At 49.3% G+C, this 57671-nt stretch carries 41 protein-coding genes (1 of these 41 running past the window's edge); 13 read left to right on the forward strand and 28 right to left on the reverse strand.

The window, feature by feature from the left end:
* Positions 1–122: 122 nt before the first annotated feature.
* A complete protein-coding gene (locus ACFOET_RS18920) occupies positions 123–3188 on the reverse strand; it encodes a beta-L-arabinofuranosidase domain-containing protein (RefSeq protein WP_379025607.1) in 3066 nt (1021 codons plus the stop codon).
* A 373-nt stretch (positions 3189–3561) separates the two neighbouring features.
* On the opposite strand from ACFOET_RS18920, the gene ACFOET_RS18925 reads away from it, so the two are divergent.
* From ACFOET_RS18925 to dinB, 5 genes are all read left to right on the forward strand, one after another.
* Positions 3562–4335 carry an N-formylglutamate amidohydrolase gene (locus ACFOET_RS18925; protein ID WP_379025609.1) on the forward strand — a complete coding sequence of 258 codons (774 nt, stop codon included), beginning with the start codon at positions 3562–3564 and terminating at the stop codon, positions 4333–4335.
* Entirely contained in the window at positions 4325–6175 is a 1851-nt protein-coding gene (locus tag ACFOET_RS18930; protein WP_379025611.1) for a flavohemoglobin expression-modulating QEGLA motif protein, read from the forward strand. The genes ACFOET_RS18925 and ACFOET_RS18930 overlap by 11 nt, the downstream gene beginning before the upstream one ends.
* A 57-nt stretch (positions 6176–6232) precedes the next feature.
* A complete protein-coding gene (locus tag ACFOET_RS18935; RefSeq protein WP_379025613.1) occupies positions 6233–7240 on the forward strand; it encodes an ATP-grasp domain-containing protein in 1008 nt (335 codons plus the stop codon).
* 213 nt (positions 7241–7453) lie between these two features.
* Positions 7454–10180, forward strand: coding sequence for a carboxypeptidase-like regulatory domain-containing protein (locus ACFOET_RS18940; RefSeq protein WP_379025615.1), 2727 nt, complete (start codon positions 7454–7456; stop codon positions 10178–10180).
* 24 nt (positions 10181–10204) lie between these two features.
* Positions 10205–11269 carry a DNA polymerase IV gene (dinB, locus tag ACFOET_RS18945; RefSeq protein ID WP_379025617.1) on the forward strand — a complete coding sequence of 355 codons (1065 nt, stop codon included), beginning with the start codon at positions 10205–10207 and terminating at the stop codon, positions 11267–11269.
* Here the strand turns inward: dinB and ACFOET_RS18950 are convergent.
* Positions 11251–12225, reverse strand: a complete 975-nt coding sequence (locus ACFOET_RS18950; RefSeq protein WP_379025619.1) for a YihY/virulence factor BrkB family protein — start codon at positions 12223–12225, stop codon at positions 11251–11253. The genes dinB and ACFOET_RS18950 overlap by 19 nt on opposite strands.
* Before the next feature lie 36 nt (positions 12226–12261).
* Entirely contained in the window at positions 12262–14022 is a 1761-nt protein-coding gene (locus ACFOET_RS18955; RefSeq protein WP_379025621.1) for an AMP-dependent synthetase/ligase, read from the reverse strand.
* A 308-nt stretch (positions 14023–14330) separates the two neighbouring features.
* Between ACFOET_RS18955 and ACFOET_RS18960 the strand changes: the two genes are divergently transcribed.
* The 3 genes from ACFOET_RS18960 (at position 14331) to ACFOET_RS18970 (ending at position 17807) form a co-directional block, all read left to right on the forward strand.
* Complete coding sequence (locus tag ACFOET_RS18960) at positions 14331–14924, forward strand: RNA polymerase sigma factor (RefSeq protein WP_379025623.1); 594 nt, start codon at positions 14331–14333, stop codon at positions 14922–14924.
* Positions 14925–16244 (forward strand): hypothetical protein, encoded by a 1320-nt coding sequence (locus ACFOET_RS18965; protein WP_379025625.1) that lies wholly within the window; start codon positions 14925–14927, stop codon positions 16242–16244.
* A 144-nt stretch (positions 16245–16388) separates the two neighbouring features.
* Positions 16389–17807 carry an alkaline phosphatase gene (locus tag ACFOET_RS18970; RefSeq protein WP_379025627.1) on the forward strand — a complete coding sequence of 473 codons (1419 nt, stop codon included), beginning with the start codon at positions 16389–16391 and terminating at the stop codon, positions 17805–17807.
* Here ACFOET_RS18970 and ACFOET_RS18975 read toward each other — a convergent pair.
* Positions 17804–18430: an HAD family hydrolase gene (locus tag ACFOET_RS18975; protein WP_379025629.1), complete on the reverse strand. Its 627-nt coding sequence runs from the start codon at positions 18428–18430 to the stop codon at positions 17804–17806. The two genes, ACFOET_RS18970 and ACFOET_RS18975, sit on opposite strands and share 4 nt — an antisense overlap.
* Positions 18427–19623, reverse strand: coding sequence for a proline dehydrogenase family protein (locus ACFOET_RS18980; protein WP_379025631.1), 1197 nt, complete (start codon positions 19621–19623; stop codon positions 18427–18429). Before ACFOET_RS18980 ends, ACFOET_RS18975 begins: the two co-directional genes overlap by 4 nt.
* A gap of 72 nt (positions 19624–19695) precedes the next feature.
* Here ACFOET_RS18980 and ACFOET_RS18985 point away from each other — a divergent pair, with 72 nt between their 5' ends.
* From ACFOET_RS18985 to ACFOET_RS19000, 4 genes are read left to right on the forward strand one after another with little or no spacing between them, the layout of a single operon-like run.
* Positions 19696–19905, forward strand: a complete 210-nt coding sequence (locus ACFOET_RS18985; RefSeq protein WP_379025633.1) for an RNA-binding S4 domain-containing protein — start codon at positions 19696–19698, stop codon at positions 19903–19905.
* A 2-nt stretch (positions 19906–19907) separates the two neighbouring features.
* The gene (locus ACFOET_RS18990; RefSeq protein ID WP_379025635.1) at positions 19908–20339 is read left to right on the forward strand and encodes a hypothetical protein; all 432 of its coding nucleotides are present in this window, start codon (positions 19908–19910) and stop codon (positions 20337–20339) included.
* A 14-nt stretch (positions 20340–20353) separates the two neighbouring features.
* Positions 20354–21442 (forward strand): 3-dehydroquinate synthase, encoded by a 1089-nt coding sequence (aroB, locus tag ACFOET_RS18995; RefSeq protein ID WP_379025637.1) that lies wholly within the window; start codon positions 20354–20356, stop codon positions 21440–21442.
* A gap of 2 nt (positions 21443–21444) precedes the next feature.
* Positions 21445–22179 carry a ThuA domain-containing protein gene (locus ACFOET_RS19000; RefSeq protein ID WP_379025639.1) on the forward strand — a complete coding sequence of 245 codons (735 nt, stop codon included), beginning with the start codon at positions 21445–21447 and terminating at the stop codon, positions 22177–22179.
* A 24-nt stretch (positions 22180–22203) separates the two neighbouring features.
* Here the strand turns inward: ACFOET_RS19000 and lpxB are convergent, their stop codons facing one another.
* The 16 genes from lpxB to dnaE all read right to left on the reverse strand — a co-directional run bounded on the left by lpxB (position 22204) and on the right by dnaE (position 46313).
* On the reverse strand, positions 22204–23334 hold the full coding sequence (lpxB, locus tag ACFOET_RS19005) for a lipid-A-disaccharide synthase (RefSeq protein ID WP_379025641.1): 1131 nt from the start codon (positions 23332–23334) through the stop codon (positions 22204–22206).
* Positions 23331–24539 carry a porin gene (locus tag ACFOET_RS19010; protein WP_379025643.1) on the reverse strand — a complete coding sequence of 403 codons (1209 nt, stop codon included), beginning with the start codon at positions 24537–24539 and terminating at the stop codon, positions 23331–23333. Before ACFOET_RS19010 ends, lpxB begins: the two co-directional genes overlap by 4 nt.
* 36 nt (positions 24540–24575) lie before the next feature.
* A complete protein-coding gene (locus ACFOET_RS19015) occupies positions 24576–25625 on the reverse strand; it encodes an agmatine deiminase family protein (protein ID WP_379025645.1) in 1050 nt (349 codons plus the stop codon).
* A 67-nt stretch (positions 25626–25692) separates the two neighbouring features.
* Positions 25693–26565, reverse strand: a complete 873-nt coding sequence (locus tag ACFOET_RS19020) for a carbon-nitrogen hydrolase (protein ID WP_379025647.1) — start codon at positions 26563–26565, stop codon at positions 25693–25695.
* Between the two features lie 128 nt (positions 26566–26693).
* Complete coding sequence (locus ACFOET_RS19025; RefSeq protein WP_379025649.1) at positions 26694–27782, reverse strand: redoxin domain-containing protein; 1089 nt, start codon at positions 27780–27782, stop codon at positions 26694–26696.
* A 103-nt stretch (positions 27783–27885) separates the two neighbouring features.
* The gene (locus ACFOET_RS19030) at positions 27886–29007 is read right to left on the reverse strand and encodes a redoxin domain-containing protein (protein ID WP_379025651.1); all 1122 of its coding nucleotides are present in this window, start codon (positions 29005–29007) and stop codon (positions 27886–27888) included.
* A gap of 27 nt (positions 29008–29034) precedes the next feature.
* Positions 29035–30579 carry a PKD-like family lipoprotein gene (locus ACFOET_RS19035; RefSeq protein ID WP_379025653.1) on the reverse strand — a complete coding sequence of 515 codons (1545 nt, stop codon included), beginning with the start codon at positions 30577–30579 and terminating at the stop codon, positions 29035–29037.
* A gap of 83 nt (positions 30580–30662) precedes the next feature.
* The gene (locus ACFOET_RS19040; protein ID WP_379025655.1) at positions 30663–31520 is read right to left on the reverse strand and encodes a DUF4843 domain-containing protein; all 858 of its coding nucleotides are present in this window, start codon (positions 31518–31520) and stop codon (positions 30663–30665) included.
* Between the two features lie 18 nt (positions 31521–31538).
* Positions 31539–33011 (reverse strand): RagB/SusD family nutrient uptake outer membrane protein, encoded by a 1473-nt coding sequence (locus tag ACFOET_RS19045; RefSeq protein WP_379025657.1) that lies wholly within the window; start codon positions 33009–33011, stop codon positions 31539–31541.
* Between the two features lie 17 nt (positions 33012–33028).
* Positions 33029–36337, reverse strand: coding sequence for a SusC/RagA family TonB-linked outer membrane protein (locus tag ACFOET_RS19050; protein WP_379025798.1), 3309 nt, complete (start codon positions 36335–36337; stop codon positions 33029–33031).
* 218 nt (positions 36338–36555) lie between these two features.
* Positions 36556–37779 (reverse strand): FecR domain-containing protein, encoded by a 1224-nt coding sequence (locus ACFOET_RS19055; RefSeq protein ID WP_379025659.1) that lies wholly within the window; start codon positions 37777–37779, stop codon positions 36556–36558.
* Positions 37780–37867: 88 nt separating this feature from the next.
* Positions 37868–38461, reverse strand: a complete 594-nt coding sequence (locus ACFOET_RS19060; protein ID WP_379025661.1) for an RNA polymerase sigma factor — start codon at positions 38459–38461, stop codon at positions 37868–37870.
* A 187-nt stretch (positions 38462–38648) separates the two neighbouring features.
* On the reverse strand, positions 38649–39518 hold the full coding sequence (locus ACFOET_RS19065) for a hypothetical protein (RefSeq protein ID WP_379025663.1): 870 nt from the start codon (positions 39516–39518) through the stop codon (positions 38649–38651).
* A 24-nt stretch (positions 39519–39542) separates the two neighbouring features.
* Positions 39543–41018 carry an RNA polymerase factor sigma-54 gene (gene rpoN, locus ACFOET_RS19070; RefSeq protein ID WP_379025665.1) on the reverse strand — a complete coding sequence of 492 codons (1476 nt, stop codon included), beginning with the start codon at positions 41016–41018 and terminating at the stop codon, positions 39543–39545.
* A gap of 381 nt (positions 41019–41399) precedes the next feature.
* Positions 41400–41717, reverse strand: a complete 318-nt coding sequence (gene trxA / locus ACFOET_RS19075; protein ID WP_379025667.1) for a thioredoxin — start codon at positions 41715–41717, stop codon at positions 41400–41402.
* A gap of 165 nt (positions 41718–41882) precedes the next feature.
* A complete protein-coding gene (gene dnaE / locus ACFOET_RS19080) occupies positions 41883–46313 on the reverse strand; it encodes a DNA polymerase III subunit alpha (protein ID WP_379025669.1) in 4431 nt (1476 codons plus the stop codon).
* Positions 46314–46635: 322 nt separating this feature from the next.
* Here dnaE and ACFOET_RS19085 point away from each other — a divergent pair, with 322 nt between their 5' ends.
* Positions 46636–48546: an amidophosphoribosyltransferase gene (locus tag ACFOET_RS19085; RefSeq protein ID WP_379025671.1), complete on the forward strand. Its 1911-nt coding sequence runs from the start codon at positions 46636–46638 to the stop codon at positions 48544–48546.
* On the opposite strand, the gene ACFOET_RS19090 is transcribed toward ACFOET_RS19085, so the two are convergent.
* From ACFOET_RS19090 to ACFOET_RS19120, 7 genes are all read right to left on the reverse strand, one after another.
* Positions 48536–49525, reverse strand: coding sequence for a bifunctional riboflavin kinase/FAD synthetase (locus ACFOET_RS19090; RefSeq protein ID WP_379025673.1), 990 nt, complete (start codon positions 49523–49525; stop codon positions 48536–48538). The two genes, ACFOET_RS19085 and ACFOET_RS19090, sit on opposite strands and share 11 nt — an antisense overlap.
* Positions 49503–50234 carry a tRNA pseudouridine(55) synthase TruB gene (gene truB, locus ACFOET_RS19095; protein ID WP_379025675.1) on the reverse strand — a complete coding sequence of 244 codons (732 nt, stop codon included), beginning with the start codon at positions 50232–50234 and terminating at the stop codon, positions 49503–49505. Before truB ends, ACFOET_RS19090 begins: the two co-directional genes overlap by 23 nt.
* A gap of 5 nt (positions 50235–50239) precedes the next feature.
* Positions 50240–51034: an undecaprenyl-diphosphate phosphatase gene (locus ACFOET_RS19100; protein WP_379025677.1), complete on the reverse strand. Its 795-nt coding sequence runs from the start codon at positions 51032–51034 to the stop codon at positions 50240–50242.
* Positions 51031–51273, reverse strand: a complete 243-nt coding sequence (locus ACFOET_RS19105; protein WP_379025679.1) for a DUF3098 domain-containing protein — start codon at positions 51271–51273, stop codon at positions 51031–51033. The genes ACFOET_RS19100 and ACFOET_RS19105 overlap by 4 nt, the downstream gene beginning before the upstream one ends.
* 9 nt (positions 51274–51282) lie before the next feature.
* Positions 51283–52161: a cell division protein FtsX gene (locus ACFOET_RS19110; RefSeq protein ID WP_379025681.1), complete on the reverse strand. Its 879-nt coding sequence runs from the start codon at positions 52159–52161 to the stop codon at positions 51283–51285.
* Between the two features lie 109 nt (positions 52162–52270).
* Entirely contained in the window at positions 52271–56821 is a 4551-nt protein-coding gene (locus tag ACFOET_RS19115; RefSeq protein ID WP_379025683.1) for an efflux RND transporter permease subunit, read from the reverse strand.
* A 46-nt stretch (positions 56822–56867) separates the two neighbouring features.
* A protein-coding gene (locus ACFOET_RS19120) for an efflux RND transporter periplasmic adaptor subunit (RefSeq protein ID WP_379025685.1) crosses the window boundary here: on the reverse strand, positions 56868–57671 show its 3' portion. The gene runs 348 nt beyond the window's last position; 804 of the gene's 1152 nt are visible here — the last part of the coding sequence; its start codon lies beyond the right edge, outside the window; its stop codon occupies positions 56868–56870.

The following is a 57671-nucleotide window of genomic DNA, read 5'->3' on the forward strand; positions in this document are numbered from 1 at the left end:
TGCCCAGGGCTACGGGGAGACACGGTTGGTGAACGGATGCAGCAACGGTGTTCCCTGCTCGCGCGAGCAGCACCAGGCCAACAGGCGGACTGAAGTGACCGTGCTGGAATACTAAACGGATCTTATTTCAATGTCACGTCCAGGTAAACGGAATGCCGTCCGTATGTTTCATAAAATGGTTTGAAAACAACGTCGTCAATGGTGAATTGCAGCTGCCCTGGATCACCTTTAATGGACCTGCTTATATCGTTGGCATCCAAGGTGACCTTGCGCCACGCTTTCCTTGCTTCGGGCTCCTGCGCGGCCAGCAGTATCGGTCCGTAAAACAGACTGGCAATGTTCTGCTGGTCCATGACAGGATCGAGGTGAAACTGGAAGGGCATTTTCAATTCGATCACATCGCCATCTTTCCACCTGCGGCTTAATTGCAGGTAACTGCCAGGCTTAGCCTGAAGCTTTTGTTCTTTGCCGTTGATTTTTACAAAGAATCCTTTGGTAGCCCAGCCCGGCACACGCACATGGATATCAAATTTTCCATTTCCTTTGATGGTCAGACGGGTATGGTCTTCCTTCGGAAAACTCGTTGTCTGTACCACCGTTATACCGCGTTCTGACCATTGTAGGGTAGAAGGGATGTATAGGTTGACATACAAGGCATCGTTGTCTTTGCTTTTGAAATAAATAGCATGCTGCAGCTTGGTGCTACTCTCTATTGCTGTACCGTTGCAACAAGTGAAGCCCGTCATGTGCGGATTGCCAAACTGTTTGATAGACCCGGGCCTGAGCGGTACGTGATAGGTGTTCGCAGGGCTGTCTTCAGCTACGGAGGCCAGAATATGGTTGTACAACCCACGCTCATAATAGTCCATTAATTCTGCCCGCTGATCGAATTGAAACAGATTGCTGGTCAACTTAAGCATATTATATGTGGCGCAGGTCTCATTCTGCCCTCCGGCAGAGAAGCCATTTTCGTACAACGTTGCCGGCTCACTGGTGAAGCATTCTGCATTGGCGGGGTTACGCGCGCCTGCAATCCCCCCGATGCTGTACATATAATCATTGACGGTTTTATACCAGAAATTATCGGCAATCAAATAATACGATGGATGATGGGAGACCCGATACATTTCAATGCTCCCTACAATTTGGGGAATGTGTTGGTTGGCATGTAAACCCCGGAATGTATCTACATTTTTGGCCAGTCCATGCGAATGTTCCGCATCGCCGAAAAACACCCTGATATTATCAAATAATTGCGCTGTCTCCAGGTATTTTTTTTCGTTTGTGATCCGGTATAGTCGGGCCATAGCCTCGTTCATGCCACCGAACTCACCGGCAATGTACGTATTCCACATTGTTATAAGCGTCTCGGTTGGCAACTTGCTCAAGCGGGCATACACCCAGTCACTCATGCCGGTAGCAGTTTCAATGGCTTTTGTATTGCCGGTGACTTCATAGATATCCATTAGGCCAGCCAGAATTTTATGCAACGTGTAATACGGAGCCCAAACCTGGTGATTCTGGCTGCCGTAGGTAGCGCCGTTTTCGAGCATGATAAACTGGTCCGGAGGATAGGCGCTGATAAAACCTTCGCCCCAGTTCCAATAATCGGTACGGATACCTGCTTCGCTAAGGTCTGAATCATAAGCTGATTTTCCCGGCCCAGGCGGCACCACAGTGGGGTCCGACACATACGTGCCGCCTGCTTCTTTCGGCTTTCCGGATAGTTGTGCCAATTCGTAAAGGGTGTTTACCATATACGCCATTTTCTCGGCGAAGTTGGCTTGGAGTGCCTTGTCATAACCGGTCCCTGCGTAGGCTTGGGCGATTGCTGTAAGGTAGTGCCCGGTAGCATGCCCTCTTAACTTGGTGTCCTGGCTATCCCATACGCCCAAGGGCTTTGCCCCTTCGGGTTGTTTCTGGCCGAAGGCATTGCGAAACATGTAGAGAAAAGAATTGGGATCGGTTTTGGCCAATACGGAAATAAATTTATCGCGGTTTTCAATAAGTTTGGTATTGCCGCCATAAATGTCGGTTTCCAGAGAAACCTGGGCCAGATCAAACGCCTCAAGCGTCAGGCCCGGTGTAGCCGGTTTGTTTCCTTCTTTTACGGTGACAGTGGCTTTTGGTTGCAAGTCCGTTCCCGGCACATGCCCGGTAACAACATAGCGCCCCGAATTGAGCACCGTAGCATTATCGGTGGGAGAGGGCCACAGCACCCGTACTTTTGGACCTTCCATGCCATCTTTGTAGGTTCCTTGTACATAGCTCGGCAATCGCGGCAGATGGCCTGCTTCTGTTTCAATCGCTACATCGGAAACATCAACCAAGTAAGCATTATACAGCTGTTCTCTGGTTAACGCAAATTGTGGAAGATCATCCTCCGTCTTACCCATGTTTGCTGCGTCTTCATTGACTCCCTTCAGCGAATTGTAATAAATGCTGGCAACCTGTCTTCCGCCTAAGGGCACACGGTAAATACGGAAATCATGTACCAAGGCATTCAAATAGGGGTCTTCCGGCGATAGCGATTTTCCTATATAAAAGAGATTGTCCTTTCCAGATTGCTGACCGAATACCGCCGCCAACTCCATTGAAATATCCTCGACCTCTCCTACCGGCTTGCTATCGACATAGGTGATCATTGTCTTTGCAGGCACATCAATTACGACGGCCAGATGAACCCACTTATTCGTTTTTATAGCTGGAGAAATCGCGCTGTTTTCGGTTTTTCCATCAGCCGTAATCAGCGCGTGGAAACCTTTTTGGGCTTTTGTCCCCGTAGGGGCTGCAAAAAAACGGTTGTTGACATTCTTTCCGAAATCAAAAAAGCGTTGGCCCGGCTGCTCTGAGCGCAAATATATCCATCCGGATATACTAAGCGACTCTATATTTTCAAACGCTTCTCCGGGAATCGCAACAAAGGCGTTGCCTCCCCCGGAAAGCGACAAAACCGATCCAAAGCGGTCGTCTTTGACGAATTTGGCCTCGGCACCCGAAAACGAAGCGTGCAAATTATTTCTGGACCAGTCTTTGACATCTCCGTCAAATACATAGCGTGCAACCAATCCGGTCTCACCGATTCCATCCAATATCTGATCCCCGTCCTGTGCCTGAGCGATGTCAATTCCCCCATTCAAAACAGCAGCAAGCAAGACAACACCCAAGAATACGTTGTACATTTTCATATTAAACACTCTCGATCGTAAAGATAGACTTCAAAACTAAGCACATTCCCTATGTTCCTATGGGCCATTTTTAGCCAATAATCACATGATATTAGCAAGTATCCGATCCGAAAAATGGAGAAGCGTGGCTCGATAATGTGTAGTTGAGCTATGGTAAGCATTGCCTTGCCGCTGGAAGGTGGGAAGGTGGTTGGATATTGTATTTGTATGCAGAATTGTCGCTTTTTTTATAGCATGCGGTCAGTTGATAAATTTCAGATTGCATGCCAATTGTATGCCAAAGTAGGTTTTTTGTATGCCGAAGTGGGTTTCAAACATTTCCCCTTGCACCGTGTTATGATTCCAAATGGATTTGGTCTACACCATAGAAAAGATGCAAAGTCCCATTATTGCGACCGCTATTCATGACGGTCACCAGCTTGCCCTGCCATTGATTGAGTATGCGCATCTGCAGGAACATGAGCGTTTTCGTGAAGAAGATCCCTATACAGCGGAGATGGTGGATTTGCCGGTCAGCCGGGTTGTCGTAAGCACGTCGAGATTTCAAACAGACCTCAATAGGCGACGGGAGCGGGCGGTATACCGGCGCCCGGAAGATGCGTGGGGGCTGACGGTATGGCGGCCGCCGCTTCCCGAGTTGACGGTAGAGCGTCTCTTAAAAGGGTATGATCGGTTTTACGACGATATGGCTGAATTGCTCCAATGGACAATCGCCCGGTTCGGAAGATTTGTGGTTTTGGATGTGCATAGTTACAACTATCGGCGTGACGACCCCATGACAGAGGCAAACATCGGTGAAAATCCGGAGATCAACGTAGGTACTGGGCACAACCATGAAAAATGGAGGGCCTTCGGCCATTGTATGGTCAAATTTCTCGCCCATCATCAATTCAATGGCAGATTTCTGGACGTGAGGGAGAACGTAAAATTTAAGGGCGGTGCTTTTTCGGAATGGATAAACCGCAACTACGGTGAGTATGGCTGCGTATTGTCTTTGGAGTTTAAAAAGACGTTTATGGATGAGTGGACAGGCCGCGCGGATATAGGGCACATTCATTGCATCAGGTCCATGCTAACCGGAAGTATACCTTTCCTGTTGGACTTACTCGACAGGACGGTCGAATCATCTTATCCCTATGAACATTGACATCAAGAAACAAATCCATCGTATCCTCGATAAGCTGAAAAAGGGTTATCCACTGCATGCCGATTTGCCATATGGTGGCAAACTCCACATGGAGCGGCCGGTCCCATACTTGCTGGTATACCGCGTACCGCCGCATGGGGAAGACTCCTTTACATCGACCCTCGGGAAGACCGAATCGGCGTACCTGGTGGCACCGGATACGGAAGAATGCCCGGTGACACCGATCATCAGGGCGATTGCCAGTACCATGGCGGATAAATTTGGCGGATTTTTGCTTCTTGAAGTGTGGCTGTCTGACCGTGTTGATTCGCCTCCATTCACGATTCATCTCAGCCAGAAAAGCGCATTGGCGGTGGCCGAAAAGCTGCAGACTGAACTGCAGCAGATCAAGCTGGTACATCAAACCCGCGCTATTGAGGTTGGGCTCGATAAAGGAAAGAAAATGCCATCACCGCCCTATCACCATGAACTGTTCAACGCCGAGGAGGCCCGTAAAAGTGAAATTATCGTGATTGGGCTGGAGATAACGCCGATTTACATGAACCATACGACCGGCGCACCATACCCGCTTTTCCTGCGCGAACTGCGTGAGCATTTCGGAAAGGCATTACGGAAAAGCTTCTTTGAGTTTGTACGAATGAAAACATCGTACAGTGCTGCACACTTCGAAATGCTGGGTATGACTGAGTTGGATGAAGTGGTGTGGGAAATTGACGGGAAATTGGCGGAGTATAGTAACCAGTTCGATTTCCTCCTTTTAGTGACACCGATCAACACGCAGGAAGCGTGGAGCAGCTTCGCGAAGAGCAAATACCGGAAAACCCCTGCATTTCACTATAGGCCTATGCCGATCGATCCTGAACTCATAAAACGGAAATTATATAACCTTCGCATTGAAGATATACCCGATCCCACGATAGCCTTCCTTTTTCGGGACAAACGAAAGGAAATAGACCGCATGCTGAATATGCTGAGCGACCGGGAAAAGCCTGATTTTCTATACAGCAGCCAGCAGCTGTTCGGTAATATTGAAGAAAACCTTCTTGAAACGGCGCGGGCGATATTGGTCGCCGCCGACCCCAATCGGTTGCCGCTGGAAAAGGAGATGATCGGCGCCAAAGAGTTTGCAGCGATGGCCAGCGTTGAGTTGGAGTACCTGAAACAGCAGTATGACATGGTATCTACTGCGGTCCGTGTACGGGACGATGTGGAGGGCGTTATGGTATCTCGTGGAACACTCAATATCAGCAGCCGATACCGCATTTCCAGAGAACGGGCTTTCTCGCTTCTCCAACATGAGGTGGGCACACATGTGGCGACCTATTATAATGGCATGGCACAGCCGTTTAAGTTGTTTTATCTCGGTGTGCCGGGGTATGAGCAATTGCAAGAAGGGCTTGCTGTGTTGAGCGAATATATGACGGGAGGGCTTACCAACCAGCGGATGCGAATACTGGCTGCAAGGGTGGTGGTCGTGCATCATATGCTCGCAGGGAATTCGTTTATCGATACGTTCTATCTGCTTACGGATAAATATGGATTTAAGCACGAAGTTGCTTTCCAGATTACCATGCGTGTTTATCGCGGAGGAGGGCTTACCAAAGACGCCGTGTACCTCAAAGGTTTGTTGAATGTCATCGAATACATAAAGGAAGGTAATGATATTTCGAAATTGCTCGTCGGCAAAATCAGACAGGACTACCTTCCTATCATCGAAGAACTCATGCACAGGCAGTTGCTGAAACCTTCGCCGCTGCGTCCGAAATTTCTGGAATATCCATACATAGCAAAAATCGATGAAATAAAAAAGGCCGGCAGCGTGTTTAAAATGATCAATTAACTTACAGTCGATGATAATCAACGGATAATCAAATCAGCCAAATAAGATAAAATATATATGACCATTACTTTTGTAGTCAATCAAGTACGTAAAGAATCGGCCGGCTTTACGACAACAGCTCTTGCATTAGAAGCGCATAAGCGTGGACACACCGTTTACTACGTTGGGGTAGGCGATTTAGTCTACTTGCCCGACGGTAGTGTGGGCGGCCATTGCCGTAAAATGCCTGATCGCGAATTCCGCTCGTTGCGTACGTTTCTGGAAGCCATTGTCGAAGTCGAAAAGAAACTGGTGAGTGCGGTGAAATGGGATGTCATGTGGCTCCGAAATGATCCGGCCGTGGATATGGAAAAACGGCCCTGGGCACAGGACGCCGGCGTGCTTTATGGGCAATTGGTGGGCCAGCAGGGGACGTTGGTACTCAACAACCCGGATGGGCTAATAAAAGCGTCTAATAAAATGTACTTGCAATATTTTCCAGAGCAAGTACGGCCTCAGACGGTGATTACGCGCAGTATCGCTGATGTACAAGCTTTTTACCGCGACCAAAACCATCGAATTATCCTTAAACCGCTTAAGGGTTCAGGGGGCAAAAACGTTTTCCTCATCGATAAAAAGGACAATAAAAACCTCAAGCAGATTGTGGAGGCGATATGCCGCGACGGGTTTGCCATTGCCCAGGAATACCTGCCTGCAGCGAAAAAAGGTGATATCCGATTGTTTTTGATGGACGGAGAGCCGCTAACGAAGAACGGCAAAGTGGCGGCCATTCAACGGGTACAACAGGCCGGCGAGATTAGGAGCAACATCCATCAGGGGGGGACTGCAAAACCGGCTAACATGAACAAAGCGATGCAAGGCATCGTAGAGGCAGTAGGTCCGTTGTTGCGAAAAGACGGGATGTTCTTGGTTGGGCTGGACTTAGTAGGAGATAAGCTGATGGAAATAAATGTGTTCAGTCCTGGCGGACTCATCCATGCAAACGAGTTCCATCAGGAGGATTTTATCGAAGAAGTCATCACAGCGGTAGAACAAAAAGTAAAAAATTACGTCCCGAATCCGTAAGACTGGCGGCGTCGTTGTTCCGGCACAGGATTATGGTGTCAGTGCTCCGACAGATTGGCAAGTTATTTCCAATGATGTCGGCGATTCCTGTATTGGTTTGCGTAGCCGGTATCGGTAACTTGGTACTGGAAGTGTTAAAATTAACCCTTCCCTTGGCATAAACAACCAAAAAAGAATATCTTAGCCACTTATTCCATAATAAGATTGATTTGAATGAACCGTATTGTAAAACTATTCTCTTATTCAATTTTTATCTATTGCTTTCCCTTACAGTCACTCGCTCAGGCGGACAGTGTTCCGATCAATACCGTCGTTGAGAAAACGCAGAAATTGCTGGAAGCTTATCCCATAGAAAAAGTCCATCTTCATTTTGACAAGCCCTACTATGCCGTGGGTGATACGTTGTGGTTTAAAACTTACCTGGCCAGCAACATGTACAATTACGACCTCAGTAAGCTGGTCTATGTAGAGGTGATGAACGGCAAGGACTCCTTAATGCAGACCCTCCGCATCCCCTTGAAAGACAATGTGGGAGAAGGCCACCTTGTTTTTGACCAAGAGTGGTATACGCAAGGCAATTACCGTTTTCGGGCTTATACTAAATGGATGGTCAACTTCGATCAGGATTATTTCTTCAACAAGATCGTTCCGGTAGGGGATGTATTGAACAACAACCTTCACTATACGGTGACCTTCAACGATGTCAGTAAAGGTAAAAACGCTCGTGCGCAGGCTGTGATCCAGTTCAAGGACCGGGAGGGCAAACCCTTGGGAAACCGAAAGCTTACCTGGGCGGCAGTGGCGGGATGGGAGCCGATTGACGATGGGAAAGGACAAACCGACGTGATGGGTAATATTGTCATCAATATGAACGGCAAGGACCGGGAATTGCTAAAAAAGGGCAATCTTCACGTTTCCCTTGAATCGGGCGGCAGCGCCCCGCCGATGATGGGCTCATTTCCGCTACGTACCGCATTATGGGACGCCGATGTGCAATTTTTTGCCGAAGGGGGCGATTTAATCGCCGGCTTATCCAAGAAGGTGGCGTTCAAAGCGGTGGGCAGCGATGGGCGTGGGCTATCGGTGAAAGGAAACGTGGTCGACCAAAGCGGCACAGAGGTAGCGACGCTCGAGGATATACATAAAGGAATGGGATATTTTATGCTTGCTCCACAGGCAGGCAACACCTATACGGCGAACCTTACGTTTAAAAACGGTGAAATCCGCAGTTATCCGCTACCTGCGGTCATTGACCAGGGCATCAGTGTGACCGTGCTGAAGTCGGACACAGCGCAACTACAGTTGGCAATTGTCGCCAATGAACGGTTCTTCAATGCCAATAAAGGGAAAGCATTTTATCTTATCGTACAGAGCAACGGTATCCTTTGCTATGCAGCACAGGCTGCGCTAAGGAGCGACGCAGTGGTGGTGAACCTTCCTAAGGAACGCTTCCCCACGGGCATCGCCCAGCTCACCTTGTTTAATTCAGCCGGCCAGCCAATGAGCGAGCGCCTAACCTTTGTAGAAAATATCAAGCCGCTTAATATTTCCGTTAGCACTGATCAAAGCGAATATACAGCCAAACAACAGGTGAAGCTGATGTTGGATGTGAGCCACAATGGCGAACCGGCAGCCGGCAGCTATTCGGTGGCTGTGGTTGATGAAACCAAGGTGCCACATGACGAGAATAAGGAAACCACCATACTGAGTAATTTGTTGCTTACCTCTGATCTCAAAGGCTATGTGGAGGATCCGCACTACTATTTCAACCAGCCGGACGATGCAAAACAGGAGGCGCTCGACGCCTTGCTGCTTACCCAGGGGTATCGGCGGTTCTCCTATGAAGATATCATGGCTGACCAATATCCGCCCGTGCATTTCTTTCCCGAGCAGGGCATTGAAATATCCGGAGTGTTGCGAATGAACAACGGCAAGCCTGTAGTCAATGGCGGCCTGCTGTTGTCCATCCCTGATAGAAGTTTTCGTAAGGATACTTATACGGACGAAAACGGGCGCTTTGTTTTTAAAGATCTGGTATTTACCGATTCAGCACGCGTCACCATCAATGCACGGGGCAACGACAATTACCGGAACATGGTCATCAATGTAGATCCTACACAATTCCCTGGCATCGACCCCACTCCCTACCGCGGAAATGATTTACTGAATATCGACCAAGCGCTGGCAACCTACTTGGATAATAGCCGAAATGAATACCGCACATCCATTTTGCTGGAAGAAGTGGAGGTGACCGCTACTTCTCGGCCAAAGTTTTCGCATAAGGAATATCCGGCCATCTCCGGGTTGGGTATGGCTGACCACCAGATCAGTGCCGACCGGCTGAAGGGCTGCAATAACCTGATCATGTGTCTGCAAACTGCGCTCACCGGAATCACATACGATGCGCAGAGTCAGCTTTTCTTTATCACGCGCGACTACAACGCGGGGGGGCGAATCCCCGTGCAGTTTTTTGTGAACGGGATGGCCATGGACGTGCCATCGCTAAACGGCATCATGCCTTCCGAAGTGGAGGGTATCGAAATATTCCTTAGGGATGAACTGGGCACGGTGAGCCGCATGTACCAGAACAATGGTGTGGTGTCCATCTACACGGCCAAAAAAGTGGAAAAAGGACCTCGCATGTCGCTCAGCGAAATCGAAGCCCTGCTTCCTAAAAGCAATATCGTTGACCTGACGCCGCTGGGATATGCCAAGGAGCGGAAATTTTATGTACCCAAATACGACACGCCCGAACGGCGTGCAGTCAATGACATCCGATCAACCGTGTACTGGAATCCTACTGTGACTACGGGAGAAGACGGACAGGCACAGCTCGACTACTACAATGCCGATGGGAAGGGCAGCTACCGGGTTGTTGTGGAGGGGATAGACGCACATGGTAATATCGGGCGGACAGTGTACCGTTATAACGTGAAATGACGATTTCAAAAATGAAGGCCGAAAATGCGCAAGATCATCCATATCGACATGGATGCCTTCTATGCCGCTGTGGAGCAGCGTGATTTTCCTGAATACCGCGGTATCCCATTGGTCGTAGGCGGCCCCCCGGACAGCCGCGGGGTAGTGGCAACGGCGAGCTACGAGGCCCGCCGGTACGGAATACATTCTGCCATGCCGTGCAGCCGTGCAGCCAAACTATGCCCCAACGCGGTGTTCGTGTCACCCCGTTTTGAGGTCTATAAGGCGGTATCCGCTGAGATACGGGCGATTTTCCGACGTTATACCGATATCATCGAACCGCTTTCGCTCGATGAGGCGTACTTGGACGTGACAACCGATAAACAGGGGCTAGGCTCTGCCATTGACATAGCCAAGGATATTAAGAGGGCTATCCGGGAGGAGCTCCAGTTGACTGCTTCGGCTGGCGTGTCCGTAAACAAGTTTGTTGCCAAGATCGCGTCCGACATCGATAAGCCGGATGGACTCACTTTTATCGGCCCGTCCCGCATCGAAACGTTCATGGAGCGTCTTCCGGTGGAAAAATTCTTTGGGGTGGGGAAGGTGACTGCAGCAAAGATGAACCGATTGCAACTGTTTACCGGCGCCGATCTCAAGCGGTTGACCGAGGCGGAACTGGTCAGGCTCTTCGGAAAAAGCGGGCGCTTTTATTACCGCATCGTACGCGGGATAGACGATCGTTCTGTAGAGCCACACCGTGAGCCTAAATCAGTAGCGGTAGAAGACACGTTTAGTCAAGATATCGCGCAAGTAGCGGCAATGGAAGAGGAACTGGCGAAAATTGCCGAGAAGCTGGCGGGGCGCCTGCAAAGCCGTAAGCTGAGAGGACGGACAATCACCCTCAAAGTTAAGTTCGCCGACTTCCGGTTAATTACAAGGAGCAACTCGCTGTCGCATTATACCGATGCGTCTGAAGCGTTAGTGGCCATCTCCTGTCAGCTACTCGGGCCAGTAGTGGAGCAGTATCCGATGCCGGTACGGCTACTGGGGATAGCCGTAAGTAATTTTGAAGAACCCGATTCCGCATCCGGTCAGCTCTCTTTGTTCTGATCAGTTGACAGATCTATAGGAGCGTCTTCTACTTCCTCTTCCTTCAGCACCACTTTAACGGCATATGACGACGGCCAGACCCCTTTACCGTACCGTAGCGCATATACTTTGGTGAATTCAGCGCCGAAATAAAGTATCGCCGCCGAGTAATACACCCAGAGTAGCAAGACGATAATGGCGCCAGCTGCTCCGTATGCGGAAGCCGGTGCACTGTACTGCATATAAAGCGCGATTAAATACCTTCCCAGCATAAACAGGGCGGCAGTAAATACCGCTCCGCCGACTACATCGCTGAATCGCATCCGGGCATCCGGGAGAAATCGAAAAATAAAGGCGAAAAGTGAAGTGATGACCAAGAAAGTGAGGCCGACATTGACCCACTCGACCAAGTGGACAGAAATTTCAGGAAAATATTGGGCCAGATGCGAACTCAGCGCCATGATAATGCCGTTTGCGATCAGCGATACAATCAGCAAAAAGCCAAGTCCGAGTACCATCGAAAAGGAAATGGCTCGGTTGAGCAGCATTTTTAGCCATCCTTTTTTAGGCTTCGGCCGGACACCCCATATCCGGTTTAACGAATCCTGTATCTGGACGAAAATAGTGGTCGATCCGATGATCAGTGTGCCTATTCCAATAGCGATGCCGAGGCCGGATTTGTTGGATAAATTCATGTTCTGAATAATCTGCTGGGTCTGCGCCGCAGTTTCCGGACCGAACATGTTTGCAAGTTCCTCGAACACTTCAGACTGGGCGTCTTGTTCGCCAGCCAATACATCTCCGTAAAGAAAGCCTACCAACCAGATGACGATGAGCAGCAATGGAGCGATGGAGAATATCGTATAATAGGCTAAAGACGCACTCATCTTCATGGCACTGTCTTTAGAAAACTCTGAAAACGTGTCACTCAGCAATCCGAAGATATCTTTGTAGAGTGATTTTTTAAAAAGCCTCATGCATCTAAATATAACCAGCATCGGGCCAGGTTGTTTTTACGCTTGGTAGATAGCTTCGATCTTTTCTTCATAGCGCTGAGCGATAGCTTTGCGTTTGAGACTCAACTTCGGCGTGAGCTCCCCTGCAGCGATCGTCCACTCGTGGGGAAGCAGTACAAATTTCTTCACCTTTTCCCACTGGCCGAAATCTTGATTAAGCCGGTCGAGCTCCCGCTGGTATTTATCAATTACTTCCGGTTTTTTTACCACTTCTTCTTTCGAGCCGAAGAGCATCCCTTTGATGCGGCACCAGTTTTCAAGCACTTCGAAAGCCGGAACAATGAGTGCTGCGGGAAATTTTCGGTTTTCGCCGACCACCATCACTTGGGCAATAAAAGTAGACTCCATGTACTTGTTTTCCAGAGCCTGGGGCGCCACGTATTTGCCGCCGGCAGTTTTGAACATCTCCTTTTTGCGGTCGGTGATGCGAAGAAATCCGTCGTTGTCCAACTCGCCGATATCTCCGGTATGGAAATACCCATCGCTGTCGATAGCCTCAGCTGTGGCCATGTCGTTTTTGTAGTAACCGCTGAAAATGCTGTGACCTTTGCAGAGGATCTCACCGTCGGCGGCGATCTTAACGGTTACATGCTCAAGTATCTTGCCCACAGTGCCAAACCTGACACCGTCTTTCTCCAGGTTATTGACAGCCACCACAGGTGAAGTTTCCGTGAGGCCGTATCCTTCGAGTACCGGTATGCCTGCCGCCCAAAATACGCGGGCTAAACGCGGCTGAAGCGCCGCGCCTCCTGAAATGATCAGTTTGATATTGCCACCAAGAGCCGCCCGCCATTTGCTGAATACCAGTTTTCGGGCAATACCTAATTTGAAGTTGAACCACCCGCTGTTGTTACCCGGTTCCTGATTGTTGAGGCCGAGGTTGAGCGACCAGAAAAACAGGTGTCTTTTCAGTCCGGTTAGCTCTTTACCCTTCGAGACGATTCTGTCATAAACTTTTTCAAGCAGCCGAGGCACTGTGGTAAATCCATCTGGCTTTACTTCGTTGATATCGGCTACGATTGTGTCCAGACTTTCGGCGTAATGGATTTCCACCCCTTTTGCGAAATAAAGGTAGACCACCATTCGCTCGAAGATGTGACACAGCGGAAGGAAGCTGAGCGCCTTCTTGAAGTATGATGGAAGCAGGTGGTAGCAATCGTATACATTGGTCAGTACGTTCTTATGGGAGAGGCATACGCCCTTGGGCTTGCCGGTTGTTCCGGAAGTATAGATCAATGTCAGGAGATCATCCTCATGGACCGCATCACGGTATGCGTCCAAATCTACATCATATTGCTTACCATCGTCGACCAGTACCTGCCATGAAGGGACGCCATCAACCGGGTCAAACGTAAAGACAGGAACATCAAGATTGTGCACCTGCAATGCCGCTTTTACTTTTTCGTAAAGATCGGCGTCGCTCACGAAAATGAGCTTGACCGTGGCGTCATTAATAATAAAGGACAGGTCCTGATCGGATAATGTGGGGTACAACGGTATCACCGCAGCACCCAACTGATTGATTGCAAAGTCACAAAAATTCCATTCGGGCCGATTTCCCGCCATCAGCGCTATCTTATCTCCCTTGCCAACCCCTTTGGTCACCAGCCCTTTGCTTAGGTTATCCACGATGGTCAAAAATTCGTCGGTCGGGTAGTTTATCCATTTACCGTTCGCTTTGCCGGCAACCATCACCGGCTTGGCAAAGCGGGCTTTATAATCTGTTAAAATATCGAAAATACGAGTTGGAGCAGCCATAAAACAAAATGCCTTGGTTTATAAATTAAGCGATTAACGCACTTAAAGTTAGTAAAAAATCAGGCAAATCACAATTTTTTTAAGGATCGGTAAGTGATGAAGGAGGCGCTCTCGAAATATGAACGAAAGCTGTAGCGTTTCTGATTCTATATTCGTCTGTATTAAAAAGCAAAGTGGTATTGGATATACATGGTTAATTTTTCGTAGAAACGGCTACATACCGTGTGGATAGGACGTATATTTGCAACGTAGTCAAAGCAACTGATTGATAGTATTGTAGCCGCGTAGTGAGTTTCAACATCCGATATTTGAAGGGGAAGCGCGCGTTGTCGTTAGAGAGCGCTGTGCGGAGTTGTGCCCAAGATGGGGATGAGCGGAGTAAGGAATTTATCTATAAGAGTTGTTACGGCTATGTACGGGCAATCACGATGAGGTATGTTAAAAACGGGTTCGATGCAGAGGAGCTTACCAATGAAAGTTTCATCAGGGCGTTCGGTAAAATCAGTATGTTCAATAGCGGAGACTTGGGTGATCGTTATGAAAAATCTTTCCGTGCCTGGTTGGCCCGGATAACGGTAAATATTTCTATAGATTTCCTGCGCTCGCAAAAGCAGCTCATAGCGCTAGATGACATTAACGAGAGTGAGCTCGAACAACAACAGGTAGAGGTGTCCGGAAATCTCAACGTGGAGGACATCATGAAACTATTATCGCAATTGCCGGAGATTCAGCGGACGATTTTTAACTTATACGAAGTGGAAGGATATTCGCATGAGGAGGTTTCGGTGCTGCTGTCCATACCAGAAAGCACATCCCGGACGTACCTCACGAGAGCGAAGAAAAAGTTGAGGAAACTTTATTTGGCATCAACAAATATCACGGATTGTAATGGATATGTATAGATGAACGGAAGTGAAAAAGATAGGGAGTTGATCCAGCGGATAGCGGAAACGCTGCGCAACCATACCGAGCCATACAAAGAAGGGGCATGGGAGCGTTTTTCAGCCATCCGCGGCAGGTCTCCTAGACATTGGGTGACCGGTTGGCCGTATTGGAGTGCGGCAGCTATGCTGCTGGTAGCGCTTTCATGGTATATGCTGGCTGACCGATTTGAGATGGACGGCGTTGAAAACGGACGAGGCGTTCCCGCACAGCAGATTGCACAGGGGCCGAGAACGAAAACGACAGACGAGCGACCTGCAGAAACCACTGGTAGAGAGGATGCTGTGCCATCCGCTCCAACCCCGACAGGTAGCCGCCTGCCAACGGTATCCCGTGACCGACCGTCTATGCGCCCTCGCTTATCTGCTCATCAAGGCGGTCCCATGCGGGATACCATTGAAAACCAACGGGAATTGCCGGTTGATATAAATACGTTAGCCGCTGTCCCAACCGAGCAGGCAGCCGCCGATTCCACCCGACAATTGGCAGCGGCAGCTGTTCCTGATGTTTCCGAGCGGCCAGCGGGACAAATACAGATCAGTGAAGCGGTTGCACACCCCGCGGCAGCAAATGACTATGCGGATGTGCATGCCAAGCCGGAAAACAGCGGAAAAAAGTGGGGTCTGGGTGTAGTGGTTTCGCCCAGCCTTACGAGCGAGCGCGTTAATATGGGCGGCGGGATCGCCGTTGCGTACAGGCTATCAGATAAATTTTCATTAGGCTCGGGAGTGTCAATCGGCGAGTTAGGCGTAGCACAAAACAGCGGCGGCCCTACGGCGATGGCCTACGGGTTTGATAGTAGACAGGCTGATTCTCCGGTGGGCGGTACGGGGCTCCAGTCGACCTACGAAAGCTACAATGAAGTCATATCAGTGACGAGCACCGTCTTGACGTTGGATATTCCTCTGAACCTACAGTACAATGTAACCGAGCGCTTTTACACCTCGGTAGGTGTTTCCTTTGTAAACGTGCTGAACGAACAACGGACCGCTCATTTCGTCGACCGTTTGAACGATCTGACTTTTGGGAAGGAAAACGCGATCAGGGACGATCCTTCACGAGCTGTGGAGGCGGTTGTCTCGACGAAAAAGACAGGGCACCGTCCCTTGGAAGGAAATGGGTATGCGGGTTTCCTGAACTTTTCTGTTGGCCGGAAAGTGCCGCTGTCCCGAAAGCTCATGCTTTCTGTGGAGCCCTATTTTAAGCTTCCGGTCGGGCGGCTCTCGAGAGAAGAAATGGATTTCACCAATGGAGGCATCCGTATCGTCACGGGGTTTTGATATAGTTATCCACTGTACCTATACCTTCGCTTCAAAGGAAAAGCTTGAACAGGCGGATGCATAAAATCACAGGCAATTTACGTTAGGTTAACGTAAATTGCCTATTTTTATGGACTTTTAATGATCAATCATCGAAGCTTATTAATGAAACGCAGAGACTTTTTTAAGAACACCGCATTTGCCGCCGCAGGAGCTGCGGTTTTGTCACCGATACAGTCAGTCGCTAATGTCAGCCGTCGGGACATATCGGATCGACTGGCAGGAAAATTAGCTAAAAATATTATTTTTATGGTAAGTGACGGCATGAGCTCCGGCACGCTCAGTATGGCTAACATGCTTAGTGAGCGGCGCGATGGCAGGCTGTGTGAGTGGATTTCGCTATACCAACGCGGTGTTGTCAACAGAGGCCTGATGGATACAGCATCAGCCAATAGTTTAGTTACCGATTCCGCAGCAGCGAGTTCGTCGTGGGGTGGTGGTGTACGGGTAAACAACGGTGCGCTTAATATAGCGCCCGATGGTAGTCGTCCGGTGCCCATCCTTCAGAAATTTAAGGCGGCTGGCAAGGCTGTCGGATGCGTCACCTCCGTACCGATTACCCATGCTACGCCTGCGGGGTTCTGTGTAAACATCGGTAGTCGTTCGGCTCAGGCCGAAATAGCGCTGATGTACCACGACCTGCGTTTCGACGTGATGATGGGAGGTGGCACCGAGTTTTTTAGTGCAGAAAAGCGGAAAGATAAGCAAGATGTTTTTGGAAAGTTTGCTGCAAGTGGCTATCAGGTAGCGAAAAACAGAAAGGAAATGTTAGCCATCGACTCAAAGGGAGGCGATGCGCCCATATTGGGCGTATTCCATCAAGACGGCTTACCCTATGCGTTGGATAGGGAGAATGATGAAACAATGAAGAACAGTACCCCGTCATTGGCAGAAATGACCGGTACCGCTATTCGCCACCTGCAAAAAAGCCGGAATGGATTCGTGTTGCAGGTCGAAGCTGGAAAAGTCGACTGGGCTGCACATGCGAATGACACCGGGGGGGTATTGTATGACCAGCTGGCGTTTGATGAAACCCTGGCCACGGTTTTAGCGTTTGCTGAAGCAGATGGAGATACGCTCGTGATCGTGACTACCGACCATGGAAATGCTAATCCCGGGCTGTTTGGCGCAACGAAGGATTTCGAAAAAGTTTTCGGATTTAGACACACCAACGACTGGGTATTGCAGGGCATTGATAGAGATTTCACCGCCGCACAAGTGAGAGAGCGTATTGAACATGCACAGGGCTATGCCATCAGCGCTAACGAGGCGATCCAGTTGCTGGCTCATTATGTGACCGACCGCAATGAGGATGGGCTATATAATCCCTACAAACTGCCGTTTGCCGATCTGGCGGCAATCCAGCAAAAATACACTGCGATAGCGTGGGCCAGTACCGGGCATTCGGGCGATCACGTGGAAGTAGCGGCATTCGGGCCCGGACAGGAGCTATTGAAGCCGTTTGTAAGGAATACAGACATGCACAACCTTCTGTTGGAAGCGAGCGGAGTAGCCGTTCGTTAGTCAATCTGGTCGATCCGCACCCAGTCCATGCCGGCGGCGATGGCAGCCTGCACCCCAGGATTGCCGTCTTCAAAAACCAGGCAATCCTGAGGTGCAACCCCGAGTTGCTGGGCTGCGCTTAAAAAAGGATCGGGATAAGGTTTGCCACGTTCTGTATCACCAGCGCACACCAGCACCTCGATGTCGTCGATAAGTCCAATGACGGTGAGTGTCCGCATCACGGTCCTGCGGCTCCCGCCTGACACCACGCCGATAAAAACCCTGCCCAAGTGGTTTCTTAAATGCTGCACCACAAAATCTATCGGCTGTGTTTCTGAGACATAGCGATCAAGAAATATGGCTGACTTGGCTGCCGCAAACTCATGGGGAGGTATATCCGTTTGATATCGTCTGTTGATCTCTTCAGCGATAAGTACGGTTGGCCAGCCAGCCAGTTCATCGATGATCGAGGTATCCAGCTTGATGCCATATCCGGTGGCGGCGGTACCATATGCAGCTTTGTGCGCATGCATGTTGTCTGCCAGAGTGCCATCGCAATCGTATAGAAACGCTTTGTAATCTTTTTGGTGGCTTAGTTGGGTGAGTTTTTCGAGTTTGTCGTTCGTCAATGTTTCTTTTGTCATCTTGCGGATTTTCTCCTTTTTTTCTCCTTGGCTATAAGGGAAAGCTCTCTTCCTGTTTGGCCAGCCACCGACGTGTTTTCCTGTGCCCGCCGGAAAAGGTAAGGCATTACAGCTTTCACGGGGCCGTAGGGTACATACTTCGCCGAATTATACCCCGCTTCCGCTATGTTAAAGCTAAGGTGGTCACTCATGCCCAGCAATTGGGAGAAGTGAATGTGTGGGTGGTCACGAGGCCATAGTCTCTTGTCTATTTCTTCAGCGAGCAACCTGCTGCTCTCCTCGTTGTGCGTGCCGGCCATGAGCCCGATCCGATCGAGGTGGTCGAGGCAGAACTGTATAGCCAAGTCATAATCCCGGTCTGTTGCCTCTTTATTGGGCTGGATCGGTGATTTATAGCCGTGTTCGCGAGCTCTTTCCCGTTCGATCTCCATGTATGCTCCCCGTACAAGCTTTGCACCCAAGAAAAAACCAGCCGTTTCGGCATAGTAGTAGTCCGCCTGCAACGAGGCCAATTTGTCGTGCCGGTAAAGCTGGTACGTGTTATATACGATTGGCGCATTGCGATTGTATCGTTGCATCATCTCACGCGCCAGGTCGTCAATGACGTCCTGTATCCAAGAATGTTCGGCATCAATCAGCACTTTCACGCCGTATTCGTAGCAGGATGCGCAGATCCGATCGACCCGTTGCTTAATCCGGCCGAATTCCTGCTCTTCTTCGGGGGATAGCGACTTTTTGCTATTTACTTTTTCAAGCAGGCTAAAACGTCCAAGTCCTGTGGGCTTAAACACCGAAAAGGAAATGTTCGGGTCGCTTTTGGCATATCCCACGGTGCGCAAAATCTCATTGCAGGTTTCATCGAAGGCGGTCTCCGTACCTTCGCCTTCTACAGAATAGTCGAGGATTGTTCCGACTTTCTGACTGGCTAACCGCTGGATTGTGGGGACACACCCCTCGATGGTTTCGCCACCGCAGAAATGTTTAAATATGGTATTCCGGATGATCCCTGTGACCGGTAAGCCGGTATTTAAGGCAAACATGGTGACGGGAGGCCCTATGTTGGTCAAAAAATTGCTTCCTAAGATTTTAAACAGCCAATAGGCCCTGTTTAACTCGTTGTTACTTTTGTTTCGAAATGCGGTTTCTGTATTCTCAAATGAGAGTGTGCGCTGCTGCTGCGTTTGCTGGGCCATGCTGTGGTGCAATTATCGCGCAAATTTAGCTAAAATTGCCGTGCAGTGCAAATTAAGCGTTACATTTGCATTATGGTTACCTACAAAATAACCGGGGAATACATACAGTTGATTCAGTTGCTCAAAGTGCTCAACTGGGTGGCGCATGGCGGCGAGGCCCAAGCCGTGGTGTCCGCCGGAATGGTGAAATACAACGGCCGCGTGGATTACCGCAAACGACTCAAGTTGCGTCCGGGTGATGTGGTTGAATATCAGGGGAATCTTGTGCAGCTATTGGGATAGTGATGAAAAAAGGTATATTTTTGCTGTGGTGTATAACATTGTTCGGTTGCTCCGGGGATGAGAGCGCCGCGAACAAACGGTATGTGCTGTCCATTGCATTGGAAGGGGCGGGAGGTGGACGGTCGGCCGGGCCTAATATGGAAGAGCAGATCGACGTCGATACCGTGACGGCACCATCACCGCTGGAAGCTTATTCAAAAGGTGTCCAGCGATATGCGGCGCTATTGATGCATATCCAGCAGTTTCCCGATTCGATAAAAGCGGTAAAGGAGTTGAATGTACGCGATGAACAAGGGAATGACATCAAACAGTCCATTTCCCAAAAACAGCGCGATAGCGTAATCATGAATTTCATCCAATTCGCTCGGCGGTCAACCATACCGTATTACGAGCGGGTGAAAGATTTTGAACTGAAATTAATGACAGCAAGATAGTAATCCAATCGCTGATGAATTTACAAATTTCAAGCACAGGTTACAACGTGGTTTTTGACGATACCTTGCAAGGACTCAAGGATTTTGTGCAGAAATCAAATTACTCCAAGGCGCTGATCCTCACTGACCGTAACACGTGTGAATACTGTCTACCGGTGCTGCTGGATGCCATTCCGGAACTTAGTGAATATGACGTTATCGAGGTTGATCCCGGAGAAGAGAATAAGAATATCGATTTCTGCGTCGGTATCTGGAGGATGATGCTGGATTTCGGTGCCGACCGCCAAAGCCTGCTGATTAACCTTGGCGGTGGTGTGGTGACCGATATGGGCGGATTCGCTGCGTCCACATTTAAGCGCGGGATCGACTTCATCCAGGTGCCTACCACCCTGCTATCACAGGTCGATGCATCGGTAGGGGGGAAGACCGGCATTGATCTGGGCAATATAAAAAACATCATCGGCACGTTCGCCCAACCCAAAGCAGTGTTCATTGCGACAAAATTTTTGCGGACGCTGGATAGACGGCAGCTTACCTCGGGATTTGCCGAGGTCATCAAGCACGGACTGATAGCGGATGGAGAATTTTACGATACGGTGAAAGGGATGGATGTGGCAGACCTCAGTTTGAAGCATATCAAGCACTCGGTAGCCATTAAAAACGAAGTGGTAACCCAAGACCCGCTGGAAAAAGGATTACGGAAGATACTGAATTTCGGCCATACCGTAGGGCATGCCATCGAAGGCTATTCGCTGGTTCATGATAGTAAGCCGCTGCTACATGGCGAAGCTATCGCGGCAGGAATGATTTGCGAAGCTTACTTATCCTATCGCATCAACGGATTGCCGAAAGTTGCATTGGATGATATAATCCGTACGTTCCGGAGGCATTTCCCGGATTACAGTTATGACCGCGATCGTTACGGAGCGTTGCTTTCGCTGATGAAAAATGACAAGAAAAACTCCGGGGAGCAAATAGGATTTGCATTGCTGAATGAAATCGGAAAATGCAGCATCGACCTTTTTGTTGGCGAAGACCTGATTCGGGAAAGCCTTGATTTCTATAGCGAAGTGACGCTGCAACCCACTTATTTAACCAATTAGCGATGCTGAAGAACCTCATTAATAAAGTCGGTTTGGCAGTATTCATGCTGTTGATTGTGACCGGCTGCAAAAAAGGCGAAGCGCAACAGAAGGTATTAGTGTTTTCAAAGACGACCGGTTTCCGACACGACAACATCGAAAAGGGAGCCGAAACCATCAAGCGGCTCGGTTCGGCGCATGGCTTTGCGGTGGATCATTCGGAAGACGCGTTGTTGTTTACCGACGAACGGTTAGCGCAATATGATGCTGTCGTTTTTCTGAGCACTACCGGCACGTTATTCAACGATGATCAAAAAGCGGCGTTCATGCGTTATATCCAGGCTGGAAACGGATTTGTGGGCATTCACGCAGCCAGCGACACGGAATATGAATGGCCATGGTATGGCAGGATGGTAGGGGCCTATTTTATGAGTCATCCGCAAGTACAAGATGCAGATATCCATGTAGTAGACAAATCGCACCTTGCGACGCAGCATCTTCCCGATGTATGGACCCGCAAAGACGAGTGGTATGATTTCAGGGATCTCAATGGAGAAGTAAAACTTTTGATGAAACTTGACGAACAGACTTATGAAGGTGGAAAGATGGGAGATCACCATCCGATAGCGTGGTACCACGAGTATGATGGCGGACGCGCCTTCTACACGGCACTTGGTCACACCAAGGAATCTTTTGATGAGCCGGAATTTCTAAATCATATTGTCGGAGGCATACGATATGCCATGGGGCTCGAATAAATCAAGTAGACCGTGTCAGTCTCATTAGGTGCTGGGCGCACCTGATTTGCCGAGGAAATTTACGATCAGCTTGGCGGTACGTTGTGATGCGCCCTGTTCGCCCATCTTCTCCTTCAGGATGTCGTAATTTTCCAGAATATTTTCCCGGTATGCTTTGTTATTGATCAGCAAATCAAGCTCGTCCGCTATGCTGTCCACATGGCAGTCCTTTTGAATCAATTCGCGTACAGCGAGCATATCGGTGATGAGATTGACCAGTGAAATAAACCGGACCTTGATGACCATTCTTGCAATTGCGATGGAAAGTGGGTTGGCACGGTAGACCACTACCTGTGGTACCCGTAGTAGCGCAGCTTCCAGGGTGGCTGTTCCACTCGTGACCACTGCTGCTTCAGCGTGCCTGAGTAGGTCATAGGTAGCGTTAAACACCACAGGAAGCTCCATCCCGTCCATATGCTGCCGATAGTATGACATGGTGAAGTTGGGTGCTCCTGCAACTACGCAATGGTGACCGGGAAAAAGAAGGGAAACACGGGCCATGATGGGTAGCAACCGGCTGATTTCCATCGCGCGGCTGCCAGGCAACAGTGCAATGATTGGCCTGTTTCTCAGGTTGTTCTCATCGAGGAATCGGTCCTTAAACGTATAGCTCGCAACGGCGTCCAGTAGCGGATTGCCCACATAATCGACTTCCAGCCCCCACTTGCGGTAAAAATCAACCTCGAATGGGAGTATGCAAAATAGTTTATCTACAACACGCTTGATTTTCAGGACCCGTCGCTGGTTCCATGCCCACACTTTCGGGGAAATATAATAACATACCTTGAGCCCCATTTTTTTTGCGAAGGCCGCTATCTTTAGGTTAAAGCCCGGAAAGTCGATCAGTATCAGGGTGTCCGGTTGGTAAGCTGCGATATCGGCTTTTACCAGATCCAAATTACGGGAGATGGTCCGGACATTGGCAAGCACCTCTACAAAGCCCATAAACGCCATTTGGGAAACGTGGATAACTGCAGCTCCGCCCGTGGCTTGTTCCATGCGATCACCGCCGACAATCCGGAACTGCGCCTCAGTATCTTGGGTTTTGAGGGCATGGATGAGGTTGGCGCCATGGAGATCGCCTGAAGTTTCGCCGGCAATGATGTAATATTTCATATTCCCAATTCAATCTGGAAAGTTGTCCCCCAGTTATTTCCCTGATGGCTGGTCCTGTAAATGCCATCGGCAATCTGATAATTGGCGTTAAGCTGCAATTTCAGGCGGTGCGCCCGGAAATACTTGGTTACCCCGAGTTCGACAACCTCGGTAAGGGCTTCCCATGTTGCGATATCTTCATGCGGGCGTATCCAAGTATAGCGCCCGGCAACTTCGTAGCCGTAATTCCTGTTCACAACGTACGAAAGCTGCTGGTTTACCCCTTGGCCCTTGTAGGCATGGATGGTTTCTCCCGCTTCGTCGAGGGCAAAGGGGTTATCCACATCGCGCTTCATATATTCCACTTGGTAGGCCAGTCCGCGGTATTTAAAGATGGCATCGAAGAAGGTGGTTTTCAGGTCCAGCGGCGTCGTGATATACTTGCCGGTTTGTCCGCTTATCCGTGTGGTGTTGTTATTGAAGCTATAGCCTCCACCCAAGGACAGCTTGGGCGTTTCTTCATATTCGAGGTCGCCTTCATAATAATCCCCGCCATTGGTAAACGCCCCCAGTGGGAGGAATTCAGCCCGGCCAGTGTAAGCGAGGCCATCATCGGTCATATTCGCCACGCGCCCCTCCCCGGTACTGATGGATCCTTTGAAATGGAATGGCACCGATCCGATATTTGGCGAGTAATAGGCCTTGATGCCAAAGTCGCGGTCGATATTGAAAGTTGCGTTAACCAGCGAACGTTCGGCAAACTGCAATTCGCCGGAAGAGTTTACCCGCTGCCGATTGCCGGGAAGCTTGTTCTGGCCAAATGCGACGTAAAAATTGTCGGTAAAACTGTAAAACACCACTGCATCACGCACGATATTGGGCACATCGGTATCGTCATAGTCCTGATCGCCCCGGGTAAAGCCAAGTTGTATGCTATATGAGAGCTTCGGATTGTAAATATAGCCGTCCATGCGCAGCCGCAACCGCCGAATACGAGCTTCAAAATCGCCGCCGCCCAGCTCGTTGCCCGCCGGCGTGGTGTATCGCAGCCTGTTCTGCATGCGGAATCGGAAATTGATGTAAAAGGTAGAATCATCTCCTGTATATTGGATGCCTTTGAAGTTCTCAATGGTGGGGCGTTCGTCATGCTGCCTTTGAGCTTGGGCAGCAAACGTTGTGATAAACAACAGCAGAACGGTTGAAGACAAAAGATGGTTTCTTTTCATCGCAATATACTCGTCTTTGTTAATTTGGTTAAATTGCTATACCTCAGGCTCCTGTTGACTTAAGCAATGCCAGCTACCTAGCCCCCAGATGATATCCGTGCTATCTATGCCGATCACGCGACGGTCCGGGAAACAGCCTGTGAGAATGTCAAGTGCTTTTCGGTCATTGGTATCATCGCGGTAAGTTGGTACCACCACCGCGGCGTTGGCGATGTAAAAGTTAGCATAAGACGCGGGCAGCCGCTGCCCGTCATAGACAACCGGCTTCGGCATCGGCAACTCGACGATATTGAGCTGTTTGCCGTTCAAAAGCCGCATCTTTTTCAGCAGCCGCAAGTTGTCTTTCAGGATCGTGTGGTTTTCGTCGCTGGTATTTTCTTCAATAGCGGTCACCACGGTATCGGCATTGACAAACCGGGTGATGTCATCGATATGGCCGTCGGTATCATCACCCACGATGCCATCGCCAAGCCATAGGACTTGCGACACCCCGTAGTATTCGAAAAGGTATGCTTCGATTTGGCGTTGCGTCAGATGCGGATTGCGGTTGTTGTTCAATAGGCACGACTTGCTGGTGAGTACGGTCCCCGCTCCGTTGAAATCTACTGAACCGCCTTCCATCACGATGCCAGGGTGGTAGACCGGTAGGCCCAAAGCTTTGCCCACCAGGGTCGGGACGATGTCGTCCTGGTCATATGGTGGGTACTTATTCCCCCAGGCATTGTAACCCCAGTCTATGATAACCTTCTTGACATCCGCATCAGGATTAATAAGAAACGCCGGACCGTGGTCGCGGCACCAGGCATCGTTGGTGGGATGGTGGTAAAAGGCGATGTTCACCAGGTTTACTCCAGCGGCTGCAAGGTACGCGGATGCCAACGCTTCCATGGTTTCATCAGCTACGTTGATGCAGACCTGCTCACCCGCCGCTACCTCCTTGACAAATGTGCAATAGGGGGTGTAGACAGCGTCCAGTTTGCCGGGCCAGCTGGCCTCTTTATGGGGCCAGCTCAGCCACGTGGCGCGGTGGGGATGCCATTCTGCGGGGAAAAAATATCCCGAGTCTTTTGGTGTCGGCCTCGTCATGTCGCGCAAATTCTTAAACTATTTAGGAAAAAAACTGGAAAAATACAGCATGATTAGAGACTTCCGACTATTCATCAATGAACCGCTTGGTTATCTGCGCGTAGCTATCGATTCGTCTGTCACGCAGAAAGGGCCAGTGTTTGCGGAAATAGTCTGATTGGGACAGATCAATTTCTGTCACTTCTGTTTCCTCGGCATCATGCGAAGCCAGATATAGTAATCTCCCTTGAGCATTGGTAATGAAGCTGCCGCCCCAAAATTTCATTGCGCCGTCCTGTTCAAAGCCAACTCGGTTGACACTGATTACAGGTATTCCGTTGGCAACCGAATGGCTGCGCTGGATGGTCTGCCATGCGTTGTATTGATCTTGGTTGGTTTCGTCATCCTGGTCCGTAGCCCAGCCGATTGCTGTGGGGAAGAAAAGCAGCTCTGCGCCCATTAATGAGGTGATGCGCGCGGCTTCCGGGTACCATTGATCCCAGCAGATCAGCACGCCAATGGTCGCATATTTCGTTTGGAAAACCTTATAGCCAAGATCACCTGGTGTGAAATAGAACTTCTCGTAGTATCCCGGATCATCAGGGATATGCATCTTGCGGTACTTGCCGAGGTATGAGCCGTCGGCATCGATCACAGCCGTGGTATTGTGGTATAATCCTTCTGTCCGTTTTTCAAAAAGGGAGGCCACGATGACGACACCCAGTTCGGCGGCTACGGTTTGCAATGCCGTTGTAGAGGGGCCGGGGATGGATTCGGCTAGCTCAAAATTGTCGTAGTCTTCCACATCGCAAAAGTAGAGCGAAGTGAATAGTTCCTGCAGACAGATAATCTGCGCGCCCTTGCTGGCGGCTGTGCGGATCTGATCCATAGCCTTAGATAGGTTAGCAGCTTTGTCAGCCACACAACTCATCTGCACCGTTCCTATTTTTACTTTGGTCATGATAAAATACTCCTAAGAATGCAAAGGTACGAAAGTTGTACTGTAGACTGAAACGAAAAAGGACGTCCGGCTACGCCTACCAGAGGCGAGACCGGACGAGGTTTGTTTGAAGTAACGGGTCTAAGTGGTCAGAGCAGCTCTTCGAGGTGTTCCATTAGTACCCTTCCCCGAAGCGAAACAGCGACAATTTTTCCTTCGGGGTCGATCAGGTAATTCATTGGAATGGACTGCACACCGTAAGCGCGTGCAGCGGCATTGTCCCACCCGTTCAAATCCGAAACGTGTGTCCAAGTGAGTTCATCTTGATGGATCGCATCAATCCATTTCTGCCGGTCCGCGGCTTTATCTAACGAAACACCCAATACCGTAAAATTTTTATCTTTAAATTGCTGGTATGCGGCCACCACATGCTTATTTTCGGCGCGACAGGGTGCGCACCAGGACGCCCAGAAATCCAGGAAGACATATTGGCCACGGAAGTCTGAAAGACTGACAGGGTTTCCCAGCGTGTCGTTCATGGTGAAGTCGATGGCATCCTTCCCGATGCCCAACTTCTTTGCGACTTCCAATTGTTGTGCAATACGCTTGCCGTCATCAGAATTCCGCCATGCTTCGCTAAGGCTGTCATATACCTGTGCCATCTCTTCATGGTGTCCGGCCAAAAAATGAGGTGTAGCGATTTGCTTTATCAACATAAAAGAAACTTCAGAAGTGGGGTGGGCTTTCACGAAAGCGATGCTTATGCTATCTTTTTTTGCAACCAGATTTTTATCGGTCCGGATGACACCGTGCCACCCAACGCGCTTGAGTTGCTGCTGCAGTTCGGCGTATTCATCCTGTGCTATTCCCCCCTCAATTTTGGCGGAAGCCACATCGTGGCCAGTTACCGATGTAATGCCTCTTTCCAAAAAAAATTCTCGCGTGTCATTCTTCTTCGTTTCCTCTGGTTGCAGAGGAGCCTTCGGATGTTCGACGTACAGCAGCACCTTCGTAGGCCTGGCTACGGTGCCGGCAATACGGAAGGCACCTTTACGAACTTTTGTGGTATCATAACGAGTCTTGGCACCGTCATGATACACGAGCAATACTTGCCCTCCTTCCATATCGGAGTTACTAAGCATTCCTTTTAGTTCAAATGTTTCTTGTGCTGATACCACTCGGAATATTCCTACAATGTATAGTGCCAGTACGGTTGCTTTAAACGGTTTAATCATCATAAATGCTGTTTTCGGACGGACATCAACTAAACGACATTCGAGTTAAGTCGTTTCCCAGCCTTTTAGAATTTTTTTAATTGTTTGTCTGAAATTTATCCGTTGTTCAATGATGTAAAAGTTCTTTCACTTTATTAAACAATGTTTCCCCCCGAAGATTGGTTGCTACTATCGTGCCTTGATCATCAATCAATAAATTTTGCGGAATCGCGCGTACACCATAAAGTATAGCCACAGGTTCCTTCCATCCTTTGAGACTCGAAACATGGTGCCAAGGCATTCCGTCTTCCGCAATGGCCGCTTTCCACCGGTCCGGGTCTTCATCAAGCGAGATGCTCAAAACGGTGAATCCCTTATCTTTAAAAGCGTCGTATGCTTTAACTACATGTGGATTTTCCTTTCTGCAAGGACCGCACCAGCTCGCCCAAAAGTCGACCAATGTATATTTATTCTTCGCCAAGACATCTTTCAGGCTGAGTTTGGCACCGTCGGGTGTCGTCGACACAAAATCTATGTATTCCTTCCCGGTGAATTCGCCTTTTGCGCGAAGTAATCTTTCGCCAAGTTGTTTTCCCAATACTGTTGCCTTTAATTCTGGACTTAATTTATCGTAGAATGGAAAGGTAGTCTCATAGTTAGCCAATCTACCTTGTGCGGTCTTATCTAGGTGATAAAGTGCTACATAAGAAGTGGGGTTCTGTATTACAAATTGATGTATGGTTTCTCGTTTAAAGTGGGTGTACTCATCCAAACCGGCCAGCAGTTCCTTTAGATATGCCTTCTTCGCTTCGCCTTCTGGCATATTCTGGAAGGTATTTAATCCATCCACAAACTTTTTGTCTACCGGCCTGAGCGTTCTAGCTAACTTTTCGTGTGAATCGGCCAGTGCCGTACCACGGATTTTAGCATGGCAAAGCGAGTCATTCGCTTGTACGCGGATGGTTCCTTTTGAAAGAAATAAATCAATACGATCCCCAGTGTCCTCTCCCTCCAAACTCAATTTCCCCAAAGTTGGCGCACTCACTGTTCCTCTCAATTCGAAAGCGCCATTCGCTATGCGGACGCTGTCTATGATTTTTATCGTGTCCTGTTCATAATACAATTTTATGAATTTGCCTGCGCTTGCGGCTCCCACTTTACCTTTGATAATAAAATCTCCACTTTGGCAAAAAACAGTTATAGGGCTTATCAAGAGTGCAAATAATGCTGCAATGTTTATAACTTTCATGTCTTTATTTGATTATATAAGTAAACCTTAGTTGGAAGCTCGCCAATTGATATCCTTGATCTTAATCATGTCTGACCACGTGCTGTTTTCCTGAAGTAGGAGTTCGACCGTATTTGGATTGGCTCCTACCCTATAACGACGCAATGTGCCTTTTGTATCCGGACTGTATGTGCCTATATATAAGCTATTGGTCTCATGATCGATTTGGGTATCGAACTTGAGCATCGTAATGGTGTGGTCACCTATTTCTGGGAATGTATAGATCTTTTCAAACCCCGGATTATAATCGTAAGCACGCAATATGCCTCCTACCGAATAGAAGATCACGCTACGGTTGGAAGAGAATGCATAAAAATCTGCTTTATTAAAATCTACAGCCATTGACTTCACGATGTATGCACCCCGCTTAGCCGGATTGGTGCCGTTTGCATAAAACTTATAAATGTGATGGGTGTTATCACTGTCCCGCATGATAGCAAACGAGTTGCCATTGATAGACCCTCCGTCTGTGTTACGTGTATTTTCAGCATATACAAGAGTACGTCCTGTTGGCTGGTTCCAAGGAAAAATATCATCGGCACCATCCGTCAATACTGTAGAGGCAGTGGCTACCCCGATGCTCGTAAAACTCAGGAATCGCTGATTTTTCACATCGTACCACATGAAATTGTTCATAGCACCGATAGGATACAAAAGATAAGGCGCGGCAGGAAGCCGGACTTCCTGCTCAGCGGCCACCCGGTTGACAGGATTATTATAGTAGTCGCCCCCCATTAGTAAAGGCACACCCGCAAAGATATCACCCCCGGTGGTGACAATGGCACGGTAAAGCGTACTGCCAATCGCTCCCGCCCCGGTGCGGATCTGCGGTGCAATTACTACAGGGTGCAAGGTTTCGGGATCAATATATTCAGATATATATATAAATCGGCTGAAGTTGTTATCTGTTGAGGCTGCCATGGTGGCGCGATCCAGATAGTAGGATCCTGTTTTGGTCATTGCCCAGAGTCGGATATAGGCTTCACTACCTCCGGTATGCACTAGGCTAACCGGCTCCCGTAATGGAGAAAGACCACTTGTTGACAGGATATTCCGGATGTGCACGGTATCAGAAATCATCGACAGCATTTCAGCTTCGGCAAACCCGTTCTCATCTTCACCTATAATCAGCAGACCACGTGAGAGTATCGTGCCAACAGTAATCGTGGTGTTGGCAGTCCACGTCACGCCGGTTTCTCTATCCAGCACCCGGTAGTAAAGATCGTGAGGGACAGGATTTAAGCGTACAGGATATATCAGATTGCGTTGGCGACCGATAGTATCTCTTTCCGTGGTTCCTGTTCTCAAGATCCAAAGGTACTCATATCGGGATGTATCCGCGCCATCAAGGGTCGCGGTAATGGTCGGTTGAATACGCAAGGTATCAATTCCGGTTCGTACATTATAGTTACTGCTCACGCCATTGATGGTCAGTTCATTGATGTCTGAATAATCATAATTTCCTAAGTCTTTGCTGCAGGAACTCAGCCATATCACAGACACGAGTGCGATAACGTATTTATATATGTTCATTGGTTTTTCATTATGACTTTGAAACGATAAGGTAATGATGTAATCATCAGTTTCATTATTTGATAACTTATAAGTATCCATGTTTAAGGTGTAGAAACCCAAGGGACACCAACATAAGAAGTCCATGGCACCGCGCCCATCCACATTAGTCGTCCGTCGTCTTCCAACACTGGGTTTCCGTCGTTGAAGCGCTTGACAAGAGCTGATGCGCCATCGGCGGCTATTAACATTTGCCGAGCCATCGGCATGGTTTCTGTACTGGCAAAATCTTCATATGATAACCCTAAGTTTTCCATCAAAAACTCCATCTTTCTTCGTGTAAATACACCGAACAGACCCGATTCTCGATTACCGGCTTGTAAGGAGCCTGACCATACGGCTGGCCGAACCATAACATCGTTGATTTTTAATGTGTGCAGGCTTGCATCAAATGTGGGAACAACTTGTCCTGCATTAAGTGATGGAATGGCGTCCCATTCCGGAAAAGATAGCTCGAAATCAGCGGTGGCTACCAGACGTAGGCCCAGCGTAACGGGGTTGTCTTCCAAATCGGGCGTACGGTGCAAAGTGACCGTTACGTAAGTGGATATGGCCCCTGCAGGGATTGTCCATTCTTGCTGTATTGTGTCATAATGTTGCCCTAAGACCGCGGTGGTCGAATCCGGGTTGACTTCTAAACGGAAGGTGCGGTTGTAATCTTTAACTGGACCCGTGATCATTACAATAGCTGGATAATCAACCGTGTTGCCGTCGATCCGTACAAAATCTACATCGCTGTAGGGCTGGTAGGGCCACAGATTGGGAAGAATGGTGCTGCTACCATTATGCCGTACGGCAAAGTAAACGCCCTCTCGGCCTTTGTACCCCATCATTTCCTTTTCGCAGCTCGTAAAGCAGAACAGGAGCTGGAAAAAGGCGATATATATCAATATTTTTTTCATGTTACTATATCTTTTGTCTTAGTTTCGTTGTGCGGTTTCGCTATCGGGCAATGGCACTCGATAATTGTTTAACACCATGTTCTTTTCTGGGTTGATGCTGACGGTAGCATTATTTGGGACTGACTGATAGGCGTTCCTTTTATAGAAGAAGAACTGTTGCCCCTCGCCGATCATCTCTCGCCTATATTCTTTGCCAATTTCCAGCTTTAATGCCGCGGGATCTGGGGGGTTCAGGCTGACAGCGTTCCGAGCAGTCCGTAGCCGATTGAGATACTCAAGGCCTGTGGATGGATTTGGATGGCACTCTGCTGCGATCAGCAGCACCTCGGAAAGCCTGATTAGCGGAATCATGTAGCGGCCCGGCCCGTCCACGACATCAGCGTATTTCATGTTGGTAGTCGCAGTGATCGTACCTGTTGATGCGCTTTGCCAAATTCTGCGGCGATAGTCGTTGGCATCATCATAGATCGAATTGACCCGGATTTCATTGACATCTTCCGAACTGAAAGACAATTTACTCTCCTTTTGAAGATTAACGTTAAAAAGCGTGTTGTACATGTTCACACGGTTGATATCATACAATGAAAACATCACTTCGGTGGAAAATACCCGGTCTGGTCTTTCTATGTGGGTTGCGTTGGCAAAAGTAACGTAAGGAAAAACCGATTTATCCGTAGTTTGCACCTCATTCAACAGGTCCTCGGCCTGGATCAAGGCCGCTGCTTTATCAGATTGCCATAGATAAGCACGGGCCAACAACGCTTTGACCGCATAATAGTTTAATCGATATTGACGATAATGCAGGTCATTGGAACCTGAAGCATTGTTGTAATGCCGGACGCCTTCTGTCCGGACAGGGTCGGTTTGCTCTAACAGTAACAATGCCGCAGTAAGATCGGCTGTAATTTTTTGCATGACTTGTTCCGATCCTAACAGCGGGAAAACGTCATAGCCACTCCTGTCGACATAAGGCATGGCTGCCTCTAATTTGCTTTCTTCTGAATAAATCGGGCCGAACAAACGGAGCATGTCCAGATGCAACATCGCACGCAAAGCCAGGCTCTCTCCGGCGATAATCGAGTAATATGGCTCGGGCAGTGCATCGCTGGGAGCGTTACCACACTTTTCAAGAATCACATTGCAATTCGCAATCAACTCATACGCTTTGCTCCAAGTCCGGTCAAAGGTAGTTTTCACGCCTTCGTCAGTATAAGCAAATGTGGTGTAGTCATAAAACCGATGGGTTGAGCTATTTATATAATAATATTGTGCCAATACATCGATCGCTCCTGCACTCATATTTTGTCCATACAGATCTATATGGGCCAATTCTACATACACGCCGTTCAGCGCTTTCATAAAACCATCCCTGTCGATAAAAAGCTGGTCTTCCCCAAGGCGATCGCTGGGCTTTACGTTTACCCATTTATTACAGGATAGTAAAAATAGGCTGAATAACATGATGACGTTTATTTTATAGAGTGTTCTCATCTATTGCTTGATTATGTTTAAAAACGAACTGCCGTGGAAAAGGAAACTGATCTCGCAAATGGATAATCGATGCCCCGTTCATTCTTGATCGTTGAAATATGGAAAATATCGTTCATATAGACCCTGAGGGTGATGGACGAGGCGCGGATATTTTTTAACCACGCCGCAGTCGTAGTCTCATAGCCCAATGAAAAAGACTCACCGATCAGCATGTCGTTGTCCACGACAAATCTCGATGACATCGGCGTGTATTCTGTTCTCGATATAGCTTTAAACCGGGCTTCATCCCCGGGCTGTTTCCAGCGATCGTAAAGTGCCCGCTTATCCTGGTTCAGGGCAACTCCCCTTAGGGATATATTTTCAACTTTCTCATAAAGCGTTTGCATGAAAGCTTGGCCGCCTACCCGGTACCTCAGATTGACCGAAGCCATAATCCCTCTATAATTGAAAGAGGTGCCGAACACGCCTTCCAGATTTGGATCACTATTGCCGACAACCGTCTCGTCCCGGAAATTGTGAACAAATGTCTGCTCGCCATTTATATTCAGGAAGATTTCGCGTCCTGTAGCCGGGTCGATACCGACGGATCTTACAGCCCAGAGATCAGAAGGACTTCCGCCGTCGCGATACCGTGCCAAGTTCCGGCTTCTATTGGCCTCATTGAAACCACTCAATTGGTTTCCGATATGTTGATATTCCGCTTTCAGCTGACGCATATTCAGATTGACGCGCCAATTAAAAGCTTGACGTCTGATTAGGGCGTAATTCGTGACTAACGTGAAACCACGTGTCACCTGGGTACCTAAATTCTGCGCCGCCCGCGACACACCAGTAGAGGAGGGGAGTGTTACGAATACCAACAATGGATCGGTCGTCTTCACGAAGTAGTCGGCATTGATGCGCAAGCGACTGCCAAGGGTCGTTAGGTCAAAACCGATATTGCGATCCAGCGTCGTCTGCCATTGAAGGTTTCTGTTTCCCATATTGTCAATGATAGTGCTGGCCCCGAACGGGTTACGGTTTTCATTGTTGTATCGGTAGATGCGCATGGAGATGTAATCGTCAAAATTTTGATTACCGGGGTTTCCCACAGATCCGCGCAAACGGAGCTGGTCGACCCAAGCCCAATCCTTGATGGCAGATTCATTGTGGATGTTCCAGGCCAGGCCAACTGACCAAATGTTGGAAAATTGTCTGGCGGAGCCATAAACAGATGAACCGTCAGATCGCAACGTAGCATCCATCAGATAACGTTGGTCGAAAGCATATCCGAAATTTATAAAGAAACTGGCGCCGCGTCGTATGGATTCCTGATAGTCGGCGCGCTGCCCTTCCGGATATCCTAACGCGAAATTGGGGTTGGAAAATTCATCATCAATAAATCCACGTACCTGATATGCACTTTGCCGTCGCATAGCTTGTTCTAACCGCATACCGGCAACAGCATTCAGCATGTGTCTTTCTGAGAAGAGCTTTCCGTATGTCAAACTGAAATCGCCATCATAGTTGAGGTTTTTCCCATTGGATTCGTTGTATCTTCCCCGCTCCAAAACATCGGTCCCTAAGAACTCCGTGTTAAAAGGTGAGCGGAATATTTCATCATGAGTAGAAATACTACGGATACCGAAGCGGCCACGGATACGTAATGCCTGGATGAGATTCCATTCCATTTCAAAGTTGTTGATAAACCCATACGAACCTTGCCGGTTGATATTCAGATTGCTCTGGTTGTACAACGGGCTATATATAGGATCGAATCCCGATTGGGTAGCACTGAAATCCTCCAACACCATTTTTATATTGCCAGCCCCGTCGTATTTCCTGTGGTAGGGATTGGCCCTGGAATAATCAGAAAATGGCGAGGTCTCCTTATTGGCCTGAACGTTATCGATGCTCAAGGAATTGTTCACGGAAAACCTTCCTCTTCTGTACATCAGGCGCACATTTCCATTGGTAACTTGTCTGTCGGATCCTTCCATGACGCCCTGGGTCATCCCGTGGTTAAAGGAAACGCTGTACCGCAAGCTTGCATCACCGCCTTCTGCGAACAGCGTATGGCGTTGTGTTACAGCAGTGCGGAGCGGTTCGTTTGCCCAATAGGTGTTTACACCGCGACGTACCTCCTTCAGGCGGTTATAGTAATTGGCTTCATTATTAAGGTTTGCTCCGACAATGATACTCCCTTCGTCGTTAAGTGCGCCATAGAATCCGGATAAAAGTTCAAACCGGAGCTTCTCTTCCGCATTCATTAAATTGTAGTCGGTGAGATCTGCAAAACTGACACTTCCGTTCAGGTTGTAATTAATGCGCAGCTGCCCCGGAACAGGCCGTTTAGTTTCGACAACCACAATGCCGTTGGCTGCTTTCGAGCCATAGATGGCGGTAGCAGCAGCGTCTTTAAGCAAGGTTATGCTTTCCACACGATCCATGCTCAGATCACTGATGATAGCGAGTGTACTTTCGAAACCATCCAGAATGAATAAAGGTTGGTTGGGGTTGGAACTAAATTCCTCGGTCAACCCAATAACACTACTCTTACCGCGGATTTCGATATCCGGCAATCGGTTGGGGTCAGAGCCGAACTGGTTGTTGTCTATGATCGCAAAAGATGGATCAAGGGTTTTGAGGCTTTGGAGCACGTTTTGGTTACCTACTACCTGTAGATCTTTTGCTGTATAAGTCGCTGAAGAGCCCGAAAAGCTTTCCCTTTGGCGTTGGTAGATACCAGTTACCACCACATCTTGGATGGCTTCGACACTCATCGCAAGGGAGACATCGAGCACCTCTTGGCCATTGTAGCTTATTTCCCGGCCTTCCCTTCCGATTGCGGAAAATAGTAGTGTAGGATTACGTATTTCCTGTGGGACAATAATTCGGTATCTGCCTTTGTCATCCGTGCCGGCTTGTATATTTTCGCCTTTCACCTGTACGGTCACTCCAGCCAGCGGCTCTTGCGTATCCACAGCCGTGACACGCCCTGTGATCACTCGCGGCTGCTGGGCCGCCAATGGCGCATTGGCTATTGTCTCAGTTGTTTTTCTGAAAAGTGATATGGTGTTGTCTTCCAATTCATAAGCAATAGGCTGATCCACCGTGATCGCATTGAGGAAATCCCGTAGGGGCATGTTGCGGACATCTATCGTAACCGGCCCCGCTTCCTCCATCAGCCGCTTTGAACTGAAAATCGTATAGCCGGTCTGGCTCCGGACCGTCTTGATCACGCTTGGAAACGGGATATTCGTTCCCTTGAGCGTAATGCTTTGTGAATAACCGGAAGCGCTGATGCTCAGCGCTCCGCCAAGAAGCAAAAACATGATGATTCTCATCACTCGTAAAATGCGTTTTTTCATTAACTTTAACCCTTGGTTTGGATAGTTGGTAATTCTATTTGCTAAGATGGTGTTGCTTGGTTATCCGGACGACAGCAGGGAAGGGCGGACATCCTTTCCTGTTTTTGTCTTTTGGGGATAAATACAACTTGGGGTGTGGGTAGTTTTTAAGTTTCCATACATTTTGTGTTAGGTTCTAATTTGTTAATTGTTTCCTATTTGATCGTTAGTTGCCGCTGCCGGACATCCAAATGATAGTCTATTTCTGCGACATCCAGCACGCGCAATACGAGGCCGAGGTTCTGGTTTCGGAAGGCGTCGCCCATCAACTCTGCATCAGGGACATTTCGTTCGTAGACAATCTCCAGATCATACCACCGGGATAGGTCTTGCATCACCTGCTCAAAGGTCTTATTGTTGAAACTGAATTTGCCATGACGCCAAGCGATCTCATCGTCTACAGAAGCGGTTTGCTTGCGAATTTGGCCGTTTATAACCGCCTGTTCACCTGGTTGCTTTAGGAAAACGGGCTTCGTCATTGGAGCGGCTACCTTCACCGCGCCCGAAACGAGCGTTGTCTTAGTGACCTCTTCATCGTCGTAAGCGGTTATGTTGAATTCGGTGCCCAATACCTGCACGGCCTGCCCTTTCGTGATCACCCTGAACGGTCGCTTTGCATCCTTGGTAACGGCGAAATATCCTTCACCAGATAGTTCTACAATCCGTAGTGAATCGGTAAATTGGACGGGATAAGTGATGGTTGATGCCGAATTGAGCCACACCTGAGAACCATCAGAGAGCACCAGCTCGTAAATGCCGCCTCGGGGTGTCGACAATTTCAGTAGTGGGGACGTCCCCATGCGAGCGCCCATGTGGTCTGGGCTTGTGAGTATCTGCTTCCCATCGTATCCCGGAATATGAATAGCAGTTCCATCGTAGTAAGTGATTTGATCTCCCACTTCAATGCCCGACTGTGCCTCACTCAGGTCAATGGTCCTGCCGTTTGGAAGCGTGAGGACAGCTTTATTACCGCCAGGGGCGATGTCGGAAGCGACGTTTCTTTGACCCTCTGCAGCATGTCTGCTGTTGAGGAGCAACCAAGCGCAGGTTACAGCCAGGATCATTGCAGCGGCGCACATCCACCACGTGGCCGCTGTCGAAAGCCGGCGGCTTATCTTTCGCGAAGGCCGGCGTTGTGCAGTATCTTGCCGCATGATGTGCCGAGCAAGAGCCTGTGCTACCGCTTCCTCTTCCGCCGGCAGTACGTGATCATAATCACGAAGTGTGTTGGTCAACCAGGTCGTATCTGCTGCCTTATGTAGCAACGCACGGTTAGCGGGGTGACTATCCGCCCACGAAATCAGTTCGTTCTTTTCGTCCGTGGTCAGCTCTCCACCTATATGCTTGCGTAATAGGTAAACGACCTTGCTTCTTTCCATACAATTGGCGTTTTTCAGCTCTTAAGCTGGTTTCTATTGTATAGAACAGGAAAAGGTGTTAAATCTGTAAGGAATTGTTAAATAAATATTAATTTTTCCACAAATGGGCCTGCAGGAAAAAGCATAATATAAGCAAACGATTTTTGAAAATCCGCTGAAGTGATCGGACAGCAAGCGATTTATTCAGGTACACTGCATTAGCGGATATACCTAGTTTGGCAGAAATTTCTTCGACGGAAAGGACTTCTAAGTAGGTCATTTGGAAAACCTGCCGCTGTTTGTCAGGTAATTTTTCAATTTCTCGATAAATGGCTTCAAGCAGTTCCAGTTCGATGAGCTTCGCCTCCATATCCGGCTCGTTGCTCATCACCTGTTCTGCCTCCAACCGGTGTGCTTCTGTAGAACGGCGTGTGTGCGCTGATTGGACATGGTTGATGCATGCATGGCGAGTGACCACATAAAGGAAAGATCGGACATCCGTAAGCGAAGTAAATTTGTGACGTGATTGCCAAAGCTTGACAAAACCGTCATTGGCGATCTCTTCTGCAGTTTCCTGATCTTTGACTATCGTCCAGGCGAAATACCGCAATGACCGATTATGCAGCTTTATCAGTTGCGTAAAGGCTCGCGATTTTCCGTGCCGGAAGTCGTCCAACAAATCGGTAGGTTGGGGCTTGCTCATTGCAGGATACGAATAACGGGAAAAATTTGATGAAAATCAAATAACCCAACGTGCACATCGGTGGCAGTAAATCAGCCCGCATGTGCGGATCGAATTCAATGGCGGATATATTTCCCCCATAGCCTTGACACCGGGTGGTATAAACGTGGGGCGACAACGTTGCTGATTTGTTGCCGCCGGATTACGGTCAATAGGTTAATTCATATGCCGCCACTTCATTTTTGAGGAAGGTAGGCACAATGACCAAGTTTTTTTCCGGTACGAAGCCGATATCTGCGGTGTTGGATTTTTCAGCCTGTGTGTCCAGAATTACAGTAGTTTCGGTGCCACGGACGAAAAAAATCTCCCCATGCCATCTGCTGGCCACAAAGGTGCTGTCGTTAAGAATTATCAACCCGTCGCCTCCGGTTACTTCACTGTTGATAACCTCCGGTGTATACTGGTCGTCGTTGCTGAATCGCTTCAACCCTTCTCCATCCAGCGCGTACAAAACGCCGTTATGGCATTCGAGTCCGTTTACATTAGGCGTGCTGGATGAAACAACGGTATAGTTGCCATCGGTCGTCATGCGGTAGATTTTGCCCGCACGTGTGTCTGAAAAGTACAGCTGGTTGCCGTCCGTGGCCATGTCGTTCAGAAATACGGCGTCCTCCACTGGAATGGTCCGCTCAATGGCTGCCGAAGCCACATCGATTATTTTTACTGCGTCAATGTCGGTAACGTATAGCTTGCCATTGAGCAACGCCATCCCTTTGGGTGCATGAAGATCACCTTCCACCCATCTGAGGTCCCTGATGGTGCCATCGGTGTTCATGATGGAGATGAAACCGTCGTTGTCTTTTTCCGCAGCTTTGGTGTTGCCATTGGACACATAGATGATATCGGCTTCCGGGTCATATAGTGCTGACTCTGACCCGGTGAATGCGGTGTCCGTTTTCCACGAAAGCGTCAATTCGGGTACACCGGAAGCTTCCGGTGTCGTTGTGGTGCCGTTTTGCGAGCCGGTGCATCCCAGCAAAGCTGAGGCGGCTGCGGCAAGAAAAAATGAATGTTTCATACTTAGGCGTTTAGTTTATCGTGATTAAAGCTGTTTTCGCAATCGAGCTACAGGTATCCCCATTGCTTCCCGATATTTCGCCACCGTGCGGCGGGCGATGGTATAGCCCTTTTCTTTCAATATTTCTGTAAGCTTTTCGTCGGCTAATGGTTTCCGCTTGTTTTCGGTAGATATGCATTCTTCCAAAATTTTCTTCACCTCCTTGTTGGATACTTCCTCGCCGCTGTCGGTTTGGATTGCTTCAGAGAAGAACGACTTCAAGAGGAACGTGCCGAATTCTGTCTGTACGTATTTCGAATTGGCCACCCGGGATACGGTGGAGATGTCCATGTCTATACGATCGGCAATATCTTTAAGAATCATCGGTTTCAATTTACGCTCGTCTGCCGTAAGAAAATACTCGTACTGGTAGTCCATAATGGCATTCATGGTTTTCAGTAGCGTTTGTTGACGCTGTTTGATGGCATCGATAAACCATTTTGCCGAATCGAGTTTCTGCTTGACAAATTGTACCGCCTCTTTCATCTTCTTGTCCCTTTGGGACGCTTTGTCATAGTGGTCGAACATCTCCTGGTAGGTCCGGCTTACCCGTAGTTCGGGTGCATTGCGGGCGTTTAGCGTTAGGTGGAGTATACCTTCGTTGTTGGTGATATGAAAGTCGGGGATGATGTGCAATTGCTTTCCGGCAACCGCACCCGAATCGCCAGGTTTCGGATTCAGCTTAAGTATTTCATTTACAATATCCTTCAATTCGTCCGAAGTGATGTTGAGCGAGCGTTCGAGCTTGTCATAATGTTTTTTGGTAAATTCATCCAGGTGGTTTTCTACAACGGCCATTGCCTTCTTGATGATCGGGTTGTCCTGATCTTTTTTGCGGAGTTGGATAAGTAGACATTCCTGAAGACTGCGGGCACCAATGCCTGGCGGATCGAATTCCTGAATGACCTTCAGCATGTCTTCCACTTCGTGTTCCTCCGCGATGACGTTTTGGGAAAAGGCCAGGTCATCGATGAGGGATGATATGGGGCGCCTGAGGTATCCGTCGTCATCGAGGCTGCCGATAATCTGCTGTCCGATAAGAAAATATTTGTCGGACAAGGCTAGAAGATCCAATTGTTGCTGGAGGTTTTCGAAAAACGAATCCTGGATGGCGATGGGGATTTCTTTGCGGTCATCGTCGTCATCACTGTTATTGTTCTGACTGGAACCGTAGTCGTTGATATCGTCTGCCTGCAGGTAATCATCTACGTTGAATTCGTCCATCTCGGTCGACTGCTCATTGTCGCTAAAGCTTTCCTCGTCCGGATCTTTGTCCGGATAATCCTCGGCGGGCTCATTCATGTTGGCAAGGCTGATATCCTCCAATGCGGGGTTCTCTTCCAGTTCCTCCTTGATGCGTGCATCCAATGATACCGTAGGTACCTGCAGCAACTTAATAAACTGAATTTGCTGAGGGGACAGCTTTTGTAATAGTTTCTGTTGTAAGGTCTGCTTTAGCATAATCAATTCACTTCACAAACATACGCAAAATATGCGAATACCGCCAGTTTTGGCGTGTGCATAAGACAAGTGCTTATGGCATGCATGATCCCATCGTGCTGTTTGTATTTCGCCAAATCTTCGTCGGATGCTGTTTGGAAGGCTAAACAAGAGAGTCTTGGCTATTGTTTTGGAATGTGATGTCTAACCATTCCGGTATTACCGCGTCACTGATGGCGGTATCCCGCGTTGGCGACCCTTTTTCCTTGTCACCGCCATCATTGCGAACAGCAGGTCTGCGGGAATCCGACTGATGGTTCAGGTCGTGAAACAAAAAAGGACACGCTTGAGTGTCCTTTACTGTTTTTCGATGCAATAACGTATTATAGCTGCTTTTTCAGATTATAGCTGCTTTTCCAGTTTGTCCGTCAAAACGGACTTAGGTACCGCGCCGATCTGCTTGTCGACGATCTGCCCACCCTTGAAAAACAGCAATGCTGGAATATTGCGGATTCCGTATTTTACCGATATGTCAGGATTGTGGTCTACATTCACTTTACCGATGACGGCCTTCCCGTCATATTCCTTGGCCAACTCTTCCACAATGGGGCCTACCATACGGCATGGGCCGCACCATTCTGCCCAAAAATCTACCAATACGGGTTTGTCGGATTGCAATACGACTTGGTCGAAATTGCCGTCTGTGATTTCTAATGCCATGATGTTAGTTTGTTATGCTTAGAGCCATAAGCCAGCGGCTTGTTGCTTTCAGCGTATGTTACTTCAGTTATTTGCTACTTTTGCCCAGGCGGCTGATCATCGACCGCCGGCCACAAAGATACGGATCAAATTCTTTGCCACCTATACATTACCGACATTCTGACACTAATTTAACTTGTAGTTGACACCCGTCATATCAGTCAGTGCCTCGATAAAATCGTTACTGGGACTAATTTTCAACCCTTTAGAAGGCATTTCGATGCTTATTTCCGATTCGAAATCGCGCACAGCAAACCGCAATTGACAGGTCTTGCTTTCATGCTTTTCGATATTGGTACTGACGAGTTGTTGAATCCGGGTAACGAAGCTGTCGTTCAGCTCATGCAGCGGCACCTGTATTGTAAGGCATTTGGCCAGCTTATCCCGAAGGTCGGAAAGCAACTGGATGCTTTTTACCTCAAAGCCCCAGTTTCCCGCTTGCCGGAACCGCTCTTGTATGATGCCCCGCACCTGAATGAAATACCCTTCATGAAGATAGCCTTTCATTTTCACATAGTCTTCGCCGAACAATGCGATCTCGTAAGCATCTGAATAATCTTCGAACACCATCACACCAAAAGGCTTCCCGTTTTTGGTGACACGGTGGCTGGCGGTAGTGACCATACCGCCAATGATCAATTCCCGGTTTCTGATTTTGTTGAATTCCTCACGCGTCTCTTCGTCTACGTCCGTCCCTTTGATCTTATCTATCAAGGTGAGCATTTTGACCGGGTGCTGACAGAAATGGTTGATTTCAAACCGGTAATTATCGAGCGGATGGCTGGTTAGGTAAATTCCGATAACGTCTTTTTCATATTTCAGCTTTTCAATCAATCCCCATTCTGGGCAGAAAGGCAGGGTAGGTTCGGGAATCGGGGTATTGCTGCTGCCGCCAAACAAACTTACCTGAGCCGAATTTTCACTTTCCCGGTACTTCACTCCATATTTCAGCGCTTTTTCCAGTATAGAGCCACCGTCGCCGTCTGTATGGAAATATTGTGCACGGTGGGTGCCTGCAAAGCCGTCGAATCCCCCCGCGTAGGCCAGGCTTTCAAACGCCTTTTTATTGGCGGCGCGCAGATCGATGCGCCTTGTCAGATCAAAAATTGACGTGTAACGTCCGTCTTTGCGGTTCTGCACAATGGTTTCTACCGCTCCGGCACCGACACCTTTAACGGCACCCATACCAAAGCGGATGGCGCCTTCTTCGTTTACGGTAAACTTATAGTACGACTCGTTCACATCCGGTCCAAGTACCTGGAGCCCCATGCGCTTGCATTCCTCCATGAAGAATGTGACCTGTTTGATGTCGTTCATGTTGTTGGAAAGCACGGCAGCCATATATTCCGCTGGATAATGCGCTTTTAGATAAGCCGTTTGATAAGCTACCCAAGCATAGCAGGTGGAGTGCGACTTGTTGAAGGCGTAGCTCGCAAATGCTTCCCAGTCTTTCCATATTTTTTCAAGTACCTTCGGAGGATGTCCGTTGGAAGCCGCCTGGTCAATGAATTTGGTTTTCATCTTGTCCAGTACATCGCGTTGCTTCTTGCCCATGGCTTTCCGCAACACGTCGGCCTCACCTTTCGTAAAGCTTGCCAATTTCTGGGAGAGCAGCATCACCTGCTCTTGGTATACTGAGATGCCGTAGGTTTCTTTGAGAAATTCCTCACAAGCTTCCAGGTCGTAGGTAATGGGTTCCAGCCCATGCTTGCGACGGATGAAGCTGGGGATATACTCCATAGGCCCGGGCCGATATAGTGCATTCATCGCGATGAGGTCGCCGAATACTGTAGGCTTGAGTTCCTTCATATACTTCTGCATGCCCGGCGACTCGTACTGGAAAATGCCGATGGTTTCGCCGCGCTGGAAGAGCTCGTATGTTTTTTGGTCGTCTATTGGAAAATCGTCCGGGTTGAGTTCGATGCCGTGGCGATGTTTCACAATCTTCACGGTGTCTTTGATAAGTGTAAGGGTTTTGAGGCCAAGAAAATCCATTTTGAGCAGCCCGGCGCTTTCCACCACTGAGTTATCAAATTGAGTTACATACAGGTCAGAATCTTTTGCCGTGGCTACAGGAACAAAATTGGTGATGTCATCAGGTGTGATGATAACTCCACAGGCATGGATTCCGGTATTGCGGAGGGACCCTTCGAGTACCTGCGCTTGTTTGATTGTCTCAGCTTCAAGCCCCGTGCCTTGTGCCATGGATACTAACTGCTGCACATTTTCAAGCTCTTCGGAACGGAGTGCGCTTTTGAGCGCCTGTGCATCCATGTTGAAGATTTTGTTAAGCTTCAGGTTAGGGATAAGCTTGGCGATCTTGTCGGCTTCGAACAACGGGAGGTCCAACACCCGAGCCGTGTCGCGTATGGATGACTTTGCAGCCATGGTGCCGTAGGTGATGATCTGGGCCACTTGGTTTGCGCCATATTTGTTGATCACATAATCCATGACACGGCTCCGACCTTCGTCGTCGAAATCGATATCAATATCGGGCATGGATACCCGGTCGGGATTGAGGAACCGTTCGAAAAGCAGGTCATAGGCGACGGGGTCGATGTTGGTGATACCCAAGCAATAGGCTACAGCCGATCCTGCCGCCGATCCACGGCCGGGCCCGACCGACACACCCATGTCACGCGCTGCGGCGATGAAATCCTGCACGATTAGGAAATAGCCGGGGTAGCCTGTCCGTTCGATGGTAGCCAGCTCGAAGTCTAGCCGCTCCCGGATCTCAGAAGTGATTTCAGAATACCGCTTTTTCGCACCCTCGTAAGTAAGGTGCCGCAGGTACTTGTTTTCGCCCCGCTTACCGCCGTCAAGGTTGTCTTCGCTTACCTGAAATTCCTCGGGTATTTCAAACTTCGGAAGCAGCACATCCCGGTACAACGAATAGGGTTCGATTTTGTCGACGACTTCCTGGATATTAAGAATAGCTTCAGGAAGGTCAGCAAAGTTCTTTTTCATTTCTTCGCCCGATTTGAAGTAATATTCATCATTGGGCAGGCCGAAACGGAAACCGCGCCCGCGCCCCTTGGGTGTCGTCAGTTTTTCGCCGTCCTTTACGCAGAGCAAAATGTCGTGCGCGTGGGCATCTTCCTTCTTAATGTAGTATGTATTGTTGGTGGCTACCACTTTTACATCATGCTTGGCTGCCAGTGCCACGAGGCTTTGGTTTACCCGATCTTCATCTTCCTGCCCATGCCGCATCACCTCGATGTAAAAATCGGTACCGAAGGTCTGCTTCCACCAGAGCAGCGCTTCCTCTGCCTGGTTTTCCCCCATGTTGAGTAGCTTGTTGGGAATTTCGCCGTATAGGTTGCCGGAGAGCACAATGATATCATCCTTATAGCGCTCGATAACAGTGCGATCAATACGTGGCACATAATAAAATCCTTTGGTATAGGCTATGGACGACATTTTCGCCAGGTTGTGATAGCCATTTTTGTTTTTGGCAAGGAAGACCATTTGATACCCATTGTCTTTCCTAGTCTTGTCCATATGGTCGTCACAAACAAAAAACTCGCAGCCGACAATCGGCTTGATGATGACTTCTGTAGGTGCCTCTCCTTTTTCAATGGCGGCATTATTCTTGGTTTCCGCCGCCTTATTGTGGTTGAGCACGTGACTAACAAAGTGGAAGGCACCCATCATGTTGCCATGGTCGGTGATTGCTACTGCAGGCATCCGGTGTGCAGCCGCCGCCTGTACAAGGTCGCCGACTGATATGGTGGACTGCAGCACCGAGAATTGCGTATGGTTGTGGAGGTGCACGAAATCCACAGCGGCCATATCGCGCTTATTGGCTTCGAGGTCTTGTGTGGGGATTGCGGTTTGCTGCCGACTTTGCAGGCGTTTCCTAATGTCATCCGAAGCCGCTTTTAAATTAATATGTGTGAGCCCAATAGGCTTGATTGGGTCGGGATTGCACTGCGTGAACTCCAGAAAGTATCCGGTGTCCACTTGCAGCTCCGCTGGTGTAAACACTTGCCGCTTAATTAGTTCAAGGAAACACCGGGTCGTCGCTTCCACATCGGCGGTGGCATTGTGCGCTTCAGCGAAGGGTATGCCAAAAAGATACTGATGCAATTCGGTTAGGTTTGGCAATTTATACTTGCCCCCCCGGCCGCCGGGGATTTTGAGCAATTCGGCCGTTACTTCGGTGCAGGTGTCCAATACGGGCATCCCGGCCAACGGGTTGCCCAAGTTCAGCCGGTGGTATTCGCAGGCCATAATGTTGACGTCAAAACCGATGTTCTGGCCTACCACGAATTTGGTTTTAGCCAACGCTTGGCTGAACTCCTCGAGTACGCTACGCAGGTCAGCCCCCTGTTCCTCGGCCAACTCGGTCGAAATGCCATGCACACGCTCCGCATCAAAGGGGATGTTGAATCCGTCGGGTTTGATCAAATAATCCCGGTGTTCAATCAGGTTGCCCATGGCGTCATGCAGCTGCCAGGCAAGCTGTATGCAACGCGGCCAATTGTCGGTATCCGTGATAGGAGCGTCCCAGCGCTTAGGGAGCCCAGTTGTTTCAGTGTCAAAAATCAAATACATCGCTTGCCAGATAGTATGGAGGTAACCAAGTTACCAGAACAAACTTACGTCTTTTTTGGTGGAAACCCTAACGATGAGTTAAGCTCAACGGCAAGTTATTGTTAGGGTAGGAGTTAAATTTTCCACATCAATTGCCGATTGACCAGGGCTGCACTTCCCTTGCAAAAATGATATCAATATCGTGATGTTGGGCGGTTGTCGTCAGTACTCGATTCGGGTTGCAGCCGAGTGATCAACCGATGTCTTAAACTAGATTAAGAAAACCGGGTTGTAAGTTTGCTATCCAAAAATTGTGTATCTTTGCAGCACCCGAACGCATAACATGAGTGACGCAATTAAACACGAGTGCGGTATCGCACTAATTCGCCTGCTAAAACCCCTATCATATTATCAGGAAAAATACGGTACACCATTATATGGTATCAATAAGCTGTACCTATTAATGGAAAAGCAGCACAACCGGGGCCAGGACGGCGCCGGTATTGCCACGATCAAATTGGATGTGAAGCCCGGCAATCGTTACATCAGCCGCTATCGTTCCATGGCGCCAAATGCCGTAGCTGACATCTTCGAGTACGTGCAGAAGAAATTTGCTACCGTGCAGCGCGCCTATCCCGATCGGTTTGCAGATAGTAAATGGCTCAAGGATAATGTCAGCTTTACCGGTGAAGTCTTGCTGGGCCACCTACGATATGGAACACACGGCAAAAATAGTATTGAAAGTTGCCATCCGTTTCTGCGCCAGAATAACTGGATGACACGCAATCTCGTCATTGCAGGGAATTTCAACATGACCAATGTGGATGAGCTGTTGGAACAACTTTATGAATTAGGCCAGCATCCCAAGGAAAAAGCGGATACGGTAACCGTGTTGGAAAAAATTGGCCACTTTCTTGATTCCGAAAACCAGGAACTGTTTGATAAGTTCAAGAAGCAGGAATATAGCAACGTCGAGATCAGCGCCTTGATCGCGGAGCACATAGATGTGGCCCGCATCCTGCGCAAATCGGCCAAAACCTGGGATGGGGGGTATACCATTAGCGGAATTATCGGGCATGGCGACGCCTTCGTCATGCGTGACCCCGTAGGTATCCGGCCTGCGTATTACTATGTCAATGATGAAGTTGTGGTGGTGGCTTCCGAACGGCCTGCCATACAGACTGCTTTCAACGTGCCCTTTGGCGAAATCAAGGAAATCCAACCGGGTTATGCACTTATCGTAAAAAAAGACGGCACGATTACAGAGGAGATGTTTCGCGAACCTGTCGAGAAAAAGTCATGTTCGTTCGAACGCATTTATTTTTCCCGGGGCAGCGATGCTGCCGTTTACCGGGAGCGTAAATACCTCGGCCGCCTGCTGTGCCCCCAAATACTGGAAGCGGTCAACTATGATATTAAAAATACCGTATTCTCTTATATCCCCAATACGGCCGAAGTTGCGTTCTATGGGCTTGAAGAGGGAATAAACGAATATGTACGCAAACTTCAGAAGGATACGCTGCTCAACCGGGCTGACAAAATCTCGGATGAAGAACTGAATGAGATGCTTAGCATTTCGCCCCGATTCGAGAAATTGAATATCAAAGACGCTAAGTTACGGACGTTTATTACCCAGGATTCCGACCGGCAGGATATGGTACAGCATGTGTATGATACGACCTATGGCATCGTCCAGGATCACGAAGATACCATTGTAGCCGTAGATGATTCCATCGTGCGGGGCACGACACTCAAGCAAAGTATCCTGACTATTCTCGATCGCCTGAATCCCAAGAAAATCATTATCGTGTCGTCGGCCCCCCAGATTCGGTATCCCGACTGCTACGGCATCGATATGTCTCGGTTGGGCGAATTCGTCGCATTTGAGGCAGCAGTATCTTTGCTATACAAGCGGGGAATGGGCCATGTGGTAGAGGAAGTTTACCGGAAGTGCCTCGCTTCGCTGGAGATGCCCAGAGAAGAAGTGCAAAATTACGTGAAAGCCATCTACGAGCCGTTTACGGATGAGGAGATTTCCACGGAAATTGCCGGTATCATCCGGGGTAACCGGATCAAAGCGGAAGTGGAAGTGATCTACCAACGGCTGGAAAACTTACATGTTGCGTGTCCTGATCATAAAGGAGACTGGTACTTTTCCGGCGATTATCCCACTCCGGGCGGCAACCGTGTGGTCAACAGGGCGTATATGAATTGGGTGGAAGGAAAAAATGTAAGGGCGTATTTCAGTGCATAGAAGGCTTCCCGCTAAAAAAAGCTTTTACCTTTTTCTCATCCACTTCCATTTGATCAATCAATTCCTGCATGCTCTCAAACCACTGGTCATGCCGGATAAAATGGAGAAATTTTACACGTAAAATTTTTCCATAAATATCCTCGTTGAAGTCAAACAAGTGCACTTCGATGCTCCTGCTTACGCCGTCTACTGTCGGTCGGGTGCCGATGTAGCCCATACCTTTGACAATATGTTCTGCAAGAGCGGGCTGATACGGACCTGTTCTGATCTCCATTGGTTCGATGATGGCGGCTTCTACGGCATAGATGCCATAAGCCGGTATCAGCTTGTGCGGTTCCTGTACTTGAAGGTTGGCTGTGGGATAACCTATGTTACGGCCCAGCTGGTTGCCGCGGATCACTTTGCCGGTCAGCTGAAAGGGATATCCAAGGTACTTATTAGCCGCGTCAATGTCTCCTTTGATGAGTGCTTCGCGAACTTTTGTCGAGGAAACCGCAACGTCGTTGATATCCTGCTCCGGAATTTGTTCAACAGTGTAGCCATAGATTTCCGCGTGGTCGAGCAAATCCTTCAGTGATCCCTGCCGGTCCTTGCCAAAGCGGTGATCATATCCAATGACGATTTTCTTGGTGCCGATTTTACCGATAAGCACATCCCGTATATATTCCTCCGGCGACTGGTTGGAAAAGTCACGCGTAAAGGGCGTGATAATAAGATGATCTATACCCGCGTCAGCCAGCAGCTGTACTTTCTCTTCAATATCGCTGATAAGCCGCAAGCTGTCGTCTTCCGGATGGAGGATCATGCGCGGATGTGGAAAGAAGGTAAGCAAAACGGTCTCTCCGTTGATCGCCTTTGCAGATTCCTTCAGCGTGCTCAATATTTTCTGATGGCCCACATGCACCCCGTCAAAGGTACCAATGGTTACCACAGCACGATCCAGCGGGACGAAGTCCTCAAGGTTTCTGTATATCTTCATGCGCTGCCACTAAGCTAACGTCCTTTATGTGTTTCACCAAATCAGCTACCTGCCACGCATCTTCCACAAGAAAAGCTCCGATCCTCGTTCTCCGCAAACCGCTCAGGTGTGCGCCATTGTTCAATGCTTTCCCGAAGTCATATGCCAGCGACCGGATATACGTGCCCTTACTGCAAACTACCCTGAAGCTAACCGCAGGGAGTGCGATGCTTGCAACCTCGAATTCACGGATAACGACCTGTCGTTGTCTGACTTCCACCACCTCTCCGCGCCTCGCTTTTTCATATACACGCTCACCATCCATTTTTATTGCCGAATGAGCCGGGGGAGTCTGCAGGATTTCACCCACGAAAGAAGCAGCAGTTTCCTTGATCTGGTCATCGGTGATGCCCGTTAAGTCGAATCGCTGGTCGATCTCCTGCTCTAAATCATAAGAAGGGGTGGTGGCACCCAAGGTAATGGTACCGGTATATTCTTTTTCCTGTGCCTGGAATTCGTCGATCCGTTTGGTGAATTTGCCCGTACAGATCACCAAGAGCCCTGTAGCCAACGGGTCTAGCGTACCCGCATGGCCCACTTTCACTTTCAGGGGCTTGATCGCATTCCGGATTTTCCGGACAACGTCAAAGCTGGTCCACCGAAGCGGTTTGTCAACCAACAGTACTTCGCCTTCAGCGAAGTTGAACGCACGCTTTATGCGATTTTCCATCCGTGTCAGATAATCTGCAAGCTGTGCCCGCTGAGCAGCAGGATGATGATGGTGCCACCTACAATGATCCGGTACCAGCCGAATACTCTGAAACCGTATTTAGTAACAATGCCAATGAATGTTTTAATCGCAATGATGGCTACAACGAAGCCGACTAGATTGCCGATAATCAGCTGGTTGATCTCCGTTCCGCTAAGCTCATGGCCATCACCGAAATGGTCCCTCAGTTTTAGTACAGTAGCACCGAACATCATGGGTATGGCAAGGAAAAATGAAAACTCAGCTGCCGCCTTTCGTGTAAGATGCTGTGTCATTCCTCCCACAATGGTACTCCCTGAGCGTGACGTGCCTGGTATAAGCGCTAAGCATTGGAAGAAGCCGATTTTCAACGCCTGCCAGTAGCTGACATCGTCTGAATCGGCGATGGTTGGTTTGTTGAACCAGCGATCTACAAATAGCAGGATAATACCGCCGATTACCAGGGTGATGCCAACCACCATAGGACTTTCCAGCAGCCCGTCGATCTCGTCACTGAACAGAAAGCCGAGTATCGCTGCAGGAACCGCAGCTACAGCCAGTTTGTAGTAAAAGCCAAGCGAGCGGAAAAAACGACGGTAGTACAATACCAACACCGAAAGGATGGTGCCCAGTTGGATGGCGATGGTAAACAGCTTGACAAACGGCGTTGGCGAAACGCCCATGAGTGCGGTCACAATAATCAGATGGCCGGTTGACGAAACCGGCAAGAACTCTGTGAGGCCTTCGACGATGGCCAACACAATTACTTCAATTAATGTCATTGACTGTTATCCGGTTTTTTCGGTTTTATTAGAATAGATACGACACCCAAGGCAAAGCCGATGACAACCACCAGGGGGGCCAGTGTGATTTTGGTGAAGCTATAGATATCTTCCGTACCTGTCATCAGGGCAAAGCCGAGGATGACCACACCAATGCTCACTAAAAAGAGCTGATAATTCCGTTTACCAAATACGAAAGAAACTTTTTGGGGTGCTTGCGTTTTTTTATATGAAGACATAAGCTGTGTTTATCTGTACAGTTCGTTTGATTTCAGTCGTAAATATTTGCTTACGGCAAAATACGTGCTCAACCCCGAAATGAGAATGCCTAACAGCGCCACAATCACAAATATGGCGATAAACTCGAGCCAGTTGCGAAGAAATACCAGTTCGGGGATTTCCCGCTGTCCGAGATGCAGGGTCAGCAGCAAGAGTAAGATGGCGATCAGCGCTCCCAGCAACCCATGGAGAATGCCATATCCCAAAAAAGGCCGCCTGATGAATCCTTTGGTGGCACCAACCATCTGCATACTCTTGATAAGGAAGCGCTGCGAGTAGATCGCCAGCCGAATCGTGTTGTTGATCAGTGCAACCGCGATAATAAGCAATAGCGCAGTGAAACCCAGGATCACGATGCCGATTGTCCGAATATTTTTATTGACTATATCAATGAGTGACTCTTGGTACACCACTTCCTTGACCATATCATTGGTAGACACTTTTTTTATGAAGTTCTCGATGCTATCGGTGTTGGCATATTCGGCTTTCAGGTAAATGTCAATGGATGAAAGCAGCGGATTGTGCCCGAGAAACTGCACGAAATCTTCCCCCAGCTCCTCGGAGAGGTTCTTGGCCGCCAGTTCTTTGCTAATGTATTGTGAGCGTAAAACATAAGGATCCGACTCCAGCTTCTTCTGATAGGCCAGTACGTTCCCTTCGCTCACCCCATCGTTCATGATGATATTCAGAACGATGTTCTCCCTGACGTAATTAGACAGGTTCTTGGCGTGCACAAGCAACAGCCCCAACAACCCAGTCATCAGTAATACTAACGCAATGCTGATAACGGTTGAGATATATACCGACTTCGTCTTTTTCTTGGATGTACTTGCTTCGTATACGTCCATTTACCGATCTATTTGCTGCGAAAGTAGTAAATTGGGTCGATATATGTACTATGCCTAATGCAAAAAATGCAATCGACCCTATATACGAAGAAACGCGGTAGCTGTGAAGTTATTGCCATCCGCCCCCTAGCGCTTTGTACAGCGAAAGTTTGGTAATAGCACTTTCATGTCGGGTTTTAACCAGATTGATCTCTGCATCCAGCGCATTCCGCTGTGCGGTGACTATGTCCAGGTAAGACGCACGGCCGGCCTTGAACAGTTCATGCGCCGCGTCTACAGCCCGCCGTAGTGCTGTCACTTCCTCGATGTTGTGCACGTAGCGCTGCTGGACGTATCGTTGCGCTGTCAGACCGGTTTGCACTTCTTTCCACGCGTTAAGCACCGTTTTCTCATAGTCCAGAAAAGCGACGCCGTATTCCGCCTTGGCCGTTTCATAGGCAGACCGGATTGCACGCTGATTGAACACTGGTGCGACAAGTCCCCCCAACAGACCATAAGCGACGGATGTTGGAGCTGAGATGAGTCTGTCAAGCGCGAACGCTTGGAAGCCTACATAAGGTGAAAGTACCAGTGACGGCAAGAATTCGGCGCGGGTGGCGTTTATTTCTTCGCCGTGTGCGAGCAACTCAAGTCGGGCTTTGCGAACGTCCGGCCGGAAGGACACTAATTGCGTGGGTATGCCAGGAATGACCGTATCCGTTGCCGCTACGGTCCATCCGGCGGTGTCTCGGCTAATTGGGCCGCCGAAACGGCCTAGCAGGAAGTTTAACTGGTTCTCTGTTTCGTTGATCCGCTGAAGCACCTCCTGTTCCAGCCCTTTGGAACGGTGTACCGCCGCAGCGAACTGCTGTATGCCTAATTCGTCGGCCCTCCCGGCGTCTTTCTGTACCCTGATGATAGCCAGCGCCTCCTCTTGCAATTGGATGTTGCTCCGTAAAATCGCCAATTCGCTATCTAACGCCAGCAAGTCATAGTAAGCAGAAGCAACCTCTTCGATGAGGGCAGTCTTCACCAGGTGACGTCCTTCATACGTGGCGAGGAAGCGCTGGTATGCGGCCCGTTTCCGGTGCTTTAGTTTGCCCCACAAGTCAATTTCCCACGATGTGCGGAAGCCGATGAAGTAGTCAGGCAGCGGGTCAGGTAATTTCTCATCCTCTTCCAGGTTTTCGGAAAAATTTGTGTCATAATTGCCAATTCCGTCCATGGTGTAAAACCCGTATTTTCGGAGGCCGGCCTCTGCCAGGGCCTCAACCGAAGGAAAAAGCCTCGCACGGCGCATCCGAAGATTGGCCTGAGCGATCTCGACGTGCCGTAACGCCCGGCCCATATCAGGGTTGTTGAGCAATGCCTCATCGATCAGGCCGATCAGGTGGGGGTCGTCGAAGAAGTCCTGCCAGGGGGTGTATGCCGTGTTGGCTGTATCGGTGCGGCCCTGGTAGGAAGCCGGCAGTATACGATGTTTCAGATCGGTAACCGGCTTGCGGGTTGCACAACCCGACAGCAGTCCAAGCGCACACACCAGCAGCAAACCTGCCGTTCCAGTCTTGATCACTTTCTTCTTGCGCAGGGAAGTGAAAAGTACGTAAAGCCCCGGGATCACAATCACACCGATGATGGTGCCGACGACCATTCCGCCCACGGCCGTTGTCCCGATGGAACGATTGCCCAGCGCACCTGCGCCGGATGCCATGGCTAAGGGAAGAAGGCCCGCAATGAAGGCAAACGATGTCATCAAAATCGGCCGGAGGCGCGCCACGGATCCTTCGATCGCAGCCTGTAGCTGAGTAGCCCCCTGTTTGTAGCGGAGAATGGCGTATTCAACAATGAGGATTGCATTTTTGCCGAGAAGCCCGATCAGCATGACGAGTGCGACCTGTGCGTAAATGTTGTTCTCCAGGCCCAAGAGTTTGAGGAATAGAAAGGCTCCGAACACACCAGCAGGTAGCGACAGGATTACGGGCAGCGGCAGCAGGAAGCTCTCGTACTGTGCCGCCAGAATGAGGTAGACGAATAGCAGGCACAGCGCGAAGATGTAAACAGCCTGGTTGCCCGAGAGAATCTGTTCGCGTGTCATGCCCGACCATTCGATGCCATACCCTTGCGGTAAGGTGGCTGCGGCGATCCGTTCCACAGCCTCGATCACCTGCCCGGAGCTATAACCCGGGGCCGCATCACCGCTGATGAGTGCCGAACTGAACATATTATACCGGGTCACTTGTTCAGGGCCGTATACACGTTCCATCGTGATGAATGCAGAATAGGGAACCATTTCTCCGGTGTTGTTTTTTACATACAGTTTCAAGACGTCCTCTGGCTTTTCGCGGTATCCCGGTCCAGCCTGTACCATCACTTTGTATAGCTGGCCGAAGCGGATGAAATTCGTGGCATAAAAACTACCCATCAGTGTTTGCAATGTAGTCATCGCGTTTTCGACGCTGATGCCTCTTTTAGCCGCCATATCATAATCTACTTGAATGAGGTATTGCGGAAATCGCGGGTCGAACGTGGAGAACGTGCCGCCTACCTCGGGTGCTTTTTCCAGCGCGTTTAGGAACTCTTCCAGCACATCGGCGGTGCGTTGCAGGTCGTCGGTACCCGTGCGGTCGAGCAGGCGGAGCTCGAAGCCGCTGGAATTGCCGAAACCCGGTACGGTGGGCGGGGGGAAGTACTCAATGCTGGCATCCATGAGATGACCGGTGTTTTCGCCAAGCCACTCGATTACGTCTGCCACGGATTGCTTACGTTTGTCCCAGGCTTTAAGATTGATCATTCCCATGCCGTATGAAGCGCCGGTCACCTCCGTCACGATGCTGTACCCCGCAAGCGTTGATACGGTTTCCACAGCTTCATGCTGCCGGCTGATCGAGTCGATCTGGTTCAACACGGCAATCGTGCGGTCTACCGTTGCTCCCGGTGGCGTTGTGACGTTTACATATATCATCCCTTGATCTTCCGTGGGAATGAAGCCGGAGGGAAGAATACTGTTGATTCCCCAAGTGGCTGCAAAGAATGCAGCTAGTAATGCGAGCGTTACTGCGCGGCGACCTGCAATTTTGCCGATCAGGCCGGCGTAGCTGGAAGACACCTTGCCATACCACTTGTTGAATCGCCGGAAAAACGAGGCCAGCCAGCCTTTAGGAGCGGGCTTATCATGTGGCGATTTCAGGATGAGCGCACATAGTGCCGGGGTCAGCGTAAGCGCATTGACACCGGAGATAACGATGGAAGCGGCCAACGTGAGCGAAAACTGCCGGTAAAATATCCCCACGGGACCTGAAAGAAACGCCACCGGCACAAATACTGCCGACATCACCAACGTAATAGCGACCACTGCTCCGCCGATCTCCTTCATCGCGGCCAAAGTCGCTTCCATCGGGGGCAGGTGCTCCTCCTCCATTTTCACGTGGACGGCTTCCACAACGACTATGGCATTGTCGACCACAATGCCGATGGCCAATACCAAAGCAAATAACGTAAGCAGGTTGATGGAAAAACCGAGCAGCTGCATGAAGAAAAGGGCGCCTACAAGACATACGGGCACCGCCAATGCAGGAATCAGCGTGGAGCGAAAGTCCTGAAGGAAGATAAACACAACAAGGAATACCAACAGGAATGCCTCTACCAAGGTACGCACCACCTCGCTTATCGACGCGTCAAGAAAGCGGGACACATCATAGCTGACCGTGTATTTCATGCCGGGTGGAAACGATGATGCTTTCAGCTCTTCCATTCGCCGTTTGACACTTTCGATCACCTGCTGTGCGTTTGATCCGGGAAGTTGTTTCATCATAATGGAAGCCGAGGGGCGTCCGTCTGTTCGCGATTCCATCTCGTAGTCCAGTGAGCCGAACTCTACATCGGCAATATCTTTTATGCGGAGGATGGACCCATCGGCATTGGCGCGGATAGGAATCTCCCGGTATTCTTCCGGTTCGGAGAATTTTCCTGGATAGCGCAATACGTATTGCTGCATATTGATACGTTGGTCTGAACCGATACCGGTCTGCCCGGGCGCAGCCTCGACGTTCTGGGCGCGAAGGGCGGCAATGACCTCTTCGCTGGAAATATCGTATGCCGCCATCCGGTCCGGTCTAAGCCATACTCGCATCGCGTAATCGCGCATACCCATGATCTCAGCGAAGCCCACACCTTCAATGCGTTTCAGTTCCTTCAGGATGTTGATGTCTGTGAAATTATAGATAAAGCGTTCGTCGGCCGTAGGATCATCGCTGAAAATGTTGAGGTACATCAGCATACTGTTTACCTCTTTTTCAGTGATTACCCCCGCCCGAATGACCTCCTCAGGCAATTCGTCAAGCACGGTCATCACACGATTCTGTACGTTTACCGCTGCAATGTCGGGGTCAGTGCCTACCTTGAAGAACACTTGGATGAGCGTGGTGCCGTTGTTGGTGGACACCGAAGTCATGTAAGTCATGCCCGCCACCCCGTTTATGGCACGTTCCAGCGGAATCGCTACTGCGTCGGTACACACTTCGGCGTTGGCACCGGTGTAGTTGGCGGTGACTACCACCGACGGCGGAACGATGTCGGGAAACTGGGTAACAGGAAGGGTAAAGAGGGAAAGCAATCCCAATAAGGTAATAAGCAACGATATGACCAGCGACAGTACCGGTCGTTTAATAAATGTCTCAAGCATGTCCGTATTCTGAAAAAAATAACGTGTTTTATGATACTCGGGTCGTTTAGTTGGCAGCAGTGGCTATGCTGTGGCGGTCGCTGGAGGGAGCGATCTGCGGAGCGACCTTCATCCCGTCCCGAAGGTTTTGCACACCCTCGAAAACAATCTTATCATGGGCATTCAGGCCGTCTTCCACTAAGTAGTAATGTCCTACGCGCAGCCCAGCCTTGAACGGGACCATGGTGACCGTGCTGTCCTCGCCGACCTTGTATACATATGTGCGATCCTGAATCTCAAAAACCGATTTCTGATGGACGACCAAGTTCTGTCCATGCTGCATCGGTACGCTCACCTTGCCGGACGCCGCGTGCTTGATCAGTCCGTCGGGGTTGGGGAACAGCGCGCGAAGTGAAATCGTGCCCGTGGTTTCTTCAAATTCATTTTCGGCAAATTCGGCTTTCCCTTCATGGGGATAGACCATGCCGTTGGCCAGGGTAAGTTGCACCGGCATGCTGGGATCGGCGGTGCGCACACCTTCGTTTGCTACAATGGCCAGGTACTCCTGTTCGGAAATCTCGAAATAAGCATAGACCTTACTGAGGTCGGAGATGGACGTAAGCAATGTCCCTTCGTCTAGCAGGCTGCCTTCTTTAAGGGGAATGCGGTCTATGCGGCCGGAAAAGGGGGCACGGATGGTCGTGTAGGCCAGTTGTGTCTTCGCATGCTGAAGTTGAGACTTCGCTTCCTTGATCCGCGAATCAGCTGCGCTCAGTTGCGCCTCGGCGACCTCCAGGTCAGTAGGCGAAACAATGTTCTTATCTACCAGCAGCTTTGTGCGGCCCACTTCAAGCGCCTTGGTCTTCCGGTC

Source organism: Parapedobacter deserti (assembly GCF_042646065.1).
GTDB lineage: Bacteria > Bacteroidota > Bacteroidia > Sphingobacteriales > Sphingobacteriaceae > Parapedobacter > Parapedobacter deserti.

What these genes read in the sequence shown, in the direction of transcription:
- ACFOET_RS18920 (WP_379025607.1), bottom strand. Translation starts at nt 3,188, where the DNA reads ATGAAAATGTACAACGTATTCTTGGGTGTTGTCTTGCTTGCTGCTGTT.
- ACFOET_RS18925 (WP_379025609.1), top strand. Translation starts at nt 3,562, where the DNA reads ATGCAAAGTCCCATTATTGCGACCGCTATTCATGACGGTCACCAGCTT.
- ACFOET_RS18930 (WP_379025611.1), top strand. Translation starts at nt 4,325, where the DNA reads ATGAACATTGACATCAAGAAACAAATCCATCGTATCCTCGATAAGCTG.
- ACFOET_RS18935 (WP_379025613.1), top strand. Translation starts at nt 6,233, where the DNA reads ATGACCATTACTTTTGTAGTCAATCAAGTACGTAAAGAATCGGCCGGC.
- ACFOET_RS18940 (WP_379025615.1), top strand. Translation starts at nt 7,454, where the DNA reads ATGAACCGTATTGTAAAACTATTCTCTTATTCAATTTTTATCTATTGC.
- dinB (WP_379025617.1), top strand. Translation starts at nt 10,205, where the DNA reads ATGCGCAAGATCATCCATATCGACATGGATGCCTTCTATGCCGCTGTG.
- ACFOET_RS18950 (WP_379025619.1), bottom strand. Translation starts at nt 12,225, where the DNA reads ATGAGGCTTTTTAAAAAATCACTCTACAAAGATATCTTCGGATTGCTG.
- ACFOET_RS18955 (WP_379025621.1), bottom strand. Translation starts at nt 14,022, where the DNA reads ATGGCTGCTCCAACTCGTATTTTCGATATTTTAACAGATTATAAAGCC.
- ACFOET_RS18965 (WP_379025625.1), top strand. Translation starts at nt 14,925, where the DNA reads ATGAACGGAAGTGAAAAAGATAGGGAGTTGATCCAGCGGATAGCGGAA.
- ACFOET_RS18970 (WP_379025627.1), top strand. Translation starts at nt 16,389, where the DNA reads ATGAAACGCAGAGACTTTTTTAAGAACACCGCATTTGCCGCCGCAGGA.
- ACFOET_RS18975 (WP_379025629.1), bottom strand. Translation starts at nt 18,430, where the DNA reads ATGACAAAAGAAACATTGACGAACGACAAACTCGAAAAACTCACCCAA.
- ACFOET_RS18980 (WP_379025631.1), bottom strand. Translation starts at nt 19,623, where the DNA reads ATGGCCCAGCAAACGCAGCAGCAGCGCACACTCTCATTTGAGAATACA.
- ACFOET_RS18985 (WP_379025633.1), top strand. Translation starts at nt 19,696, where the DNA reads ATGGTTACCTACAAAATAACCGGGGAATACATACAGTTGATTCAGTTG.
- ACFOET_RS18990 (WP_379025635.1), top strand. Translation starts at nt 19,908, where the DNA reads ATGAAAAAAGGTATATTTTTGCTGTGGTGTATAACATTGTTCGGTTGC.
- aroB (WP_379025637.1), top strand. Translation starts at nt 20,354, where the DNA reads ATGAATTTACAAATTTCAAGCACAGGTTACAACGTGGTTTTTGACGAT.
- ACFOET_RS19000 (WP_379025639.1), top strand. Translation starts at nt 21,445, where the DNA reads ATGCTGAAGAACCTCATTAATAAAGTCGGTTTGGCAGTATTCATGCTG.
- lpxB (WP_379025641.1), bottom strand. Translation starts at nt 23,334, where the DNA reads ATGAAATATTACATCATTGCCGGCGAAACTTCAGGCGATCTCCATGGC.
- ACFOET_RS19010 (WP_379025643.1), bottom strand. Translation starts at nt 24,539, where the DNA reads ATGAAAAGAAACCATCTTTTGTCTTCAACCGTTCTGCTGTTGTTTATC.
- ACFOET_RS19015 (WP_379025645.1), bottom strand. Translation starts at nt 25,625, where the DNA reads ATGACGAGGCCGACACCAAAAGACTCGGGATATTTTTTCCCCGCAGAA.
- ACFOET_RS19020 (WP_379025647.1), bottom strand. Translation starts at nt 26,565, where the DNA reads ATGACCAAAGTAAAAATAGGAACGGTGCAGATGAGTTGTGTGGCTGAC.
- ACFOET_RS19025 (WP_379025649.1), bottom strand. Translation starts at nt 27,782, where the DNA reads ATGATGATTAAACCGTTTAAAGCAACCGTACTGGCACTATACATTGTA.
- ACFOET_RS19030 (WP_379025651.1), bottom strand. Translation starts at nt 29,007, where the DNA reads ATGAAAGTTATAAACATTGCAGCATTATTTGCACTCTTGATAAGCCCT.
- ACFOET_RS19035 (WP_379025653.1), bottom strand. Translation starts at nt 30,579, where the DNA reads ATGAACATATATAAATACGTTATCGCACTCGTGTCTGTGATATGGCTG.
- ACFOET_RS19040 (WP_379025655.1), bottom strand. Translation starts at nt 31,520, where the DNA reads ATGAAAAAAATATTGATATATATCGCCTTTTTCCAGCTCCTGTTCTGC.
- ACFOET_RS19045 (WP_379025657.1), bottom strand. Translation starts at nt 33,011, where the DNA reads ATGAGAACACTCTATAAAATAAACGTCATCATGTTATTCAGCCTATTT.
- ACFOET_RS19050 (WP_379025798.1), bottom strand. Translation starts at nt 36,337, where the DNA reads ATGAGAATCATCATGTTTTTGCTTCTTGGCGGAGCGCTGAGCATCAGC.
- ACFOET_RS19055 (WP_379025659.1), bottom strand. Translation starts at nt 37,779, where the DNA reads ATGGAAAGAAGCAAGGTCGTTTACCTATTACGCAAGCATATAGGTGGA.
- ACFOET_RS19060 (WP_379025661.1), bottom strand. Translation starts at nt 38,461, where the DNA reads ATGAGCAAGCCCCAACCTACCGATTTGTTGGACGACTTCCGGCACGGA.
- ACFOET_RS19065 (WP_379025663.1), bottom strand. Translation starts at nt 39,518, where the DNA reads ATGAAACATTCATTTTTTCTTGCCGCAGCCGCCTCAGCTTTGCTGGGA.
- rpoN (WP_379025665.1), bottom strand. Translation starts at nt 41,018, where the DNA reads ATGCTAAAGCAGACCTTACAACAGAAACTATTACAAAAGCTGTCCCCT.
- trxA (WP_379025667.1), bottom strand. Translation starts at nt 41,717, where the DNA reads ATGGCATTAGAAATCACAGACGGCAATTTCGACCAAGTCGTATTGCAA.
- dnaE (WP_379025669.1), bottom strand. Translation starts at nt 46,313, where the DNA reads ATGTATTTGATTTTTGACACTGAAACAACTGGGCTCCCTAAGCGCTGG.
- ACFOET_RS19085 (WP_379025671.1), top strand. Translation starts at nt 46,636, where the DNA reads ATGAGTGACGCAATTAAACACGAGTGCGGTATCGCACTAATTCGCCTG.
- ACFOET_RS19090 (WP_379025673.1), bottom strand. Translation starts at nt 49,525, where the DNA reads ATGAAGATATACAGAAACCTTGAGGACTTCGTCCCGCTGGATCGTGCT.
- truB (WP_379025675.1), bottom strand. Translation starts at nt 50,234, where the DNA reads ATGGAAAATCGCATAAAGCGTGCGTTCAACTTCGCTGAAGGCGAAGTA.
- ACFOET_RS19100 (WP_379025677.1), bottom strand. Translation starts at nt 51,034, where the DNA reads ATGACATTAATTGAAGTAATTGTGTTGGCCATCGTCGAAGGCCTCACA.
- ACFOET_RS19105 (WP_379025679.1), bottom strand. Translation starts at nt 51,273, where the DNA reads ATGTCTTCATATAAAAAAACGCAAGCACCCCAAAAAGTTTCTTTCGTA.
- ACFOET_RS19110 (WP_379025681.1), bottom strand. Translation starts at nt 52,161, where the DNA reads ATGGACGTATACGAAGCAAGTACATCCAAGAAAAAGACGAAGTCGGTA.
- ACFOET_RS19115 (WP_379025683.1), bottom strand. Translation starts at nt 56,821, where the DNA reads ATGCTTGAGACATTTATTAAACGACCGGTACTGTCGCTGGTCATATCG.